The sequence below is a fragment of the Xanthomonas citri pv. mangiferaeindicae genome (genome assembly GCA_002240395.1).
GTDB classification, from domain to species: Bacteria; Pseudomonadota; Gammaproteobacteria; order Xanthomonadales; family Xanthomonadaceae; genus Luteimonas; species Luteimonas citri_A.
This window is the reverse complement of record CP016836.1, coordinates 3,079,656-3,137,326: the sequence shown is the minus strand read 5'-3', so window position 1 is coordinate 3,137,326 and position 57,671 is coordinate 3,079,656. Positions and strand designations below refer to the sequence as shown.

The 57,671-nt window shown below is 69.1% G+C and carries 37 protein-coding genes and 4 pseudogenes (2 of these 41 cut by a window edge); 17 read left to right on the top strand and 24 right to left on the bottom strand.

Translation table 11 applies throughout. The annotated features are described in order from the left end of the window. Window positions 1-132: the 5' portion of an aspartate ammonia-lyase gene (gene aspA, locus BEN78_13590; GenBank protein ID ASR44242.1), read on the bottom strand. Its footprint begins 1,284 nt before the window's first position; only the first 132 of its 1,416 coding nucleotides appear in the window; it begins with the start codon at window positions 130-132; the stop codon falls past the left edge of the window. Between the two features lie 126 nt (window positions 133-258). On the opposite strand from aspA, the gene BEN78_13585 reads away from it, so the two are divergent. The 8 genes from BEN78_13585 to BEN78_13550 all read left to right on the top strand — a co-directional run bounded on the left by BEN78_13585 (window position 259) and on the right by BEN78_13550 (window position 11,435). After that, window positions 259-1,641: an adenylosuccinate lyase gene (locus BEN78_13585; protein ID ASR44241.1), complete on the top strand. Its 1,383-nt coding sequence runs from the start codon at window positions 259-261 to the stop codon at window positions 1,639-1,641. A 91-nt stretch (window positions 1,642-1,732) separates the two neighbouring features. Then, window positions 1,733-2,257: a hypothetical protein gene (locus tag BEN78_13580; GenBank protein ID ASR44240.1), complete on the top strand. Its 525-nt coding sequence runs from the start codon at window positions 1,733-1,735 to the stop codon at window positions 2,255-2,257. A gap of 114 nt (window positions 2,258-2,371) precedes the next feature. Next, a complete protein-coding gene (locus BEN78_13575) occupies window positions 2,372-3,577 on the top strand; it encodes a transcriptional regulator (GenBank protein ID ASR44239.1) in 1,206 nt (401 codons plus the stop codon). A gap of 47 nt (window positions 3,578-3,624) precedes the next feature. Continuing rightward, a complete protein-coding gene (locus BEN78_13570; GenBank protein ID ASR45142.1) occupies window positions 3,625-4,485 on the top strand; it encodes a hypothetical protein in 861 nt (286 codons plus the stop codon). 207 nt (window positions 4,486-4,692) lie between these two features. Next, window positions 4,693-7,533: a 2-oxoglutarate dehydrogenase E1 component gene (locus tag BEN78_13565; protein ID ASR44238.1), complete on the top strand. Its 2,841-nt coding sequence runs from the start codon at window positions 4,693-4,695 to the stop codon at window positions 7,531-7,533. Window positions 7,534-7,578: 45 nt separating this feature from the next. Further along, window positions 7,579-8,823, top strand: coding sequence for a dihydrolipoamide succinyltransferase (locus tag BEN78_13560; protein ID ASR44237.1), 1,245 nt, complete (start codon window positions 7,579-7,581; stop codon window positions 8,821-8,823). A 469-nt stretch (window positions 8,824-9,292) separates the two neighbouring features. Then, complete coding sequence (locus BEN78_13555) at window positions 9,293-10,729, top strand: dihydrolipoyl dehydrogenase (GenBank protein ID ASR44236.1); 1,437 nt, start codon at window positions 9,293-9,295, stop codon at window positions 10,727-10,729. A 112-nt stretch (window positions 10,730-10,841) separates the two neighbouring features. Continuing rightward, window positions 10,842-11,435: a Rossman fold protein, TIGR00730 family gene (locus BEN78_13550; GenBank protein ID ASR44235.1), complete on the top strand. Its 594-nt coding sequence runs from the start codon at window positions 10,842-10,844 to the stop codon at window positions 11,433-11,435. 133 nt (window positions 11,436-11,568) lie between these two features. On the opposite strand, the gene BEN78_13545 is transcribed toward BEN78_13550, so the two are convergent. The 5 genes from BEN78_13545 to BEN78_13525 form a co-directional block, all read right to left on the bottom strand. After that, complete coding sequence (locus BEN78_13545) at window positions 11,569-14,919, bottom strand: alpha-1 2-mannosidase (protein ASR44234.1); 3,351 nt, start codon at window positions 14,917-14,919, stop codon at window positions 11,569-11,571. Between the two features lie 117 nt (window positions 14,920-15,036). Further along, complete coding sequence (locus BEN78_13540; GenBank protein ID ASR44233.1) at window positions 15,037-15,927, bottom strand: endonuclease; 891 nt, start codon at window positions 15,925-15,927, stop codon at window positions 15,037-15,039. A gap of 53 nt (window positions 15,928-15,980) precedes the next feature. After that, window positions 15,981-18,641, bottom strand: a complete 2,661-nt coding sequence (locus tag BEN78_13535; GenBank protein ASR44232.1) for a hypothetical protein — start codon at window positions 18,639-18,641, stop codon at window positions 15,981-15,983. Window positions 18,642-19,320: 679 nt separating this feature from the next. Next, window positions 19,321-20,226 carry a cytochrome C biogenesis protein gene (locus BEN78_13530; protein ASR44231.1) on the bottom strand — a complete coding sequence of 302 codons (906 nt, stop codon included), beginning with the start codon at window positions 20,224-20,226 and terminating at the stop codon, window positions 19,321-19,323. Between the two features lie 153 nt (window positions 20,227-20,379). Continuing rightward, on the bottom strand, window positions 20,380-20,844 hold the full coding sequence (locus BEN78_13525) for a heat-shock protein (GenBank protein ID ASR45141.1): 465 nt from the start codon (window positions 20,842-20,844) through the stop codon (window positions 20,380-20,382). A 214-nt stretch (window positions 20,845-21,058) separates the two neighbouring features. Here BEN78_13525 and BEN78_13520 point away from each other — a divergent pair, with 214 nt between their 5' ends. Continuing rightward, entirely contained in the window at window positions 21,059-21,538 is a 480-nt protein-coding gene (locus BEN78_13520; protein ASR44230.1) for a peroxiredoxin, read from the top strand. A gap of 36 nt (window positions 21,539-21,574) precedes the next feature. Here BEN78_13520 and BEN78_13515 read toward each other — a convergent pair. Next, a pseudogene (locus tag BEN78_13515) lies at window positions 21,575-23,943 on the bottom strand (penicillin-binding protein 1C). 170 nt (window positions 23,944-24,113) lie between these two features. After that, on the bottom strand, window positions 24,114-25,061 hold the full coding sequence (locus tag BEN78_13510; protein ASR44229.1) for a LysR family transcriptional regulator: 948 nt from the start codon (window positions 25,059-25,061) through the stop codon (window positions 24,114-24,116). A gap of 100 nt (window positions 25,062-25,161) precedes the next feature. On the opposite strand from BEN78_13510, the gene BEN78_13505 reads away from it, so the two are divergent. The 3 genes from BEN78_13505 to BEN78_13495 are packed head-to-tail and all read left to right on the top strand — an operon-like array spanning window position 25,162 to window position 26,330. Beyond that, on the top strand, window positions 25,162-25,716 hold the full coding sequence (locus tag BEN78_13505; protein ID ASR44228.1) for an NADPH-dependent FMN reductase: 555 nt from the start codon (window positions 25,162-25,164) through the stop codon (window positions 25,714-25,716). Window positions 25,717-25,728: 12 nt separating this feature from the next. Further along, complete coding sequence (locus BEN78_13500) at window positions 25,729-25,935, top strand: tautomerase (protein ID ASR44227.1); 207 nt, start codon at window positions 25,729-25,731, stop codon at window positions 25,933-25,935. Further along, window positions 25,932-26,330 carry a hypothetical protein gene (locus BEN78_13495; protein ID ASR44226.1) on the top strand — a complete coding sequence of 133 codons (399 nt, stop codon included), beginning with the start codon at window positions 25,932-25,934 and terminating at the stop codon, window positions 26,328-26,330. Before BEN78_13500 ends, BEN78_13495 begins: the two co-directional genes overlap by 4 nt. A 42-nt stretch (window positions 26,331-26,372) precedes the next feature. Here the strand turns inward: BEN78_13495 and BEN78_13490 are convergent. The 9 genes and pseudogenes from BEN78_13490 to ugpC form a co-directional block, all read right to left on the bottom strand. After that, window positions 26,373-31,303, bottom strand: a pseudogene (locus BEN78_13490) (hypothetical protein). A gap of 234 nt (window positions 31,304-31,537) precedes the next feature. Continuing rightward, window positions 31,538-34,264, bottom strand: a complete 2,727-nt coding sequence (locus tag BEN78_13485) for a DNA gyrase subunit A (protein ID ASR44225.1) — start codon at window positions 34,262-34,264, stop codon at window positions 31,538-31,540. A 261-nt stretch (window positions 34,265-34,525) separates the two neighbouring features. Beyond that, entirely contained in the window at window positions 34,526-35,584 is a 1,059-nt protein-coding gene (locus BEN78_13480; protein ID ASR44224.1) for an S-methyl-5-thioribose-1-phosphate isomerase, read from the bottom strand. Window positions 35,585-36,346: 762 nt separating this feature from the next. Then, a complete protein-coding gene (locus tag BEN78_13475; protein ID ASR44223.1) occupies window positions 36,347-37,324 on the bottom strand; it encodes an EF-P lysine aminoacylase GenX in 978 nt (325 codons plus the stop codon). After that, window positions 37,321-39,824 (bottom strand): annotated as a pseudogene (locus BEN78_13470) (DNA ligase (NAD(+)) LigA). The gene BEN78_13475 and the pseudogene BEN78_13470 overlap by 4 nt, the downstream one beginning before the upstream one ends. A 131-nt stretch (window positions 39,825-39,955) precedes the next feature. Next, complete coding sequence (locus BEN78_13465) at window positions 39,956-40,378, bottom strand: FosX/FosE/FosI family fosfomycin resistance thiol transferase (protein ASR44222.1); 423 nt, start codon at window positions 40,376-40,378, stop codon at window positions 39,956-39,958. A gap of 10 nt (window positions 40,379-40,388) precedes the next feature. Further along, a complete protein-coding gene (locus tag BEN78_13460; GenBank protein ID ASR44221.1) occupies window positions 40,389-41,135 on the bottom strand; it encodes a cell division protein ZipA in 747 nt (248 codons plus the stop codon). 13 nt (window positions 41,136-41,148) lie between these two features. Continuing rightward, window positions 41,149-44,661 carry a chromosome segregation protein SMC gene (locus BEN78_13455; protein ASR45140.1) on the bottom strand — a complete coding sequence of 1,171 codons (3,513 nt, stop codon included), beginning with the start codon at window positions 44,659-44,661 and terminating at the stop codon, window positions 41,149-41,151. Between the two features lie 205 nt (window positions 44,662-44,866). Continuing rightward, complete coding sequence (ugpC, locus tag BEN78_13450) at window positions 44,867-45,955, bottom strand: sn-glycerol-3-phosphate ABC transporter ATP-binding protein UgpC (protein ASR44220.1); 1,089 nt, start codon at window positions 45,953-45,955, stop codon at window positions 44,867-44,869. 268 nt (window positions 45,956-46,223) lie between these two features. On the opposite strand from ugpC, the gene BEN78_13445 reads away from it, so the two are divergent. The 5 genes and pseudogenes from BEN78_13445 to BEN78_13425 all read left to right on the top strand — a co-directional run bounded on the left by BEN78_13445 (window position 46,224) and on the right by BEN78_13425 (window position 52,051). Continuing rightward, a complete protein-coding gene (locus BEN78_13445; GenBank protein ID ASR44219.1) occupies window positions 46,224-47,639 on the top strand; it encodes a glucose-6-phosphate dehydrogenase in 1,416 nt (471 codons plus the stop codon). Further along, window positions 47,636-48,637, top strand: a complete 1,002-nt coding sequence (locus BEN78_13440) for a glucokinase (protein ID ASR44218.1) — start codon at window positions 47,636-47,638, stop codon at window positions 48,635-48,637. The genes BEN78_13445 and BEN78_13440 overlap by 4 nt, the downstream gene beginning before the upstream one ends. 56 nt (window positions 48,638-48,693) lie before the next feature. Then, window positions 48,694-49,386, top strand: coding sequence for a 6-phosphogluconolactonase (locus BEN78_13435; GenBank protein ID ASR45139.1), 693 nt, complete (start codon window positions 48,694-48,696; stop codon window positions 49,384-49,386). Window positions 49,387-49,459: 73 nt separating this feature from the next. Then, a pseudogene (locus BEN78_13430) lies at window positions 49,460-51,375 on the top strand (phosphogluconate dehydratase). Between the two features lie 22 nt (window positions 51,376-51,397). Then, the gene (locus BEN78_13425; GenBank protein ASR44217.1) at window positions 51,398-52,051 is read left to right on the top strand and encodes a 2-dehydro-3-deoxyphosphogluconate aldolase; all 654 of its coding nucleotides are present in this window, start codon (window positions 51,398-51,400) and stop codon (window positions 52,049-52,051) included. Window positions 52,052-52,074: 23 nt separating this feature from the next. On the opposite strand, the gene BEN78_13420 is transcribed toward BEN78_13425, so the two are convergent. From BEN78_13420 to BEN78_13390, 7 genes are all read right to left on the bottom strand, one after another. Then, the gene (locus tag BEN78_13420) at window positions 52,075-53,106 is read right to left on the bottom strand and encodes a hypothetical protein (GenBank protein ASR45138.1); all 1,032 of its coding nucleotides are present in this window, start codon (window positions 53,104-53,106) and stop codon (window positions 52,075-52,077) included. A gap of 63 nt (window positions 53,107-53,169) precedes the next feature. Further along, entirely contained in the window at window positions 53,170-53,799 is a 630-nt protein-coding gene (locus tag BEN78_13415; GenBank protein ID ASR44216.1) for a hypothetical protein, read from the bottom strand. A gap of 11 nt (window positions 53,800-53,810) precedes the next feature. Beyond that, window positions 53,811-54,320, bottom strand: a complete 510-nt coding sequence (locus BEN78_13410) for a hypothetical protein (GenBank protein ASR44215.1) — start codon at window positions 54,318-54,320, stop codon at window positions 53,811-53,813. Continuing rightward, window positions 54,317-55,141 (bottom strand): hypothetical protein, encoded by an 825-nt coding sequence (locus BEN78_13405; protein ASR44214.1) that lies wholly within the window; start codon window positions 55,139-55,141, stop codon window positions 54,317-54,319. Before BEN78_13405 ends, BEN78_13410 begins: the two co-directional genes overlap by 4 nt. Then, window positions 55,138-56,049: a copper ABC transporter ATP-binding protein gene (locus tag BEN78_13400; protein ID ASR44213.1), complete on the bottom strand. Its 912-nt coding sequence runs from the start codon at window positions 56,047-56,049 to the stop codon at window positions 55,138-55,140. Before BEN78_13400 ends, BEN78_13405 begins: the two co-directional genes overlap by 4 nt. Beyond that, on the bottom strand, window positions 56,046-57,323 hold the full coding sequence (locus BEN78_13395) for a copper ABC transporter substrate-binding protein (protein ID ASR44212.1): 1,278 nt from the start codon (window positions 57,321-57,323) through the stop codon (window positions 56,046-56,048). The genes BEN78_13400 and BEN78_13395 overlap by 4 nt, the downstream gene beginning before the upstream one ends. Next, window positions 57,320-57,671, bottom strand: the final stretch of a protein-coding gene (locus BEN78_13390; protein ASR44211.1) for a 4Fe-4S binding protein. Its footprint extends 1,805 nt past the window's final position; the window shows 352 of its 2,157 coding nt (coding positions 1,806-2,157); its start codon lies beyond the right edge, outside the window; the stop codon is at window positions 57,320-57,322. Before BEN78_13390 ends, BEN78_13395 begins: the two co-directional genes overlap by 4 nt.

Genomic DNA, 57,671 nt, shown 5'->3' with positions numbered 1-57,671 from the left:
CCGGCCCGAGACCGGGAAGTTCTGCACCGCGCGCTGGGTCTGGGCGCCCCACAAGGCGTCGGCGGGGACCTGCAGGTCGCCCATGCTGTCGTGTTCGATCCGGAACGCCGGGGCGTTCGCTGACGTGCTCATTCGTTCGGCTCCTTGGAGGGGAAGGGTCCGGCTGGCGTGGTCGCTGGCGGATGGGACGGTCCTGCGCAGGATACGCGAGCGCCATGCAGGCTAAAATGACGGCTTGTCCCGCCGCGCCCCCGCCCAATGACCGACTCCCGCACCGCCGACGCCGCCCTGCTCGCCCTGTCCCCGCTCGATGGCCGCTATGCCGGCAAGGTCGATGCGTTGCGGCCGATCTTCTCCGAGTACGGCCTGATCCGGGCGCGCGTGCGGGTCGAGATCGAGTGGCTGATCGCGCTGGGCGACGAGCCGGGCATCGCCGAGCTGCCGGCGTTCGACGCCGGCGCGCGCGCGACGCTGCACGCGCTGGCCGAGGACTTCTCGGTGGCCGATGCCGCACGCGTGAAGGAGATCGAGCGCACCACCAACCACGACGTCAAGGCGGTGGAGTACTTCATCAAGGAGCGGCTCAAGGACGATGCGGCGCTGGCGCCGGCGCTGGAGTTCGTGCATTTCGCCTGCACCAGCGAGGACATCAACAACCTCGCCTACGCGCTGATGCTCAGCAAGGCACGTCAGCACGTGCTGCTGCCCACACTCGACCGGCTGATCGCGACGCTGCGTGACATGGCGCATGCGCACGCGGCGTTGCCGCTGCTCTCGCGCACCCACGGCCAGACCGCCTCGCCGACCACCGTGGGCAAGGAACTGGCGAACGTCGTCGCCCGGCTGCAGCGCCAGGGCGAGCAGCTCGCGGCCGTGCCGCTGACCGGCAAGATCAACGGCGCGGTCGGCAACTACAACGCCCACGTCGCCGCCTATCCGGACATCGACTGGCCCGCGTTCTCGCGCCGCTTCGTCGAGTCCTTGGGTCTGGAGTTCAACCCCTACACCACCCAGATCGAGCCGCACGACTGCATCGCCGAGATCGCCGACGCGAGCCGCCGCATGGGTACGATCGGCATCGACCTGTGCCGCGACGTATGGGGTTACATTTCGCTGGGCTATTTCAAGCAGGCGCTCAAGGACGGTGAGATCGGCAGCTCGACGATGCCGCACAAGGTCAACCCGATCGACTTCGAGAACGCCGAGGGCAATTTCGGCATCGCCAATGCGCTGTTCGAGCATTTCGCCGCGAAGCTGCCGATCAGCCGCTGGCAGCGCGACCTCACCGATTCGACCGTGCTGCGCGCGCTGGGCACCGCATTCGGCCACACCCAGATTGCACTTGACGCACTGCTGCGCGGATTGGGCAAGCTCAGCGCCAACCCCGAGCGCCTGGCGCAGGACCTGGACGCGGCGTGGGAAGTGCTGGCCGAGGCCGTGCAGACGGTCATGCGCCGTCACGGCCTGCCCAACCCCTACGAGCAGCTCAAAGCGCTGACCCGCGGCCAGGGCATCACCGCCGCGTCGATGCGCGCCTTCGTCGATGGCCTCGACCTGCCCGAAGCCGACAAGGCCCGGTTGCGCGCGTTGACGCCCGGCGCCTACACCGGCCTGGCCGAGCACCTCGCCCGCGCGATCTGACCATGCGCACGGCGCGCGCCTGACGGCGCGACGCCACCTGCACGCACCGCAGCGCAGGCTGCGGTCATCCAGCCCCTGCCCAGGCTTTCCTATGCGCCGCTCCGTGCCCCGCCCGGCCGCCATCCTCGTCCTCCCGATCGTCGCCGCGGCGCTTGTCGCCTGTGGCGGCCCTGCCGACGAGGCGTCTTCGGGGACAGTCGAGGACGCGCCGACGGCCGCGTCGGGAACCTTGCGCGACCCGGCCAGCGGTGCCATGTGCGGCGGGCAGGACGTGCAGGTGAGCCGCGACGACTTCGAGATCGTGCTCGACGGGGCCTGCGGCGACGTCGTGGTGACCGCCTCCCGGGGCGCGATCAATGTCGACCATGCGGCCTCGATCCGGGTCGAGGGCGACCATGTCACCGTGCTCAATCGCCGCGTCGGCGACGTCTTGGTGACCGGCAGCGATAACACGCTCAATCTCACCGAGGCCGGTAACGTGCAGATCGGCGGCGACCGCAACACCGTGCTCGCACGCAATGTCGCCTCGGTCGAATTCGAGGGCGCCGGCAATACCGTCAACCCGAGCAACACCCCCGACGTGCACGACGACGGCCAGGACAACCGCGTGCTGTAGCCGCTGCGTGCCGCGCCGGCCCAGCATCGGCACGCGCCGTCTGCCCGAAAGTGCCCGCCGCGTCCATGCGCGCACGCAATGCGCGGCCCAAGCCGATCACGTACGCTTGCGCGCATGAAAGCCCTCCCCTTCGAGATCGATGCCGGCCGCCACGGCCCGCTCGGCATGCCCCCTGCCCGCTTCCTGCGCGACTACTGGCACAAGCGCCCGTTGCTGATCCGCAACGCCTTCCCCGGATTCGAATCCCCGCTGCAGCCCGAGGACCTGGCCGGGCTGGCCTGCGAGGAACTGGCGCTGTCGCGCCTGATCCGCCACGACCGCGCCAACGATGGCTGGCAGGTCGAGACCGGCCCGTTCGACGAGGCGATCTTCCCGGACCTGGGCGACCGCGACTGGACGCTGCTGGTCCAGGACGTGGACAAGTGGGACGCCGACGTCGCCGCACTGCTGCCGCACTTTTCGTTTCTGCCGCGCTGGCGCATCGACGACATCATGGTCAGTTTCGCCGCGACCGGCGGCTCGGTCGGCGCGCACGTCGACCACTACGACGTGTTCCTGCTGCAGGGCCTGGGCCATCGCCGCTGGATGATCGACGCCTCGTACGCGCTGGGCCGTGGGCTGCCGTCGCAGGACTTCCGCGACGATGTCGAATTGAAGCTGCTGCGCGAGTTCACGCCGACCCACGACTGGGTGCTCGGCCCCGGCGACATGCTCTACCTGCCGCCGATGGTGCCGCATCACGGCGTGGCCGAGGACGCCTGCCTGACGCTGTCGGTGGGCATGCGAGCACCGTCGGCCGCCGAACTGATGGGCGACTACATCGACACACTGGCCGCCGAGGCCGACGACGCGGTGCGCTACCACGACGAGACGCTGACGCTACCCAAGGACCCCAACGAGATCGACGCGGGGACGATGGTCCGCGTGGTCGAGGCGCTTAACGCCATCCGTATGCGCGATCCCGACCAGTTGGGCGACTGGTTCGGCCGCTTCATGACCGGCTACCGCAACGCCCACCAGGTGGTCGCTGGGCAAGCGCCGCCGCCGTCCGACGAGGTCGACGCGCTGCTTGCCGGTGGCCGGGCGGTGCTGCTGCGCAATCCGTTCTCGCGCGCCGCCTGGCGCCGTGCCGCGCGCGGTGCGCGACTGTTCGTCTCGGGCAGCGAGTTCGCGTTGCCGGTCCGTGACGCACAGCGTCTGGCCGCTGCGACCCGCCTCGATGCCGCCGGTCACGCGGCCTTGTCGCCGGCGGGACGCGCCGCGGTCTACGCCCTGCTCGAGCAAGGCCACTACACGCTGGCCCGTCCAGAGGACGTGTGAGCGTGCCGGCGTCGCTCCGGGTCTTCCCGATCGCGAACGACGCCGACATGGCCGCCGCGCAGGCGCTGCGCGAGCAGGTCTTCGTGCTGGAACAGGGCGTGCCGGCCGCGCTGGAGCGCGATGCGCTCGATGCGCAGTGCCGGCACGTGCTGGCGGTCGAGGCCGATGGCACAGCGGTGGGCACCGGGCGGCTGACCCCGGACGGCCGGATCGGCCGGCTGGCGGTGCGCGCCGACCGACGCGGCCGCGGCATCGGCGATGCCCTGCTGCGGACGCTGCTGGAGATGGCGCAGGCCGAGGGGCTGACCCGCACCCATCTGCATGCCCAGTTGCACGCGATGGACCTGTACGCGCGTCATGGGTTTGTCGCCGACGGGCCGCCGGTATTCGAGGCGGGCATCGAACATCGTAAGATGCATCGGCACGCGCAGGCCGCCTTCGCGATCGAGGACCTGGCGACCGCGGTCGCCGCCAGCGTGACGGTGATCCTGTCCGCACGTCGCGGCCTGTGGCTGCGCAGCCACGATCTCGATCCCGGCCTCTATGACCACCCCGAGGTGCTGCGCGCGCTGCAGCGGTTCGCGACCGCCGGGCGCGGCGGCGTCGCACGCATTCTGCTGCAGGACGCGGCCGCACTGCGGACCGGTCCACCGCCCCTGGTCGCGCTGGCGCAGCGTCTGCCGAGCGTATTCTCGATCCGTGAGGTCGACACGGCAGCCGACCGCGGCTTCGCCGGCGCCGTGCTCGCCAACGACATCGGCGGCTTCGTCGTCCGCCCGCTCGCGCACCGGATCCAGGGTGAAGCAGCGACCACGCTGCCTGGCCGCGCGCGTCGACTGGTCCAAGCATTCGAGACGGTGTGGGAGCGTTCACGTCCGGCGACCGAGTTGCGCGCGCTCGGCCTCTGATCCCGGACCCACCGCGCAGGTACGCAGCGCACGATGCCCACGCAAGGCGCGATCGCGCGTTGGCGCCCGGCGCTCGCGGCCGCGCGGGGTGCATCGCACCGGAGGACACGCGTATACTGTCGTGACCTCCCTGGCCGCCAGATTCCGGCTTTTTCCGGCATTCCGGCACGCCGCACCCCCCTCCCCAAAGAGTCCGAATCGCCAGACGTGGACAGTCTCCTGAAGCAGTTTGCGCAGTCGTCGCAGTTCGGCGCCAATGCCGCCTATATCGAAGACCTGTACGAGCAGTATCTCGTGGACCCCGACAGCGTCGGGACGGACTGGAAACGGTGGTTCGACACGTTCAAGGGCCGCGAGGCCGGCGACGTGCCGCACTCGGCGGTGCTGTCGGCGGTTGCCGATGCCGGCCGGCTGGCTGCGCGCGGCGTGGTCCAGACGCAGGCCTCGGGCGCCGGTGACGAGCGCGAACGCCATGTCGGCCGGCTGATCACCGCCTACCGCTCGCGCGGCCACCTGGGCGCCCGGCTCGACCCGCTGGACATGACCCCGCCGGTCAACCCGCCGGACCTGGGGTTGCCGTTCCACCAGCTCACCGAAGCCGATCTCGACGACGAGTTCAGCACCGGCGGCGTGGGCGGCCAGCCGCGCATGAAGCTGCGCGACCTGCTGGCGCTGCTCAAGGCGACCTATGCCGGTCCGATCGGCGCCGAGTTCATGCACATCCCGGACTTCGAGCAGCGCAACTGGCTCTACACCCGGCTCGAGAACGCCGGCGGCCGGTTCGCGCGCAGCCCCGAGGAGAAGAAGCGCATCCTCGAGCGGCTGACCGCGGCCGAGGGCCTGGAACGCTACCTGCACACCAAGTACGTCGGCCAGAAGCGCTTCTCGCTCGAAGGTGGCGACGCCCTGATCCCGTTGCTCGACAACGTGATACAGCGCGCGGGCAAGGACGGCGTCAAGGACATCGTGATCGGCATGGCCCACCGCGGCCGCCTCAACGTGCTGGTCAACACGCTCGGCAAGAACCCGCGCCGGCTGTTCGACGAATTCGAGGGCAAGTTCGAGCACCACGACGACGATCGCGCCCACACCGGCGACGTGAAGTACCACATGGGCTTCTCGGCCGATCTGGCCACGCCCGGCGGCGCCGTCCATCTGGCGCTCGCGTTCAACCCCTCGCACCTGGAAATCGTCAACCCGGTGGTCGCCGGCAGCGTTCGTTCGCGCCAGCACCGCCGCCGCGACACCGAGCGCAAGGTCGTGCTGCCGGTGCTGCTGCACGGCGATGCGGCGTTCGCCGGCCAGGGCGTGAACATGGAACTGTTCCAGATGTCGCAGGCCCGCGGTTTCGCGGTCGGCGGCACGGTGCACGTGGTCATCAACAACCAGGTCGGCTTCACCACCAGCGACCGCCAGGACGCGCGCTCCACGCTGTACTGCACCGATGTCGCCAAGATGGTCGGCGCCCCGGTGCTGCATGTGAACGCGGACGATCCCGAGGCCGTGGTGTTCTGCGCCGAGCTGGCCTACGACTTCCGCCAGACCTTCGGCAAGGACGTGGTCATCGACCTGGTGTGCTACCGCCGCCACGGCCACAACGAGGCCGACGAGCCGGCGGCGACCCAGCCGCTGATGTACCAGGTGATCCGCAAGCACAAGACGCCGCGTGAGCTCTACGCCGCCCGGCTGGCCGCCGAGGGCGTGCTCGCCGAGGCCGACGCCAAGGCGATCGTCGACCGCTATCGCGACAAGCTCGATGCCGGTGAGGTCACCGTGGAACTGGCCGACGCCAAGCCGTCGGACTACGAGTTGACGATCGACTGGGATCCCTATCTCGCCGGCCGGCTCAGCGACACGCTCGACACCCGGGTGTCGGTCGACAAGCTCAAGGCGCTGGCAAAGACGATCACCACCCTGCCCGACTCGGTGCATCTGCACCCGCGCGTGGCCAAGATCTACGAGGATCGTCGCAAGATGGCCGCCGGCGAGCTCCCCGGCGACTGGGGCTTTGCCGAGAACCTTGCCTACGCGACCCTGCTCGATGCCGGCAACCGGCTGCGGCTGGTCGGCCAGGACAGTGGCCGCGGCACGTTCTTCCACCGCCATGCGGTGCTCCACGACCAGCAGGACGGCGAGGACTACATCCCGCTGCGCCAGCTGGTGAAGAACCCCGAGGACGCCACGATCATCGACTCGCTGCTCAGCGAGGAAGCAGTCATGGCATTCGAGTACGGCTACGCCTCGTCCGAGCCGGGCACGCTGTGCATCTGGGAAGGCCAGTTCGGCGACTTCGCCAACGGCGCCCAGGTCGTCATCGACCAGTTCCTGTCCTCGGGCGAGGCCAAGTGGCAGCGCCTGTGCGGCCTGGCGCTGTTCCTGCCGCATGGCTACGAAGGCCAGGGCCCCGAGCACAGCTCGGCCCGCCTGGAACGCTTCCTGCAGCTGTGCGCGCTCGACAACATGATGGTCTGCGTGCCGACCACGCCGGCGCAGGCGTTCCACATGATCCGCCGCCAGCTGTGCATGACCACCCGCAAGCCGCTGGTGGTCATGACGCCCAAGTCGCTGCTGCGCCACAAGCTGGCAGTGTCGACCCTCGACGAGCTCGCCAACGGCGAGTTCCAGCACCTGATCCCGGACCACGACGCCGATCCGGCCAAGGTCAAGCGCGTGGTCGTCTGTTCGGGCAAGGTCTATTACGACCTGCTCGAGGAAGCCCGCAAGCAGTCGCTGGACAACGTCGCACTGGTCCGTGTCGAGCAGCTCTACCCGTTCCCGCGCAAGCTGCTCACCGCCGAGCTCGAACGCTTTTCCAAGGCCACCGAGGTGGTCTGGTGCCAGGAAGAGCCGCAGAACCAGGGCGCGTGGTACCAGATCAAGCACCATCTCGAGTTCTGCTCGGGGCCCAAGCAGTCGCTGCACTACGCCGGCCGCGCACGCTCGCCCTCCCCGGCCGTCGGTCACTTCAACGACCACGTCGCCGAGCAGCAGCAGCTCATCGCCGACGCGCTGGTCAACGACCTCGCCGGCAAGGTCCTGTCCGAATAATCTCCGCTCGCATTCCCACATTCCACGCTTTTCCCAGGAAGCCACATGGCCACTGAAATCAAAGTCCCGGTCCTGCCCGAATCCGTGTCCGACGCCACCATCGCCACCTGGCACAAGAAGGCCGGCGATGCGGTCAGCCGCGACGAGAACATCGTCGACCTGGAGACCGACAAGGTCGTGCTCGAAGTGCCCTCGACGGTCGATGGCGTGATCAAGGAGATCAAGTTCGAGGAAGGCGCGACGGTCAACAGCCAGCAGGTCATCGCGATCATCGAAGAAGGCGCCGCCGCGGCCGCACCGCCGGCTGCCGAGTCGGGCAACCAGGACAAGGAAGCGCCGGCCGCCGGTGCCGAAGAAGTGCAGTCCAAGTCGCAGGCCAAGCAGGCCGACGACAAGGCGCCCTCCTCGACCAAGCCGCAGTCGGTGGCCGGCGGCAAGGCCGCCGACCTGCCGCCGGGCGCGCGCTTCACCGCCGAGAGCAAGGGCATCGACCCCTCGCAGGTCGAAGGCACCGGCCGTCGCGGCGCGGTGACCAAGGAGGACCTGCTCAACTACGCCGCCGGCAAGACCCCCGGCGTGTCGGGCGGCGCCCGCCCCGAAGAGCGCGTGCCGATGACCCGCATCCGCAAGCGCATCGCCGAGCGCCTGATGCAGTCCAAGGAATCGATCGCGATGCTGACCTCGTTCAACGAGGTCAACCTGGGCAAGGTGATGGCGCTGCGCAAGGAACTGGGCGAGCAGTTCCAGAAGGAACACGGCATCAAGCTCGGCTTCATGAGCTTCTTCGCCAAGGCCGTGGCCAATGCATTGCAGCGCTACCCGATCATCAACGCCTCGGTCGATGGCGACGACATCATCTACCACGGCTACGCCGACATCTCGATCGCGGTCTCGACCGACAAGGGTCTGGTCACGCCGGTGCTGCGCAATGTCGAGCGCATGGGCTTTGCCGAGATCGAACAGGGCATCGCCGACTACGCCAAGAAGGCGCGCGACGGCAAGCTCGGCCTCGACGACCTGCAGGGCGGCACGTTCACGATCACCAACGGCGGCACCTTCGGCTCGCTGATGTCCACGCCGATCGTCAACCCGCCGCAGTCGGCGATCCTGGGCATGCACGCGATCAAGGAACGCGCGATCGTCGAGAACGGCCAGGTCGTCGCCGCCCCGATGATGTACATCGCGATCTCCTACGACCACCGCATCATCGACGGCAAGGACGCGGTGCTGTTCCTGGTCGACATCAAGAACCAGCTGGAAAATCCGCATCGCATGCTGCTCGGGCTCTAACAAACTTAGGAAGTTGCCATGGAAGGCTTAACGATTGCTCTAGTTACTACCGTCATCATTGCATTAGGAACCGTTGTCGCAGCAGCAATAACAACGTATGGGCACATCCGTGCGGCGCGTGAATCCAACGCCAAAGATCTCCTCAGGGACGATTTAGATCGAACTCGGCGAGAGGCAGATCAGATTAGGGCCGATTTGGAATCGGCTCGACGGAATCTGATTTATGTGCTTGGGCAAGTAGCGGCCTACCACAAGGTTGAAGATCTATATTTTGAGGACATCAAAAGTAAGGACCCGACCTTGACCAATACGGCTAAAGCGAATCTACGGCGACAAGCAGCTGACGCATGCGGCATCTATCCGAAGATGAGTCGGACTGAGGCCACCTCCCTGATAGATCAAATCCAAGGCGGCCAACGAGTCGACATCTCCGACGCAGCCAGAGCAACTGACAAAAGTGAGTAATTCCATGGCAGAGCAATTCGATGTGGTCGTCATTGGCGCCGGCCCGGCCGGCTACCATGCCGCCATCCGCGCCGCGCAGCTGGGCATGAAGGTCGCGTGCATCGACGCCGCGCTCGGCAAGGACGGCAAGCCGGCGCTCGGCGGCACGTGCCTGCGCGTGGGCTGCATCCCGTCGAAGGCGCTGCTCGATTCCTCGCGCCAGTTCTGGAACATGGGCCATATCTTTGGCGACCACGGCATCAGCTTCAAGGATGCCAAGATCGACGTCGGCGCGATGGTTGGTCGCAAGGACAAGATCGTCAAGCAGTTCACCGGCGGCATCGCGATGCTGTTCAAGGCCAACAAGGTGACGCCGTTCTACGGCTTTGCGACGCTGCACCCCGATCGGGTGGTGAAGGTCAAGCAGCACGACGGCGCGGAGATCGAGCTGACCGGTACGAATGTCATCCTCGCCGCGGGCTCGGATTCGATCGAACTGCCGTTCGCGAAGTTCGACGGCGACACCATCGTCGACAACGTCGGTGCGCTCGACTTCACCGAGGTGCCCAAGCGCCTGGCAGTGATCGGGGCCGGCGTCATCGGTCTTGAACTGGGCAGCGTGTGGAAGCGCCTGGGCAGCGAGGTCACGATCCTCGAAGCTCTGCCCGACTTCCTCGCCGCCGCCGATGCCGAAGTCGGCAAGGCCGCGCTCAAGGAGTTCAAGAAGCAGGGCCTTGACATCAAGCTCGGCGCGAAGGTCTCCAAGACCGAGGTGACCGGCAAGGGCAAGAAGAAGGAAGTCGTCGTCAGCTACGCCGACAAGGACGGCGAGCAGTCGATCACAGTAGACAAGCTGCTGGTCGCGGTCGGCCGCAAGGCCGCCAGCCAGGGCCTGCTGGCCGAAGGCACCGGCGTGAAGCTGACCGACCGCGGCCAGATCGAGGTCGACGACCATTGCCATACCGGCGTCGACGGCGTCTGGGCGATCGGCGACTGCGTGCGCGGCCCGATGCTGGCGCACAAGGGCTTCGAGGAAGGCATCGCCGTCGCCGAGCTGATTGCCGGCCTGCCCGGCCATGTCAACTTCGACACGATCCCGTGGGTCATCTACACCGAGCCCGAGCTGGCCTGGGTCGGCAAGACCGAGCAGCAGCTCAAGGCCGAGGGCATCCCGTACAAGGCCGGCAGCTTCCCGTTCGCCGCCAACGGCCGTGCGGTCGCGATGGTCGAGCCGGCCGGTTTCGTCAAGGTGCTCGCGCACGCCGAGACCGATCGCATGCTGGGCATGCACCTGGTCGGCGCCAATGTCTCCGAACTCGTGCACGAAGGCGTGCTGACCATGGAGTTCAAGGGCTCGGCCGACGACCTGGCGCGGATCTGCCACGCGCACCCGTCGCTGTCTGAGGTCGTCCACGACGCCGCAATGGCCGTCGACAAGCGGGCGATCCACAAGGCGAACTAAAGCGCCCCTCGTCTTGCCTTGAGAAGGCTCCGCTTCGGCGGAGCCTTCTGCTTTCCGGCCCGGCCCAACGCGCTCGCGGACCGGGCGATCATCTACAAAAGGACACCCCCACATGAAATCGATCTGCGTCTATTGCGGCTCCAATGCTGGCAGCAAGCCCATCTACGCCGAACGCGCGATGGCGCTGGGCGACCGCATCGCCCGCGACGGGCTGCAACTGGTCTATGGCGGTGGCAACGTCGGCCTGATGGGCACCGTCGCCAATGCGGTGCTCGAGGCTGGCGGCTCGGTCACCGGCGTCATTCCCAAGCAGCTCGCCGACTGGGAAGTCGCGCACCGCGGCCTCACCCAACTGGAGATCGTCGACTCGATGCACGCGCGCAAGATGCGCATGTTCGAACTGTCGGACGCCTTTGTCGCCCTGCCCGGCGGCTTCGGCACGATGGAGGAGATCTTCGAGATGTTGACCTGGCGGCAGTTGGGCATCGGCAACAAGCCTTGCGCGTTCCTCGATATCGATGGCTTCTACGCGCCGCTGATCGGCATGATCGACCGGATGGTCGAAGAGCGGTTCCTGCATCCCGACCAGCGCGCCGACCTGTGGTACGGCGACGACATCGACGCGATGCTGGCGTGGATGCGGGGGTATACGCCAGCGCGGGCGGAGAAATGGATCGATGAGAAGCGGCGGAGTGCGTTGAAGTAGCTGAAGTCAAAAGGCGTCGCTTGATGCGCCGAGGTCATGGCGCGTGGCGACGCGTTCGACACACTGGCGCCCAAGGGTTCGCCTGGCGCGGTCAGGTCATGGCGCGTGACGACGCGCCGAACAGACGGGCGCCCTAAGGTTCGCTTGGCGCGGCGCGACGCGGAGTAAGCAGTTCGATCTCGGCCAGCTGCAACCGGCCCGGTGATGCGAAGCGCAGCCGATAGCGGTCGAACATGCCGGGCGTGACGATCCGGAAGGGCCGGGTCTGGCCTGACCAGCGGAACGCCTCCCCATCTCGCGTGTCCAGCACCTGCCAGGCACCGTCGCCGCGGCGCGCTTCCAATGTCCAGGCGGCGTTGGGGATCGGACGCTCGCCGCTGGTCAGGGTGTAGAAGGTCGGCGCGGCACGCGTCTCCAGCGCGATATCGATCTCGACCGGGTCGCCGCGCAACACGACCGCGGTGCTGGCATCGTCGTCGACCAGTCGGGCACCAACGCCGTCGCCCGACACCGTGACCCGGGCGCCGGGGCCAATGGTGTCGACCAGCGTCGTCGGCGCCTGCCCGGCCGGCGTCAGCGACGGCGGCGCATCCTCGGGCTGGCTGCCCCAGGCCGCCGGGGTCGGTCCCATGACGAAGTCCAGCGTCGCCCCCGCGGCCAGCACACTGTGCGGGATCGAAGTCGACGTCCACGGCCGACCGTCGACCCGCAACGAATGCACGTAGACATTCTCGCGCGAGTTGCCGGGCGCGTTGATCGTCAGCGTCCGGCCACCGGGCAGCGCGAGCGTCATCCGCTCGAACAGCGGCGAGCCGATCACCCAGTCCGGCGAGCCCATGCGCAAGGGATACAGACCGGCCGCCGCCAACACGTACCAGGCCGACATCTCGCCGTTGTCCTCGTCGCCCGGGTAGCCCTGGCCGATCTCGCTGCCCAGGTATAGCCGCGCCAGCACGTCGCGCACGATGCGCTGGGTCTTCCACGGTTGCCCGGCATAGAGATACATCCACGGGATGTGATGTGCGGGCTGGTTGCTGTGCGCATACATGCCCATGCGCACATCGCGCGCCTCGGTCATCTCGTGGATCAGATAGCCGCGCGGCCCGGAGAACTCGACCTTCGCCTGCTCAGGCGTGGCGAAGAAGGCATCGAGCTTGGCCGCCAGCGCCTCGCGGCCGCCGTGGAGCGCCGCCAGTCCGTTGCCGTCGTGCGGGACGGTGAACGCGAAGGTCCAGCCATTGGACTCGGTGTAGTCGTTGGCCCACACGCGCGGGTCGTACTGCGCGGCCGGCACACGCCAGCGTCCGTCCGGCCCGCGGCCCTGGAAGAAGCCCACGCCATGGTCGAAGACGTGGGCGTAGCCGGCCGCGCGGTAACGGAAGTACTCGGCTTCTTCCGCATAGCGCCGCTGTAGGCGCGGGTCGGTTGCGCACGCGGCGAGCCGCGTCGCCATGTCCGCGATGCCGAAATCGTTGAGCACGCCTTCCATCGTCCAGGACATGCCGCCGTCGGTCTCGGTGTCGACATAGCCGCGGAAGGTGCCGCGTGCCAGCCCCTTGCGGCCGACGTGGCGGCTCGGCGGCAGCACCGTGGCGTTCTTGAGTGCAGCCTCGTAGGCGAGCGCGGCATCGAAGCCCTCGATCCCACGCGCCCAGGCATCGGCGAATGCGACATCCGAACTGGTGCCCACCATCAGATCGGCATAGCCCGGCGACGACCAGCGCGCCACCCAGCCGCCGGCCCGGTATTGCTCGAGAAAGCCGTCGATGAGACCGCCAGTGCGCTCGGGCGCCAGCAGCGCGTACGCCGGCCAGGCGGTACGGAAAGTGTCCCAGAAACCGTTGTTGACCTGGACCCGGCCGTCGCGCACCGGCGCGAAGCTGCGCTCGGCGTTGCCCTCGGCATTATCGTCCGACGCACTGTTCTGGCTGGCGTAGCGCCAGTCGGGCGCGGCCTCGGTCCCGACATTCTCGGCACCGGAGTTTGGATACAGGAACAGCCGGTAGAGGTTGGAATACAGCGTGACGCGCTGGTCCTCGGTCGCGCCGTCCACCTCGACACGGCCCAGTAGCGCATCCCATTGCGCTTGGGCGCGTGTGGCGACACGGTCCACGGTGTCGTCCGCCGTCAGCTCCAGGCCGAGGTTGTGCCTGGCCTGCTCGAGCGAGATCAGCGAGGTCGCGATGCGCATCGTCACGCGGCGGGTGCCCGGCGCGAACTTGATGTAGCCCGTGGGACGGCCGGTCTCGATCGCACCGCTGCGCTGCCACGGCCGGTCGAAGGTCGCGTGGACGAACATGCGCGTCGCGCCCGTCGACAGCCCGCTGCGCACGTCGGTGTAGCCCGACAGTGTCTGGGTGTCAGGGTCGAGCGTCAGCCCGCCCCGATCGTCGACGTTGTCGAACAGCAGGTTGGCGTCGGCGCCAGCGGGAAACGCGAATTCGAACAGCGCCGCGTGGTCGGTCGGCGCCAGCGCCACCGCGATACCGTTGTCGAAACGGACTTGGTAGGTATGCGGGCGCGCCAGTTCACGCTCGCGCGCAAACGACAGCGCCCGCGCAGCACGGTCCGCCTGTGGCACGCCCCGGTCGATGGACGGCATCACCTGGAACGTCTGGCGATCGCCCATCCACGGACTGGGCTGGTGGCTGAGCGAGAACGCCTGCAGGCGCGGCCGGTTGTCGGCGTCGTTGTGCTCGTGCCAGCGGTACAGCCAGGCGAGCGTGCCGGCGTCGGTGACCGGCGTCCAGAAGTTGAACCCATGCGGCACCGCGGTCGCGGGCACATTGTTGCCGCGCGAGAACCGGCCATTGGACTGGGTGCCGCGCGTGGTCACCACCCAGTCGCTGGGCGAGGCGCGGTGCGCGGCCGGCGCATCGCCGAGCGCGACGTCGTCCAGCCAGCCCTGCGCGATCCGCCCGCCGCCCGGCCGCAGCTCGAGCTCCAATGCGACGACGCGGCGGCCGCGCAGCGCGGGCACGTCACCCAGGCGTACCGCTTTGCGCGCCCACTGCTGCGGGTAGAGCGCTTGCGAGGCGCCCTGCGCATGCGCGCCGGCGGCCACTCCGTGCTGGTCGCGTGCGTCGCTGGCCGAGATCCGGCTGCCGTCATCGAGGACCGCGTCCAGCGACACGTAGGTGGACGCGACGAGATCGTCGCCGACGATCTCGGGCAGCGCCAGCCACGACAACGTCGTGTCGGCGCCGATCCGCACATCGACGTCGAACAGCCGAACCCGCCCGTCGTTGCCGCGATAGCGCAGCGCGCGCAAGCCGGTGTAGCCGACCGAAGGCTTGGCGGCATACGGATCGGCAGGGCCCACGCCGACCTCCACGCGTACGCCCTGGTCATCCGCGGTCGGCGGCTGGGGCTGGCCGTGTTCGAACGACGTGGCGAAGTCCGCCTGCGCCGCGGCTGCGCCGGGCATCGCCAGCAGGAGGACCGCCGCCAGGCGCAGCGCCTGTGTCGCATGTGCATGTGTCATCGAACCGCTCGTCTCGTGTCGTGATGGACGCGTCTGCAGGAAGGGAGGCGTCTCCCCTACCCGACCCACTCGTCGCTTGATCTGCAGGCGGCCTCTGTCGCGCTGCACGTCTCCGATTCAGTGCTGCGGCGGCCACGCGAAATCGGCGACCACCGGAAAATGGTCGGACGGAAAGCGCCCGTCGGCCTGGTCGGTCACGGTTTCGACGCGCCGCAGCTCCAGGCCCCGGAACAGGATCCAGTCGATGCGATCGGTCGGCTGGCCAGTGAACGCGTGCACGGTCGCCTCGGGGCCGCGGCGTGCCGTGGCGGCTTCCCAAGCATCCCGCAGCGGGCCGACCAGACGACGGTGCGTCGGCGAGCTCGGGACGGCGTTGAAGTCGCCGGTCACCACGACCGGGACGTCCACCGGCAACCGACCGATGCGCGCCAACAGCAGATCGGCGCATCGCTCGCGCAACGGCTCGGCGTCGGCCATGTGCGGGAAGTGGGTATTGAACAGGTAGAACTCGCGCCCGTTGGCGCGGTCGCGGAACCGGCCCCAGGTTGCCATGCGCGGCATCGCCCGACCGAAGTTGTCGCTGCCCGGCACATCGGGCGTGTCCGACAGCCAGAAATGGCCCTGCTCGCGCAGTTCGAGCCGTTGCGTGTCGTAGAACACGCCCATGTGTTCGTTGCCGTTGCCGTCGCTGTCGTCGCCATTGCGACCGGTCCCGAACCACGCGTAGCCGGGCAAGTGCGCATCGAGATACTCGGCCTGTCGGCGCAGCAACTCCTGTGTGCCGACGAGATGCGGACGTCGGCGCAGGATCGTCTCGACCAACAGGTCGCGGCGGGCGTCCCAGACGTTGACGCCGTCGCCTGGCGCCGCATAGCGGACGTTGAATCCCATCACCCGCAGGTCTGGAGTCGGCGCGTCGACGGCGACGGCAGGCACCGACAATGCAGCCATCGCCGCCAACAGCCAGGTCAGCGGCAACCGCAATGCGCGGTAGATCGAAACAGTCATGGCATCTCCTCGTTCACAGACGGCCGCGCCCCTCGGACGCGGCCCGGCGGACTTCATTCCAGTTCGTAGCGCAGCGTCAACGCATAGGTCGCGCCGTAGTTGTTGAGGTTGCGCATCGTCTGGTAGTCCTCGCCGACCGTCTGGTACTGGTCTTCGTTGAAGACGTTCGCAGCGCTCAGCCCCACCGTCCAGCGCGGGTCGATCCGGGTCACCCAGGCGATATCGGTCACCGAGCGCGACCGGAATCCGCGGTTACCCCACTCGTTGGCACCGATGGTGAAGATGTGCCGGCCGGTGTAGTTGCGCGACACCGTCAATCGGCTGTCGCGCCACGGCACGTGCCAGGTCACACCAAGATTGGCGAGCTTGTCGGGCTGGGTCGCCAACTGGTCGATCCGGCGCGAGCCTTCGGACCAGGTGTAGGTCATCTCGCCGTCCATGCGGGTGGCGTTGAACATCACGTCGAAGCGCTGGCCCCACAGCGGCATGTCGCGACTGACCAGCGACAGTTCCACGCCGCGCACGCTGGAATCGTCGAGGTTGCGCGGCGTGGTGATCGTGGTCAGCAGGCCGTCTGCGTCGATGCGCTCTTCGCTGATGCCGACGATGTTGTCCTCGATCGCCTTGTGGAACAGCGCCAGCGAGACGTAGCCGCTGTTGCCGTTGAAGTACTTCTCCACCGAGACATCGAGATTGCGCGAGCGCAGCGGCTCGAGATCGGGATTGCCGCGCGAGAGCGTGCAGTCGCCGGTGTCGGCGTTGCAGTTGAGCACCTCGGCCTGGGCGATGTTGGACGGGATCGGACGGCCGATCGTCCTGCTGGCGCTCAAGCGCAGGTTGATGTCGTCGCGCACGCGCGCGACCAGATTGAACGACGGCAGCAGGTTGTCGTAGCCGCCGGCATTGGTCGTCGTGCCAGAGACCACGCCGCTGGCGATCGTCGGCGTATAGGCCTTGAACGCGGTGTCGTCGTAACGCACGCCCACGATCGCCTGGATCAGGTCGGTGCTGTAGTGCAAAGACAGATAGGCGTCGCGGACTTTCTCCACGTAGCGGAAATCCGAGGCCTGGCTCTGGTAGGCGGTCGCGACATCGTTCAGTCCCAGTCCCGCCCAGCCGCCCCCTTCGACGAAGCGCGGGGTGTCGAAGAACGGCAGCGCGTCGATCGCGTGTGGATACCGCCAGCCCGGATCGTAGAGAAGGTCGCTGTAGTCGCCGCCCACCTGGTACACCCGCCGGGTGTGATCGGTGTTCACGTCCAGGCGCTTGTGTTCCAGCCCCGCGGCGACCCCGAAGCCACGCGCATCGGCGCCGATGTTGCGAGTGAAATCCAGACGCACATTGCCCAGGCCGGCGGTCGCGTAGGTGCGGTTGGCGCCGGCGCCGCTGAGCCGATACGGCGTATCGCCGATGATGCCCGGATCGTCCAGACCGACCACGTTGAAGATCTCGCCCGGGCCGGACGATGCGTAATGCAGGCGCTCACCCGGACCAGGCTCTGCGCGCAAACGGACGCTGTTGCTGGTGCCGTGGGACCGGTCGCGGGTATAGCCGGCACGCAGGCCCAGCCATTGGTCGCCTTCCGACCATTCCAGGCCAGTGAGGATGCCGCGATTGTTCCGGGACAACACACGGTCCTCGAAGATCACCTCCATGGCCTGGATCTCTTTCGTGCCCGAGGTCGGCGTCTGCGCTTCCACCGCCTGCCGGGTGACGAACTGGAATCCGTTCTCCGTCCGCCGCTCCTCGAGTCCGTAGCCGAACACCAGCATCGACGCGCGCAGCGGGCTGTCGCGGGGCATCCATTCGAGCTTGGCCGAGCCGCCGTAACTGTTCATCCAGCGGTTGTCGGCGTAGTAGGCGATCGCGTTGGGCGCCACCATGCCGTTCCAGCCTTGAGCCGCCAACGGGCCGCTGATCGGAGCACCGTCGTTGTCGAAGAAGTGGTGCGAGGTCTGGAAGAGCTTGTTCTGCGAGGTCTGGAACTGCTGCTGGCGCAGCGACACGGTGATCCCGAACTGATCGTCATTGCCGAACACGGTGGAATAGCGCCCCTTGAGTCCGCCGCCCCAGCGCGAGGTGGTGCGTGGCATCGAGTTGGCGCCATCGTCGTTGCCGAGGTCGTGGTAGTTGGCGCTGCCCTCGACGTGAAGCGCATGCCGACCGTGGTCGAACGCACTGCCGCTGATCAGGTCGATGCTGGCGCCGACCCCGTCGGCCGCCTGCTCGGCGGAGAACGTCTTGTAGATGTCGATGCGGTCGGCGATGTCGTTGGGGATCATCTGCAGATTGATCTTGCGCTCGCCGCCGCCCTCGTCGCCCACCGAGGCCATCGTGATGCCGTCGATCGTGGTGCTGTTGATGTTGGGCGAGATCCCGCGCACCGACACGTAGCGCGGCTGGTCCTCGTCGCGCATCAGACTCACGCCGGGCGCGACCAGCAGCTTCTGCGCGATCGAGTCCTCCTGGCTGGTCACCTGGATGCTGTTCTCGTCGAGCGAATCGACCGTGACGCCCGCATTGCGCTTGCTGCGCACTGCGTTGTCGGTGACGACCGCCGCGGTGACCTGCACCGCGTCGAGTGTGCGGGCCGCGTTCGGCGCCGCGTCGTCGGCGACGGCCTGTCCAACTGCGATCGCCAGCGCGACCGCGAGCATCGTGCGGGGCAGCACGCGCCCCGATCGCAGCCCGGTGCCCTCGCCCGCGCCGTCCACCCCATTGCACCCGTTACGGTTCTGCCGCGACGCGATCTGCGCTCCCCACCTTTGCTGCATGACGAATTCCTGCTGTCCGGTTCGACGAAAGAGACCTTGAATCGATCCAGCGACGACCATGGCGCTGCGGATGGCGAGTCGTCACCTTGCGGCGAATCGCTCGACGCACATGCATGTACGTAGCGCAAGCTTCCGCGCGCCGATCGATTGAATCGATTTAATTCGCGCACATTAGCGTGGCGATATGACAGACAGGCGTCAGTGTCCTGCATCACCTTTTTGCAGTCGGGTCTGCGCGCCGGCACCGCGGGCGGCCCGCATCCTCAGGCGCCCGTCCTCGTCGTCTTTGGTGGCCGGGCGCAGGGCGTCAGCTGCCTACACCCCGAGGCCGGCACCCAGACGCCATCCTCATTGCCGATAGTCTTGCCGACGATGACCACGTTGGCGCGGCCTGTCCGGCAGGCTCACTTCGGCGATCGGACGATCGCCGGGTGGTCTGAGCCGATGTCGAAGGGTCCCGCGTCTTGCGCTGCGGTCGCGGCCAACGCGCGCGCGGACTGCATGGAGGACATCGCGCCGCGGAGCGTCGGGCGGCGTCGGGCGGCGTCGGGCAGTGTCGAATTTTTGGAGCAATCAATACGCGGCCACAGCCGGCCAGGCGGCCGGCCGTGGCGATGGCTCAAGCCTCGCCAGAAAAGGCGTCGCGCAGTGCCTCGTAGGCAGCCGTCTGCGCGGCGGTGCGCGGCGGCGGCGCCTGGATCTCGAGTTCGACGAGTTGATCGCCCGCAGGCGCGCCGCCGGCGCCCGGCAGGCCGCGGCCACGCAGCCGCAGCTTGCGGCCGGCTTCCGACCCCGCCGGGATCTTCAGCTCGACCCGCCCGCCCAGAGTCGCCACGCTCAGAGTCGCGCCGAGTGCGGCGTCCCACGGGGCGATCGGCAGCGAATGGATGATGTTGCGGCCATCGACCTCGAAGTCGGGATGGGCCGCGTACTCGATCTCCAGCAGCAGATCCCCGCCCTGCTGGCCTTGCCTGGGCAGCCGCACGACCTGCCCGGGACGGATGCCTTTGGGGATGCGCACATCGAAGGTCTTGCCGAGCACCGGTACGCGGACGCTGTCGCCGCGATAGACCGTCTCCAGCGGCACCGCCAGGCGCGCGCGCGTATCGCCGCGCGGCGCATGCCCGCGGGCACCGGGACCGCCATGGCCGCCGACGCCGCCGGCACGCCGGCCGAACAGTTCTTCGAAGAAGTCGCTGAAGCCGCCCCCCGCGCCGCCACCGGCGAAGATCTCGTCGAAGTCGACGCCGCCTGCGCCAGCGCCGCCGAAGCCGCCGGGGGGTGGCCGGACTTCGTCTCCGGGACGATAGCCGCGCGCGCGCAATTGATCGTAGGCCTTGCGCTTCTCCGGGTCGCGCAGCGCCTCATAGGCCTCGTTGATCGCCTTGAACGTCTCTTCGGCGCCGGCCTCCTTGCTGACGTCGGGATGGTACTTGCGCGCCTTGCGGCGATAGGCGGTCTTGATCTCCGCATCGCCGGCATTGGGCTCGACGCCGAGAATCTCGTAGTAGTCCTTGAACTGCATGTGGGGAGTTCCGATGCGACGCGCCACGCGCCGCGACAAGGGAAGTCATCGAATCCAAGGGGTGGATGCGACAGCGGCCCGCAGAATACCTGCAGGCCGCCGTCTCCGTCTTCATCGCACCACGCCTGCGCGCGGTGCAATTCCAGCGCCCGCTCAGGCCTGCGTCGTCACGGCCCGGGTCCCGGTGTCCTGGGCCGCGCCGACCTGGATCCGTCGCGGGGTGGTCTCGGGACGCTTGGGAATGCTGATCTCCAGCACGCCGTTCTGTCCGCTCGCGGTGATCGCATTGGCATCGGCGCTGTCGGGCAGCGAGAAGCGGCGGTGGAACTGTCCGGTCGCACGTTCGATGCGCGAGAACCGCAGCTCGCTCCGACCCCCTTCGCCATCCTCGGTCGGCTCGCTGCTGGCATGGGTCCGGCGCTCGCCCTTCAGGCTCAGAATGCCCTTGTCCATCCAGATCTCGACATCCTGCGGATCGATGCCCGGCAGGTCGGCCAGGATCACGAACCGGTCGCGCTCTTCGTGGATGTCCACGCGCGGGACCCATTGACTGGTGACCACCGACGATTCGTCCTGAGCGTCGCCGCCCTGCACGAACTGGTCGAAGAACCGCCGCATTTCATCCTGGAACGTCGCACGCCCGGCGAGGGCCGGCTGGCGGGCGACAGCACGATAGGCTTCATGTCGCATGGAGTGGCTCCGTGTTGAAAAGCGGCCCCGTCGGCCGCGATGCCGGGAATCTGGGAACGTGCGCGTGGGTTTCAAGAGCGCTCGCATCGACGCCACACGCGAACGGATAGACTGCGTTCACCCTGTTGCGAGCGACTCCCCCATGACCATCCAGATCGGCGACGCCATCCCCGAAGTCACCCTCAAGCACATCCAAGACGGCGTGCGCGTCATCGACACCCCGACCGTCTTCTCCGGCAAGCGCGTGGTGCTGTTCGCCGTCCCCGGCGCATTCACGCCCACCTGCTCCGAACGCCACCTGCCCGGCTTCGTCGAGCACTTCGAGACGTTCCGCAGCCGCGGCATCGATGTGGTCTGCATCGCCGTCAACGACCCGTTCGTGATGCAGGCCTGGGGCGACAGCGTCGGGGTACCGGACGGGCTGCAGATGCTGTCGGACGGCAATGCCGACTTCGTGCGCGCGCTCGGCCTGGAGATGGACGCGACCGCCTACGGCATGGGCACGCGCGCCAAGCGCTTCGCGCTGTACGCCGACGACGGCGTGGTGCGGCATCTGTTCGTCGAGGCCCCGGGCGAGTTCAAGGTGTCCTCGGCCGAGCACGTGCTCGCGCAGCTGGACTGACGCACCCGCCGCCGTAGCGCGCTCGTTCCGAGCGCGCTACGGCGCCACATGGAAGGCGATGCTGCGCCAGGCACCGTCATCGGCCAGCGCGGTCAGCTCGCGCCGGCCGGGCGTCTCGAATTCGGCGCGCAGCCAGCGCGCACCCTGGGTTTCGCCGATCCAGCGCCCGTCGAGCAGCCACTGCACGCGTGACTCGGTGCCCAGCGCGCGCACCTGCAGTCGCACGCCATGCGCGCTGCCCGGCGGCCGGACCAGGGTCACGCCCGGCTCCAGGCCCTCGATATGCAGGGCGGCAGCCGTCTCACGGCCGTCAGGCCGGCAGTCCGGCGCCAGCGCAGGCAACTGCGCCGCGTGCCGCGTGGCCGCGGGCAACCACGGCGAGACCAGCGCCGGCCAGCGCGCGATCTCGCGCGATGCGCGCGGATGCGGGGCGTCGCAATCGGCCGATAGCCGCTGCCCGCTGCGCGAGTCGATCTCGAAGCGCACACGACCCGCGCTCCAACGCCCCGCATCACGCTCGGCGAAGGTCGGCGGCACATTGCCATCGAGGGTCCAGGCGGTCAGCCGGCGTTGGCACAGCGGCGCGGCCTGCGCATCGGCCGCGATGCCCAGCGGCCAGCAGATATCGACCTCCCGCACATTGCGCGGCGGCGGCGCGCGCAGCGCATCGTCCCGCCCGCGCGGCAGGCTGTCGACCGTCTCGAGCAGCAGCGGCAGCGCGGTAATTGCGCCGTATTGTCCCGGCAGCGGCGTGCCATCGGGGCGGCCGACCCACACCCCGACCGTGTAGCGGTGGGTGCCGCCGATCGCCCAGGCATCGCGATAGCCGTAGCTGGTCCCGGTCTTCCACGACACCCGCGGCCGGTCGCCGGTGTCGAAGGTGTCGGCGCGCTCGCCCGGCCGGTCGGCCGCTTCCAGGATCTCGCGCACGATCCAGGCCGCCCCCGGCGACAGCAGTCGGCGATCACGCAAGGCCGGGCCCGGGTATAGCGCACGCGCCCGGCGATCCCGTCGCGATGCAACGCGGCGTGCGTGCCGACCAGTTGTTCGAGCGTCGCGCCGGTGCCGCCCAGGATCAGCGACAGGTTCGGCACTGCGCCGCGCGGGAAGCGCAGCGTGACCCCCGCATTGTCGAGCCGCGCGGCGAAGCGCGCCGGTCCGACCCGGTCGAGCAGGTCCACCGCCGGCACGTTCAACGACAGGCGCAGCGCATCGGCGGCTGCGACCGGCCCGTTGAACGCCGCATCGAAATTGCCCGGGCGATAGCCGCCGAACGAGTGCGGGGCATCGACCAGCAGGCTGGCCGAGTGGATCAGCCCATCGTCGAGCGCCATGCCGTAGAGAAACGGCTTGAGCGTCGAGCCGGGCGAGCGCCAGGCGCGCACCATGTCGACGTGGCCCAGCCGCGCACGATCGCCGAAGGCGACCGAACCCACATAGGCCAAGGCCTCCAGGTTGCGATTGTCGACCACCAGCAGCGCCGCCGAGGTGCGCTCGGGCAACTGCGAGAAGTAGCTGGCGACCCGCTGCTCGAGCATGCGCTGCAGGCCGATGTCGATCGTCGAGACGATCCGCGCCTGCCCCGGATTGGCCGCGCGCAGGCGCTGGGCGAGCAGCGCGGCATGCAACGGCGGCCGCAGACTGCGCGCCACGACCGGCTCGATCTTCGCATCGTCGACCGCCTCGCGCGTCCACACGCCGAGCGCGACCATGCGCTCGAGCACTTTGTCGCGCGCCGCACGCGCCGCGTCCGGCGCGCGATCGGGGCGCAGCCGGCTCGGCGCCTGCGGCAACACCGCCAGCAGCGCCGCCTCGGCCCGCGACAGCCGGGCCGCCGGCTTGCCCAGGTAGGCCCAACTCGCCGCCTCGACCCCCTCGATGGTGCCGCCGAACGGCGCGCGCGTGAGGTACAGGGTCAGGATCTCATCCTTCGATAGATGCGCCTCGAGTTGCAGCGCCCGCAGCAGCTGCACCAGCTTGCCGCCCAGCGTGCGCCCGTGCGCCGGCTGCGGGTCGAGGATGCGTGCGACCTGCATCGTCAGCGTCGAGCCACCCGACACGATCCGCCCGCCCCGCGCCCATTGCCAAGCCGCACGCGCCATCGCCAGTGGATTGACGCCCGGATGGCGCCGGAACCAGCGGTCCTCGTAGCCGAGCAACGCCTGCAGGTAGTACGGCGACACGCTCGCCGGCGTGGCCGGGTGGCGCCAGACGCCATCGGCATCGGCGAACGCGCGCAGCGGCGTGCCGTCGCGCGCGACCACCAGCACGCTGGTGTCATCGCGCGTGGGCAGTTGCGGCGGGAACGCAAGATCGAGCGCGAGCAGCGACAGCAGCAGTGCGACCGTCCCCCAGCGCAGGGCGGGTAACAGCCGACGCAGCCGACATCGTCGGTGCTCAGACATCACGGCGGGACACTCGGACAATCCCGCTTCCGCGTCGAATCGCTGCCCAGGTGCTCGACGCCCACCCGTCCGCCCTGGCCCCCGGCGCATGCGCCGCACACGCCCTGGCCATTCGGTATCGAGCCGGCAGCAAGCAGGAGGCGAGATCCGCGATGGGCATGGCGCATAGTCTAGTCGGGCACATGCGGCCGCGATCCGCCGCGCGCCCGATCCCGCAGCCATGCGGCGAGGAAGTCCGCCAGCACCCGCACCCGCAACGGCATGTGGCGATTGCTCGGGTGGATCAGCGAGAACGGCCGCGAGGCGCCGCCGTAGGCCTGCATCACTTCCACCAATGCACCGCGTGCGAGCGCCTGCTCCACGGTGAAACGATAGACCTGCGCCAGTCCCGCGCCCGCTTGGGCCAGCGTGACCACGCCCAGGATGTCATCGGTACAAGTGCATCCCCCGGCGGTGGCCACGTCTCGCTCGACACCGCCGACGCGCAGTCGCCATGGCACGCGCTGCCCGGAGCTGGGCAGGATGAACTGGATGCAGTCGTGCCGCTGCAGATCGTCCACCGTCGCAGGTTCGCCATGCTGGCCGAGATAGTCAGGCGTGGCGACGACCACCAGTTCCGCGTCCAGCAACCGGCGGGCGATGAGGCCCGAATCCGCCTGCTCGCGGCCGCGCACAGCCAGGTCGAAGCCATCGGCAGTGAAGTCGATATTCCGATTGCTCAACTGCACATCCACGCGGACCTGCGGATAGCGCGCGCGGAACGCCGGTAGCGCGGGCAACAGGCAATGGTGGCCGAACGTGGTGGGTGCGCTGATGCGCACCAGACCCGCGGGTTCGACCTGATGACCGGAGAGTTGCCGCTCTGCCTCCGCCAGTTGGCCCAGCGCCTGCTGGCACTGCACGTGATAGGCGCGGCCGGCCTCGGTGAGTCGGACGCGCCGTGTGGTGCGCACGAACAAGCGCACCTGCAGCCGGTCTTCAAGACGGCCGATCGCACGACTGACGGCGGCCGGCGTGAGCGCCGCCTGGTGCGCGGCTGCGGTGAAGCTCTCCAACTCGGCTGCCAGACAGAACAGCTCGAGGCTCGCCAGGGACACATCCTGGAAATCGCGCGGCATTGATGACTCGAGCTCACTGGTGATGTTCCAGATTATCCGTTTATCAACCCATTGGCGCCTCATAGCATTCCGGCACCCCATCCCTACCCCGAGGTACCGCATGTCCCCCCGTACGAGCATCGTCTTCCACAGCAGCCACGGTCACACCCGTCGCCTGGCACTGGCCATTGCGGCCGCATCGGACACCGCCCTCGTCGAGATCGACGCGCAAGGCCAACTCTCGGCCGAGGACTGGGCGCGCCTGGATGCGTCCGATGTCCTGATCTTCGGGTCACCGACCTGCATGGGCAATGTGAGTTGGCAGTTCAAGCGCTTCCAAGACGCCACCGCCGCGCTGTGGACGGCGCAGCGCTGGCGCGACAAGCTGGCTGCGGGATTCACCCACTCAGCGGGCATCAACGGCGACAAGCTCGCGACCTTGGGCGCGCTGTTCACCTTCTCCCAGCAGCACGGCATGGTCTGGACCGGCACCGGCCTGATGCCGGCAAACGTCCGCAGCTCCGGGCGCGACGATGTGAACTATCTCGCAGCGTTCAGCGGCCTCATGGCGGCCACGCCTGCGGACGTCTCGCACGAAGGCATGGCTGCGGGCGACCTGGAGACCGCACGACTGTTCGGCGAGCGCGTGCGTGCGGTCGCCCGACGTCTGCACTGACAGGAGCCCACCATGCCCTACGTCCAGATCCAGATCACCCGCGAAGGCACCACGGCCGCCCAGAAGGCGGCATTGATCGCAGGCGTGACCGAACTGCTGCAGCGCGTGCTGGCCAAGGACCCGGCTCTCACCCATGTGATCATCGACGAGGTCGAGCTCGACAATTGGGGCGTGCATGGCCTGCCGGTCACAGCCCTTCGTGCGGAGCGCCGGACATGAGCGCCGGCATCGCGTTCGCACGCGAAGCGGAGGCCGTCGCCGACGCGCTGACACGGTACTTCGATGGCCTGCACCACAGCGACGTATCGCTGCTCGCGCAGGTGTTTCACCCGCAGGCGCACTACTTCAGCGCCAGCGACGGCGACCTGCTGCACCTGGACATGGCGCAGTATTTTCCCATCGTCGCCGCGCGCCCATCGCCTGCCAGCCAGGGCCATGCACGCACCGACCGCATCGTCTCGCTGGAACTGGCCGGTCCGGTGACGGCATTGGCCAAGGTGACGTGTTCGATACCGCCGAAGGCCTTCATCGATTTCCTCACCCTGGTGAAACTCGATGGGCAGTGGCGGATCGTGAGCAAGGTGTTCCACCATCAGCCGATGGGCGCGACATGATGCTGGCCCCGCGCCGCGAGGCCATCGCGGCGCGGGCAAGGATCACGGCTCGACCACCGTGATCTGCTCGGGGACCGATCGACCGACGCCACGCAGCTGCGGCCGGTACATGTCCTCGACCAGCGGCGGCGGCACGGTGTAGGTGCCGGGGCTGACCGCGCGGACCAGGTAGAACACCCGCGCGGTACGGCCGCTGTCGAGCTTGAGCGCGGCGACGAAGCGGTCGTCGCGGTACTCCTCATGCTGCACCGTGGCCTGGCTGCCGCGTTCAGTGATCCGGATGCCGTCGACCACGACATCGGCCCACTGCTTGCCATCGCCCAGGTTGAAGTTCTCCACTTCCAGGCCCGCCGGCAACAGGTCGGTCAGCAGCGCATCGGGCATGTCGCGGTCGGCAATGACTGACACCGCGACGATCAGCGCTTCGCCCTCAGTCAGCGGCTTGGGCGTCCACGGTTGGCCGTCGGTGCCGTAGAGCCGGCGCTCGACCTTGAGCGCACTGGCCTCGGCGGCCGGCGCCTGCAGCGGCACACCGGCGACGTCGATGCTGGCGTACATCGGTGGTTCGCCCTTGGGCACCAAGCGCACCCCGCGGCGCAGCCCGGCCTCGTCGAAGGCACGTCCGATGATCGGCGCCGGGGCGATCGTCTCTTCGACCTCGCCCTCTTGCAGCGTGCCCGACACCCGACGGCTCTGGTCGGCCATCAGGGCCCGGCCCAGGCGCGCGATCGCGATCTGCTCCTGGGTGCTCAGGTACATCCAGCTGTGCTGCCGACGGGCGTCGATCTCGCGCCCGATGTCGACCGCACGGGCGTCGTACGTGGCCTTGGCCACATCGCGCTCATGGGTCAGCGCGATCATCAGCGAGGCATCGCGCAACGGCGAGCCGTAGTCCCACAGATAACCCGGACGGTCACCCTTGAACGCGAACCCGGCCTCGATCGCACGCTCGCCGCGGGCCTTGTCGCCCTGCAGCGACAGCGCCAGGCCCAGATGCACCAGCGGCAGGCCGGTCCGTGCCTTCGCGCGCTCGTTGTCATAGAGACCGCGCAGCGTGCCCAGTGGCGCACGGTTGACCCGCGCGAGCACGTAGCCGGCGTAGGCCTGGTAGGCGAAGCGCAGGTGGTCGCGCTCGTTCTGGCCATAGAACCCGTCGCCGCCCGACAGCAGGTCTTCGGACAAGCGCTCGAGCGCCTTCTGCAGCACCCCTTCCGGCACAGCGAAACCAGCGTCGCGCGCGTCGAGCAGGAACTCGACGATGTAAGGCGTGAGCATCGGATTGACGTCGCCGTCGCCGCCACCCCACATCGAGAAGTGCCCGGTGCCGACCTGCATCGCCGCCAGCCGGCCGAACGCGGCCTCGACCACCCGGCGTCGCTTGCCGGCGTCGATGTCGCGGATGCCCAGCATCGAGACTGTCGCTTCGTCGAGTTGCAGCGCCGCGTAACCGCGACTGGTGGTCTGCTCGGCGCAGCCGTAGGGATAGTGCAACGCACCGTCGATCGCGGCGGCGAATGGAATCGGCGGCAGCGCGCTGACCGAGACCCGCGCCGTGACCGAGCCGGGCATCAGTCCGGACATCGTGGCGGTGTCGAGGGTCAGTGGCGTGGCGCCGTCGAGCCCCCGGGTGCTCGAGCGCAACACCGCTGGCCACGCCGGCCGCACCGGCAGGTCGTAGCTGCGATCGACGCGGTGCCCGTTGCCGTCGACGCGCACGCGGACCTTGGCGACGGTATAGCCGGACTGCGCGGTCAGCGGGAAGCGCAGTGTCGTCTTGCCGTCAGCGGCCAGCGACACGCGGCGACTGCCCTCACCGATTACCAGCGGCCCGACACCGTCGACGCGGACGTCGAACGCGCCCGCCCGCCCACTGAAATTGGTCAGGTCCAGGGTCACCGTGCTGCGGTCGCCAGGCGCGAGCACCCGCGGCATGCTGGCCTCCGCGACGACCGGCGCGCGCACCAGGGTCTCGACATCGCGACTGCCGTAGCGGTCGGCCGAGAACACCAGCGCCGAGACCCGCAGCGTGCCGTTGAAGTCGGGCAGTTGCAGCGGCACCCGCGCATTGCCGCGGGCATCGAGCTTCACCGGGCCTGCGAACAGATCGACGGTCTGCACGCGCGCGGTGGGGCGACGGGCCTGCGGCAGCGAGGCCAGGGGTGCATCGCCGCCGAAGCGCAGCTTGGCCGTGCCGCCCTCGTAGCTCTCGATGATCCGCCCGTAGAGATCGTAGGCATCGACGCCGAACCGGCGCTGCGCGAAGAAGTGCCGCCAGGCGTCGGGCACCGGAAAACGGGTGATGTTGAGGATGCCCACATCGACCGCCGAGACCGTGACCCAGGCCGACTGGCCGGCCAGTTGCGGTGCGCTCACGGTGACCTGCATCGGGCCTTCGGGCGGACCTGCTCCGGTGCCCGCAGCCCGACCGCGACCCGGCGATCGCGGCGCTGCATCGGCACATGCGCGATGCCGACCGCGCGCGCCGGCGTGACCGCACTCGCGGCACTGCCACCGCGGAACACCAGCGCGGTGACGTAGACGTCGTGACGTTCCCAGTCCTCGGTGACCGGGATCTCGAACGTGCTGCCCGGTTTGGCATCGATCTCGTGCAGATAGAGCATGCGGTCACTTTCGACCATCAGCAGGCCCTTGCCCGGATGCGGCGGCGTGACCGTGACACGCATCGTGTCGCCAGCGCGGTAGCCGGTCTTGTCCAGCGCGACCTTGACCTTGTCGGGCCGCGCATCGAGCCCGCGGTTGTCGTCGTCCCAGCCCCAACCGGCACGGAAGGGATAGCGCGAGACCAGCTTGGTCTGCGGATCCTCGACATCGATGCGGTACTCGCCCCACTCCACCGGCACGTCGAAGCGCGCGGCCGCGGTGCCGGCATCGACGCTGCGCGTATCCACGGTCTCGAAGCGCTGCGTGTACTCGTAGCGCCAGCCATCGTCATCGTTGCGCCAGTGGTAGTCGCGGTGCTCGCGCACCAGCGACACCTTCAGGCCCTGCAGCGGCCGGGGCTTGCCGTCCTGGCCCACGCGCACCAGTTCGAAGCGTGCCGTGCCGTTGGAGTCGGCGCCATCGTCAGGATCGAACAACGGGCGCACGCCGACCAGCGCCTCGGCTGGCCACAGCACCCGCTTGAGCGTGCGGTTGACGCTGCGCCCGCCGGTTTCGAACAAGCTGCCGGAGACAATCGCGGCGATCGGCGTGACCGGTCGGGCCTCGTCGGGCAGCGCGATATCGGCCTGCAGGCGGCCCTGCGCATCGAGCGCCTCATCGACGACATCCTTGGCCTCGCGCGGCAGTTCCACAGTCGGATCGCCGAAGAAGAAGCCCGGCAGCCCCTCGACCGGCGTGCGCTCGACGGCCACCGCCAGCCGCGCGGTGAAGCGATTGCCCGCCGCCGGCGCGCCATAAAGATAGGCCCCGGTCGCCTGCAGCCGCAGCGGCTGCCCCGGGCGCAGCGTCGCCTGCGCGGCGTCGAGGTCGAGCTTCATCCGCTCGGGCAGGAACTCCTCGATCCGCAAGGTCATGCCCTGCACCGCCTCGCGGCTCGCCGGATCGGTGCGGAACTCCACGCGCCAGCTGCCGGTCGGCGCGTCGACCGGGATCTCCTGCTCGAACCGGACGTAGCCGCCCTCGCCCGGCTCGATGCGGCGTTCGAGGAAGGTCTTGCCGTCGGGCTGGCGCAGGCGCGCAAACAACGTCTGCGCACGGCCGTCCTTCGCCTGCACCGGACGTCCATCCTGGTCGCGCAGCAGCGCCGAAACGCGGACTGTCTCTCCGGGGCGGTAAAGATCGCGTCCCGACCAGGCAAACACATCGAACCAGGCCTGCTCGCGGCCGCCGACCGCGAACTCCGACAGGTCCAGCGCCGGCTGGTTGAACGGCAGCATCGAGACATCCCCGCCCCGCGTGGCGACCAGCACATGCGCCGCGTCGAGCCTGTAGTCGAGCATCGCATTGCCGCGTGCGTCGGTCTTGGCGCGGAAGACCGTCTCGCCCTTGCCGTCGAGCACCTTGAGCTCGGCATTGCCGATCGGCGCGCCATCCTGCAGCGACGCCGTATGCACGAACATCCGCTCCCGGTAGGCGCGCGCATGCAGGCCGATGTCGCTGACGGTGAAGAACGCGGTCTCGTACTGGTCGGCGAACTCGCCGGTGCGCTTCATCACCGCAAAGTACAGCCCAGGCTGCTGCAGTTCCTTGATGCCCTGCAGCGGCAGATAGGTCAGCACACGCTCGTTGCGCGCGCCGTCGATCGAAAAGCGGTTGACGTACACCGGCTTGGCCAACTGCGACAGCGGCGTGCGGCCGCTGTAGCCGTAGCGGTCATCGAGATCCCAGCTCCCCCGCCGGCCGCCGCGCTGGTACTGGGTGAAGAACGCAGGCAACGAGGCGTCGTCGACGCGCAGGAACTCGACATCGACCTCGTCGACGTTGATCGAGACGATCGGCAGACCGCGCGATTCCTTCGCCGGCAGCACGCTGCCCTGCGAGGCGAAGCCGACGACCGGATCCAGCTCGCCGGTGAACACCTTGCGCTCGAGATCCTGGCCCAGCGTACTGCCGTCGGCTGCGGTCAGCTTGCCGGAAATGCGCACTGTGTAGTCCCGGTTGGCCTCGACGTGCGGGAAACGCAGCACCTTGCCGTCGTCGTCGAGCGTCCAACTGCCGTCACGACCGGCATTGTCGGCCAGGGTCACCAGCGCATCGAAATCCTGGGTGCCGACCAGCGGCTGCGAGAACTCGAGGGCCAACGACAGCGCGCCATCGTGCTGGTCGGGAAATGCCCGCACCAGGCCGAACCCCTCGACCTGTGCGCGCTCGGTGCGGATCGCCTCACCGCCCGCGGTGGGCACCTGACCCTCAGCATCACGCCGACAGCCGGCGACGAGCGCGACCGCCAGTACGAGCACCAGCACCGCGACGCAACGGGCGCCAACGCGCCCCCACATTCCGATCGACATCCCAATTCCCCGCCTGGCAACCGGCGCAGTATAGGAACGCCAAGCCTCCAAAACCGGGGGCAGAGTGCCTTTTCCTTGGAAAAAGACACTCTGACCCCGCGTGGCGGCTGCCCCCGGCGCGGCGTGGCGTCAGGCCTCGGGGTTGGGCGCGTCTACGAAAAGCGAAGGGGTCAGAGCGCCCTTTCTGGAAAAAGGCACTCTGACCCCGATTTTGGACCCAGGTTTTAAGCGGCGTCAGGCGTCAGGGCTCGGGACGTCCACGGCGCTGGCTGGGGCGTCGCCCGCCGGCGGCGGTGCGATCGGGTCGACGGTTTCGTCTTCGATCGCGCCGTCGACGCGCTCGATGCCCTGCAGACGCTCGTCCTTGGACAGGCGCATCAGGGTCACGCCCTGGGTGTTGCGGCCGACCCGGGCGATCTCCGAGGCGCGGGTGCGCACCAGGGTGCCGCCGTTGGAGATCAGCAGCACCTCGTCAGCATTGCGCAGCAGCACCGCGCCAACCAGGCGACCGTTGCGCTCGGTGGTCTGGATGCCGATCACGCCGCGCGTGCCGCGGCCCTTGCACGGGTATTCCGACAGCGGCGTGCGCTTGCCGTAGCCGTTCTCGGTCGCGGTGAGGATGTAGCCGATATCCTCGCCAGCGCCGGTCTCGACCACCACGGCCTCGCCATTGGCCTCAGCGCTCGCCTCGGGCGCCGCGTCCTCGACCGTCTCCTCGAAGGTCTCGTCCTCGATGCCGCCTGCGCTCTCGGCGACGATCAGGCTCACGACGTGCTCGCCGGCGTCGAGCCGGATGCCGCGCACGCCGCCGGCGGTGCGGCCCATCGAGCGCACGCGGTTCTCGCTGAAGCGCACCGTCTTGCCATTGGAGGCGAACAGCAGCACATCGCGGTCGCCGTCGGTCAGCGCGACGCCGACCAGCGCATCGCCGTCGTCGAGGCGGATCGCGATCTTGCCGCGCGCCAGCCGGTAGGCGAACTCGGTCAGCGGGGTCTTTTTGACCGTACCGCTGCGGGTGGCGAAGAAGACGTACTGGCCCTCGACGTACTCGCGCACCGGCACCACGGCCTGCACCTTTTCGTCGGCCTCGAGCGGAATCCAGTTGATGATCGGCCGCCCGCGCGCGTTCGGGCCGGCGTCGGGCAACTGGTGCACCGGCAGCCAGAACACGCGGCCGGCACTGGTGAACGTCAGCAGCGTGTCGTGGGTGTTGACCAGCCACAGCTGTTCGATGAAATCCTCGTCCTTGGTCGACGCCGCATTGCGGCCGCGGCCGCCGCGCTTCTGCGCGCGATAGGCGCTGACCGGCTGGCGCTTGGCGTAGCCGGCATGCGACAGCGTGACCACCACGTCCTCGGGTGCGATCAGGTCGAGGATGTCGAGATCCTCTTCGCTGGCGCGGATCTCGCTGCGGCGCTCGTCGCCGAACTCGGCCTTGACGTTGCGCAGTTCGGTGCGGATCACTTCCAGCAGCACGTCGGGATCTTCGAGAATCTCGATCAGACCACGGATGGTCTCCAGCAGCTGCTTGTACTCGTCGGTCAGGCGGTCCTGCTCCAGCCCGGTCAGGCGGTGCAGGCGCATCTCCAGGATCTGCTGCGCCTGGGCCTCGGTCAGCTGGTAGCTGCCGTCGATCAGGCCCACGCCATCGGGCAGATCCTCGGGGCGCGAAGCCTCGGCGCCGCTGGCGGCCAGCAGCGCACCGACCAGCCCGGCGTCCCAACGCCTGCCGAGCATCCGCTCGCGGGCGACGTTGGGATTCTCCGAGGTCTTGATCAGCTCGATCATCTCGTCGATGTTGGCCAGCGCGACCGTCAGACCTTCGAGGATGTGCGCGCGGTTGCGGGCGCGGCGCAGCTCGAAGATCGTCCGGCGAGTGACCACCTCGCGACGGTGGCGGACGAACGCCTCGAGGATCTGGCGCAGGTTCAGCAACTGCGGGCGGCCATCGACCAGCGCCACCATGTTGATGCCGAACACCGACTCCATCTGCGTCTGCGAATAGAGGTTGTTGAGCACGACCTCGGCCGACTCGCCGCGCTTGACCTCGATGTAGATGCGCATGCCGTCCTTGTCGGACTCGTCGCGCAGTTCGCTGATGCCCTCGAGCTTCTTTTCCTTGACCAGCTCGGCGATCTTCTCGATCAGCCGCGCCTTGTTCACCTGGTAGGGAATCTCGGTGACGATGATCGACTCGCGGCCGTTGTCGGCCACCTCGACCTCGGCCTTGGCGCGCATGCGCACGCGACCGCGACCGGTGCGGTAGGCCAGGTGGATGCCGCCCACGCCGTTGATGATGCCGGCGGTCGGGAAATCGGGACCGGGGATGTATTCCATCAACCCGTCGATGTCGATCTCGGGGTTGTCGATCAACGCGATCAGTGCGTCGACCACCTCCCCCAGGTTGTGCGGCGGGATATTGGTCGCCATGCCGACCGCGATACCGGCCGAGCCGTTGACCAGCAGGTTCGGAAAGCGCGTCGGCATCACCGACGGCTCGAGCTCCTTCTCGTCGTAGTTGGGCTGGAAATCGACCGTTTCCTTGTCGATGTCGGCCATCAACTCGTGCGTCAGGCGCGACATGCGCGCCTCGGTGTAACGCATCGCCGCTGCCGAGTCGCCGTCGACCGAACCGAAGTTGCCCTGCCCGTCGACCAGCAGATAGCGCAGCGAGAACGGCTGGGCCATGCGCACCAGCGTGTCGTAGACCGACTGGTCACCGTGCGGGTGGTACTTACCGATGACGTCACCGACGATACGCGCCGACTTGTAATACGGTTTGTTGCTGTGCGCGCCGAGCTCGTTCATGGCGAACAGCACGCGGCGATGGACCGGCTTGAGGCCGTCGCGGACGTCGGGGAGCGCGCGGCCCACGATCACGCTCATCGCGTAATCGAGGTAACTGCGGCGCATCTCGTCTTCGAGATTGACGGGAATGATTTCTTTCGCGGAATCGACCATCTAGAGGGCTTGCATCCTGTCTGCGCGGCCCGGTTTTTTCGGCATCGGCGCAAGGCGCCGACACTGCGCGTACCGGCCGCCGGCGACGCGATCAAAACGACAGGAAATCATAGCACAAACGCCATGCCCGCCCCAGGGTTTCCGACGTAAAAACAAGCACTTGGCGCGATACGGCGCGGTATTTCCGGGCCTTGCCCGCTTTCCGGCCGGCCGGCCGCACAATTGGGCGCCCTCGCCTCCGATCGCCCAGGCGGGCCGACCTCAGCGAAACAGGGCGCGCATCGCCTCGGTCGTGGGGCGTTCGACCACGCCGCGTTCGGTCACGATCGCGTCGATCAGCGCGCCTGGCGTCACATCGAACACCGGATTCCAGGCCTGGATGCCGTCAGCGACCGTGCGACTGCCGCCCACACCGAACAGCTCGCCCGGGTCGCGCTGCTCGATCTCGATCATCTCCCCCGACGGCGTGTCCATGTCGACGGTCGAGGACGGTGCGACCACCATGAACTTCACGCCGTGATGGCGGGCGGCAATCGCAAGTTGGTAGGTGCCGATCTTGTTGGCGGTATCACCATTGGCGCAGATGCGGTCGGCACCGACGACCACCCACTGCACGAAGCCGCCCTTCATCAGGTGCGAGGCGGCCGAGTCGGCGATCAGGGTCGCGTCGATGCCATCCTGCTGCAGCTCCCACACCGTGAGCCGTGCGCCCTGCAACCAGGGCCGTGTTTCGCCGGCGAAGACCTTGGCGATGCGGCCCTGCGCCATACCGGCGCGAATCACGCCCAGCGCGGTGCCGAAGCCGGCGGTCGCCAGCGAGCCGGTGTTGCAATGGGTCAGCACCCCACTGCCCGGTGCGATCAGCGCCGCGCCGAGCGCGCCCATATGCCGGTTCGCGGCGAGGTCCTCATCGGCGATCGCCTGCGCCTCGCGCGCCAGTACCTCGCGCCAGTCGCTGCCCGCGGTCGCCAGCACCCGACGCATGCGCGCCAAGGCCCAGGCCAGGTTCACCGCAGTCGGGCGCGCGGCGTTGAGACGCTGCAGCGCCGGCTCGAGCTTGGCCAGCGCAGCCGCGCCATCATCGGCTTCGATCTCGCGCGCGCCCAGCACCGCGCCCCAGGCCGCCGCGATACCGATCGCCGGCGCGCCGCGCACGGTCAGCGCATGGATCGCCTGGGCGACCTCGTCGCTGGTCGTGCAGGTCGCATGCTCGACCACGAACGGCAGTTTGCGCTGGTCGAGCAGTTCGAGCGTGTCGCCGGTCCACAGGATCGGGCGGATGTGGTCGTAGCGGTCGAAGTCGAGGGGGGATGCGTTCATGGCGCCATTGTAGTTCGGGGCGGTTGGGTTGCTGTTGGGCAGGCAGCTTGGGGTTCCTGGGCCCCGCTCCTGCCCCGCCAGACATCGATGCCCTGCTCTGGCTTTAGCTCTGGCTCTGGCTCTGGCTCTGGCTTTGGCTTTGGCTTTGGCTTTGGCTTTGGCTTTGGCTTTGGCTTCGAGCTTTTGATGTATCGAGCCGTAAAGCGAGCCGAGCATCGCAGGATGACGGGGCCGAAGAGCAGCCCTTGTCTGAGCGCAGCGAGTTTGGGCTGCGTGCCCCGTCTTCCGAGAAGCACAGGGAACCGCCGCGGCGGTATCGCGGCGGATCGCGTCCGGCGGAAGGACCTTTTGGTTTCTTTTGGGTCCCTCCAAAAGAAACTCGCCCGCGCAGCGGGCGAAAGCCGTGCACCTGCCTTGGCATTGGCTGTTTGCTTGGGCTGTTCTAAGAATGCGAAAAACAGGATCAAGTCCACAGCTTCCGCGCGCAACGCGCGCGGCTTACTTTTGTCTTGGCAAAAGTAAGCAAAACCGCCGTCGCCGGACGCGATCCGCCGCATGAAGCCGCGGCGGTGCCCTCCGCGCCTCACCTGGCGCGGCACGCAGCCCAAACTCGCTGCGCTCAGACAAGGGCTGCTCTTCGGCCGCGCCAGGCTCCGGTGCTCGGCTCGCTTTACGGCTCGATGGAAAGCCACAGCACCAGCAACAGCCACAGCAGCAGCAACGGCAATGGCAAAAGCGCTCGGCGCAGCCGCACCCCAGGGGCTACGCCCTCGCGAAATCGAACGCGATCACCTCCGCGATCCGCGACGTCTCCAGCATCGCCATCATCAACCGATCCACACCCAACGCGACCCCGGCGCAGTCGGGGAAGCCGGCATCGAGTGCATCGATTAGCGCCTCATCGATCGCCGGCAGTGCCGCGCCGCGTGCGGTGCGCACCGCGTGGTCGCGCTCGAAGCGGGCCCGCTGCTCGGCGCCGTCGGCCAGTTCGTGATAGCCATTGGCCAGCTCCAGTGCCCCCAGGTACAGCTCGAAACGCTCGGCCACCGGCACACCGTCGCGCGAGGCAATCCGCGCGAGCATGCATTGCGAGGCCGGGTAGTCGTGCACGACAAGAATGCGATCAGCGGGGTTGGCCGGCTGGAGGCGATGGGTCATCAGCAGGTCGAGCCAGTCGTCGCGGCCCAGGCCGTCCGGATCGATCCGCACGTCGCCCAGCGCCGCCCGCAGTACCGCCTCCGGCGCCGTCATCGGGTCGATGCCCAACTGCTCGCGGTAGAGCGTGCGGTAGTCGGTCTCCACGACGTCCGCCCGGCGCCCGACCAACGCCAGGGCAGCCTGCACCAGTGCGACGGTCTCGGCGGCGAGCCGGCGATGGTCCCAGCCGACGCGGTACCACTCGAGCATCGTGAACTCGGGGTTGTGGCGCCCGCCCGCCTCGCCGTCGCGGAACACCCGGCCCAGTTCGTAACAGTCGCCGAAACCCGCGGCCAGCAACCGCTTGAGCGGGAACTCGGGCGATGTGCGCATCCAGCGCAGCGGCGGCCCGGCATCGACGTGGCCGCCGAAGCGCGTGGCGAAGCTGGCGACGTTGGGATCGGTATTGCCGGCGCGCGAGAGCACCGGCGTCTCGACCTCGACCACGTCGCGCTCGGCGAAGAAGCCGCGCAACACGGCATTGAGCCGCGCGCGCAGGCGCAGCGCCGCGAAGGATGCACTCGGCCCGCTCGGCACGCTCACGCCTGCGCCTCGAGGAAGGCCAGCAGCGCGGCCTCGTCCCAGATCTCCACGCCCAGTGCCTGGGCCTTGTCGAGCTTGGAGCCTGCGGCTTCGCCGGCCACCACCAGCGACGTCTTCTTCGACACGCTGCCGACGATCTTCGCGCCCAGCGCTTCGAGCTTCTCGCCGGCCTCATCGCGGGTCATCGACGCCAGCGTGCCCGTCAGCACCACGCTCTTGCCGTCGAGCGGGCCGCTGCTGCGCACCGCACGTGCGGGGGCTGCGGCGAGCAGGCGTTGCATGGCCGCGTCGGCGTCGATGAGCGCTTGGCGCGCCCGCTCGTCGGCCAGGTACGCCGCGAGATTCGCCGCGCCCGCGCTGGACGCGCCAGCGCCGACCCAGCCGCTCTCGTTCGCACGCAGCAAGGCCGCGAGCGTGCCGTAGGTCTGCGCCAGACGCTCGGCGCTCTTGCCGCCGAGTTTGTCGACCGGCAACGTGGCCAGCAGGTGCGCCAGGTCCAGCCGATCGCGCAGCTCGGCAGACGGCGCCGCCTCATCGGAGAAGCGCACCCCAGCCGCGAGCAGCGCATCGACCACTGCGACATTGCCGGGTTGCTCGAAGAACGTCGCGATCGAGCGCGCCACCTCGCCACCGATATCCGGCAGCGCCTGCAGCAGCACCGCGGGCGTGCTGCGGATGAACTCGAGCGTGCCCAGCCATTGCGCCAACGACTTGGCCGTCGTTTCGCCCAGGTGCGGGATGCCGAGCGCGAACAGGAAGCGCGCCAGTGTTGTGTGGCGGCTGGCGTCGATGCCCGCAACGAGGTTCTCGGCCCACTTGGTGGCGAGTTTGCCGCCGGTCTCGACGGTCAGATGCGCGCGCAGGAACGCGGCGTCCTTCCAGACTGGCGCCTCCTCGGCCAGAACGGCCGCACCTTCGGCATCGAGCACCAGCCCCCCTTGCTGTCGGCGATCGCCTGCTGGAAGTCGGCGGCGGTCGCGGCGTCGAGGGCGGTCTTCATCCGCACCAGGTCGGCGACGGTCAGGGCATACAGATCGGCCGGCGAATGCACGAAACCGAACTCGACCAGGGCTTCGGCCTGCTTGTCGCCCAGACCCTCGATGTCGAGCGCGCGACGCGAAGCGAAGTGCCGCACGGCCTCCTTGCGCTGCGCCGGACACGTCAGCCCGCCGCTGCAACGCCAGGCGATCGCGCCCTCCTCGCGCACCAGGTCGGAGCCGCAGACCGGACACGCGGCCGGCATCGTCCAGGGCACCGCATCGGCGGGGCGCCGGTCTTCGATCACGCGCACGATCTCGGGGATCACGTCGCCGGCGCGGCGCACGATCACCGTGTCGCCCTCGCGCGCGTCGAGCCGCGCGATCTGGTCGGCGTTGTGCAGCGTGGCGTTGGTCACCGTGACCCCGGCGACCTGGACCGGCTCGAGTCGTGCGACCGGCGTGACCGCACCGGTCCGGCCGATCTGCACCTCGATCGCGCGCAGCACCGTCGACTGCTCCTGTGCCGGGAACTTGTGTGCCAGCGCCCAGCGCGGCGAGCGCGACACGAACCCCATCGCGCGTTGCTGGTCGTAGTCGTCGAGCTTGTAGACCACGCCGTCGATGTCGTACGGCAGCGCGTCGCGCTGTGACCCGATGCGACGGAAGTAGGCGATCAGGCCTTCGAAGCCGGTCGCGGTCTCGACCTCGGGCGCGACCGGAAATCCGAATCCGCGCAGCAACGCCAAGGTCTGCGAATGGGTCTCAGGCAGTTCCAGGCCGCGGACCTCGCCGACCGAATAGGCGAAGAACGCCAGCGGCCGGCGACGTGTGACCGCCGGATCGAGCTGGCGCAGCGAACCGGCCGCGCCATTGCGCGGGTTGGCGAGCAGTTTCTCGTTGTTCTCCAGCGCCTTGGCATTCCAGTCCGCGAAGGCCTTGCGCGGCATGTAGATCTCGCCGCGCACCTCCAGCACCGTCGGCGCCGGCGCCCCGTCGAGGCGGAGCCGGAGCGGCACCGCGCGCACCTGGCGCAGATTCGCGGTGACGTTTTCGCCCGTGGCGCCGTCGCCGCGCGTCGCGCCCTGCACGAACACCCCGTCCTCGTAGCGCAGGCTGATCGCCAGGCCGTCGAGTTTGGGTTCGACCGAGAACACCGGGGCTGCGATGTCGAGCTTCTGCTCGATCCGACGCTCGAAGTCGGCGACCTCGGAAAACCGCGTGCGGTCGTCGGCGTCGTCGGGCACGCCTGCGGTCTCGAACGCGTTCGCCAGCGACAGCATCGGGATCGCGTGCTGGACCTCGGGAAAGCCGCCATCGGGGCGCGCGCCAACCGTGCGCGTGGGCGAATCCTCGCTGGCGAGCTCGGGGTGCGCCGTCTCCAGCGCCTCGAGTTCGCGCATCAGTGCGTCGTAATCGGCATCCGGGATCGACGGATCGTCGAGCACGTAGTAGCGGTGGTTGGCATCTTCGATGCGTGCACGCAGCTCGGCGACGCGCTCGGCGGGAGAGGACTTGGGCATGCCCCGAATTGTAGGACGACGGGGTTGGCGCGCGCGTCGCGATCGGGCCTGCTCGGCCGACAAAGCCCGCCCCCGTTCACGAGGAAAGGCGCTGGTCCCCGGCGCCGTCGAATCGATCGATCACATCGGCGTCAGCGCATCGGCTCGGACACCCTGCGATAGGCACTGAGCCGCGCATCCAGTGTCCCGGCGTGCAACTCGAAGAGATGATCGTCGAAGTCGTAGAAGTACAGCGAGTCGCCCTCGCCTGCGATCCTGGGCCGTGCAGGCCGGATCTCCACACCCAGCGCTTCGAGCCGGACGCGGTAACCCGGCAGGTCGGCAGCATTCACCGAGAACGCGACATGCCCATAGCTGCGTTCGGCCGGCGGCTCGCCTTCCATCGCAGCGATCCAGACGCCGCCGAGCACGAAGAACTTTTCGCGCGACAACGAGTGCGGGCGGTCGCCGCTGTCGTAGACCTCGGTCGCGCCCAGCCCCTCGACCAGCAGTCGCGCTGTGCGCGCGAGGTCGCGGACGACGAAGGTCAGGTGACTGATGCCGGAAATCGACATCCGCGCGCGGTCACCAGCGCGGGCTGCGGGTCACCGGCGGCGCGTCGCGTTCGCGGTCCCAGGCGCGCAGTTCGTCACGCAGGCCGGCGATGCGCTGGCGGCCCAGAGCATTGCGCTGCTCGTCGAGCAACACGCCGTCGAGCAGTTCGGCCATCCGCTCGGCGGTCGGCAGCATCGTGTCCCAGGCGTCGAGCGCACGGACCGGCGCCGGCAGGGTCAGGAAGAAGGCGATCGCCGGCGTTTCCAGGGTCTGGATCTCGGCCATCTCGAAACTGCCGGGGCTGCGGATATTGGCGACGCTGAAGATCGGGCCGCGCTCGGGATGGCCGTCGACGAGGCGGTGGAACACGTTCATGTGGCCGTAGGTCAGGCCGGTCTTCTCGGCCGCGACCACGATGTCCGGCCCGCGCAGCACATTGCCCGCACGCGCGGCGATGTACAGCGTGACGATCTTGTCGAAGTCGTCGGTGTTGCGCTTGCCCAGCTCGCTGTTGGGCGAGACCGTGCCGACGGTGCGGTCGAGCAGGTCCATCTCTGCCTGCACCGCGTCACCATCGCCCGGCGCCTGCGCCGGTTCGCCCTCGCCTAGTTCGCGCTCGAGCTGCGCACCGAGCGTCGGCTCGCGTCGTGCGTCCTCGGCAGGCGCGATGCGCCGTCCCTGTCCGCCGCGCGGGCGCGTCCCGAAGTACCAGATCGCCGCCATCAGCAGCGCGCCGGCGACGATGATTCCGATACGCAGCATCCACTCATCGGTCATTGGCGGTGTTCTCCTAGGCGGCGCCGGCCAGTCGCGTGGCTTCGGCAAGATCGACAGACACCAGGCGGCTGACGCCCGGCTCGCGCATGGTAACGCCACTGAGTTGGGATGCGGCTTCCATCGTCGCCTTGTTGTGGCTGACAAACAGGAACTGCACCTGCTCGCTCATCTCGCGCACCATCGCGGTGAAGCGGCCGACATTGGCCTCGTCGAGCGGCGCATCGACCTCGTCGAGCAAACAGAACGGCGCCGGATTGAGCTGGAAGATCGAGAACACCAGGGCCACGGCGGTCATCGCCTTCTCGCCGCCAGACAGCAGCGAGATATTGGACACGCGCTTGCCGGGTGGGCGGGCCATGATCGCCACGCCAGTGTCGAGCAGGTCGTCGCCGGTCAGCTCCAGGTAAGCGTGACCCCCGCCGAACAGGCGCGGATACAGCGCCTGCACGCCCGCGTTGACCCGATCGAAGGTGTCCTTGAAGCGGCCGCGGGTCTCGCGGTCGATCTTGCGGATCGCCTCCTCCAGCGTGTCCAGCGCGGCAGTGAGGTCGGCGTCCTGGGCGTCGAGGTATTCCTTGCGCTGCGCGGCCTCGGCATGCTCGGCGATCGCCGCGAGGTTGACCGGCTCCAGCCGCCGCAGGCGCGCGTCGAAGTCGGCGACCATCTTCTCCCAGTCCTTGGCATTGGCCGCATCGTCGAGGCCATTGAGCACGTCGTCGACGACGAAGCCGGCCTCCACGACCTGGGCGGCAAGCTGATCGGCGGCGATCACCAGCGCCTGCTGGTCGAGCCGGCGCTGGCCGATCGCCTCGCGCTGGGTCAGCGCCTGCGCATCGCGCTGCTGACGGACCTGCTCGTAGGTGCGCAGTTCATTGTCGATGCCTTCGACCGCCGAGCGCGCCTGCGCCAGCGACTGCTCGGTGCGCACGCGCTCCTCCAGCGCGACCTGACGCTGGTCCTCGAGCGCCTCGACCGGCGAGTCGCCGCCGGCCAGTTGCGCCGACAGCTCGCCCAGACGGTTGTCGAGCTGACCACGCTGGCCGCCCATGCGCGTCAGCGCCTGGGTCAGCGAGGCGACCTGCGCGCGCTGCGACTCGAGCGTCAGCGCGAGCGCATGCGCAGTGTCGCGGGATTCGCGCGCGGCCGCGCGGGCGGCGTCGCGGGCATCGGTCAGGCTACGGCGCTCGGCTTCCAGCGCGGCGCGCGCCGTTTCCAGGTCGCCCATGCTGCCGACCGCGTCCTCGAGCCGGGCACGCGCCTCGCGTGCCTGCTGCGCGGACTGGGCCAGGGTCTCGTCGAGCTGCGCGAGCTCGGCATCGATGCGCGCGATCCGGGTGCGCGCGGCCTCCACCCGGCCCTGCTGGCTCTGCACCTGGCCGGCGAGTTCGGACACGCCGCGATGCGCCAGGTACAGCGCGCGCTGCGCCTCTTCGCGCTGCTGCTCGGCGGCGAGCAAGCGATCGCGGCCGCTGGCGAGGCCGCGCTCCAACTCGTGTTCCTGATCCTGCAGCGCGGCGATCTCTTCGCGCAGCGCCTGGATCTCGCGCTCGCGCAGCAGGGCGCCCTGCTTGGCCGCGCCCGAGCGCGACACCCGCACCCAGCCCGCACCCAGGCGCTCGCCGCTGCGGGTGATGACCGAATCGTGTTCGCCCAGCCCGGCCTGCAACGCGCGCGCCTGGTCCAGGGTGTCGGCGACATGCAGACGCGCAAGCAGCCGCCGGATCGCCAGCGGGCCCTGCACCCGGGCCGCGAGCGAGGTCGGCGCGAACTGCGCCGGCGCCTCGTCGGCGGCGACCAGCGCCAGGCGGCTCTCGCCCAGTTCGCCGAGTGCGTCGACCAGATCGGCGGGCACGCCGTCGCCATCGACCAGCACGCCCTCGATCAGTTGACCGAGCGCACTCTCGACCGCGAACTCCCAGCCGGCCTCCACGCGCAGCCGCTCGCCCACGCGCGCGGCCGAATCGAGCCCACGCTGGCGCAGCCACTCGACAGCCGCGCCCTGTTCCTGGCCCAGCGCCGCGTGCTGCAGCGTCTCCAGCGACGCCAGCCGGCCGCGGGCTTCCTGCGCGCGCTTGCGCACGCCCGACAGGTCCTCCTGCGCGACACGCTGGGCGTCCTGCAGCTCGACGGCCGCCTCCTTGCGCGCCTCCAGCGACTCGCCGAGCGCATCGAGAGCGGCTTTCTGGTCCTCGTGGCGGAGCTGGATGTCCTCAAAGGCCTCGTTCAGCGCATCGAGGTCCAAGCCATCGCGCTCGGCCTGCAACTGCTCGCGCCGGCGCCCGGCTTCCAGCGCCTGACGGTCGAGATAGTCGACGCGCGTGCGCTCCACATCACCGGCGCGCGCAGCCTCGCCCTGCTCGCGATTGTGCGCCTCCCAACGGGCCTGCCAGTCGGCGAGTGCGGTCTCGGCATCGCGCAGCGCGTCCTGCCGGATTGCGTCCTCGTCCTGCAGTTGCGCCAGCTGCGGCTCGGCCTCGGCGATGTGCTCGTGCAGGGTGTCGAGCCGCACCTGGTCCTGGTCGATGTGCGCGCCGATCTCGGCCAGCTGCGCCTGCGCCTCGTCGCGGGCCTTGAGCAGGCGCGCCGACAGTTCGCGCTGGTGCTGGATCTGCTGCTCGATCCGGGCGAGCGCGCCGCTGACTTCGTAGCTCTCGGCCTGGGCGCGGTTGAGCGCCTCGGCCGCCTCATGGCGACGCTCGCGTCCGGTCTCGAGCTCGCGCTCGGCCTCGCGCTGCTCGGCGATCAGCTGCTCGAGCCGGGTTTCTTCCTGCGCCAGACCCTCGCGCAGCGCACGCAGGCGCGAATCGAGCGTGCGCCATTCCAGCGCCTTCCACTCGGCGTCGCGGATCTTGCGCTCGGCCTGGATCGCGGTGTATTGCTCGGCCTGGCGGGCCTGGCGGGCCAGGTGCTGCAACTGCTTGCCGACCTCCTCGCGCAGGTCGCCCAGCCGCTCGAGGTTCTCGCGGGTATGCCGGATCCGGGTCTCGGTCTCCTTGCGGCGCTCCTTGTACTTGGAGATGCCGGCCGCTTCCTCGAGGTAGATGCGCAGGTCCTCGGGCTTGGCGTCGATGACCTGACTGATCATGCCCTGCTCGATGATCGAGTAGCTGCGCGGGCCCAAACCCGTGCCCAGGAACAGATCGGTGATGTCGCGGCGGCGGCACTTGGTGCCGTTGAGGTAGTAGCCGCTCTGGCCGTCGCGGCTGACGGTGCGCTTGACCGAGATCTCGTTGAACGCGGCGAACTCGCCGCTGATGGTGTGGTCGCTGTTGTCGAAGATCAGCTCGACCATCGCCTGGGACACCGGCTTGCGCGCGGTCGAGCCGGCGAAGATCACGTCGGTCAGCGAATCGCCGCGCAGGCGGCTGGCCGAGGACTCGCCCATGACCCAGCGCACCGCGTCGATGATGTTGGACTTGCCGCACCCGTTCGGCCCGACCACGCCGGTCATGTTCGTCGGCAGGTGCAACGTGGTCGGGTCGACGAAGGACTTGAAACCGGCGAGCTTGATCGTGGACAGGCGCATGCGGGCGTCGGGGGCCTCATGGCGCCGGCGGGCCGGCGCCGGGTCGTGGAACGGCGGGGACGCACGCGACATCCGGCCCGGCGATGCTGACGCACGGCGGACCGCGCGCCGCGCGCGCGCAAGCGGCCAGTATAGCCAGCGACCCGGAATCGCGCCGCCGGCCCGGCACCGCGCTTGGGCGCCGTTGGGCCGCGGGACGCCGCGCTCAGGGCACCAGGCGGGTGCCGGTCTCGACGTCGAAAGCGTGCACGCGGCCGGCCGGGACCGCCAGCGGCAGGGTCTCGCCCGGCACCGGTACCCGGTCGGGCGGCAGCCGGGCGATCAGCGGGCGATCGCCCAGGCGCAGATTCACGAAGACTTCGCTGCCCACCGCCTCGACCACTTCCACCACCGGCGCCAGGCCGGCGTCGGCGACCTCGGCCGGCACCAGATGCTCGGGGCGGATCCCCAGATCGACCTCGCGGCCGGCCCAGGCCGGCGGCAACCCGGCCGCGCCCAGCGCCAGCGCCGTACCGTCGCCCAGCGCCAGCCCCCAGCCGGCCTGGTCATGCTGCAGGCGGCCGCGCAGCACGTTCATCGCCGGACTGCCGAGGAAGGTCGCCACGAACAGGTTGGCGGGCTTTTCGTACAGCGCCATCGGGGTGTCGATCTGCTGGATCTGCCCGTCCTTGAGCACCACGATGCGCTGGCCCAGCGTCATCGCCTCGATCTGGTCATGGGTCACGTAGATCATGGTGGTACCCAGCGCGCGGTGCAGCCGCGCGATCTCCACCCGCATGCCGGCGCGCAGCTTGGCGTCGAGGTTGGACAACGGCTCGTCGAGCAGGAACACCTGCGGCTGGCGCACCAGCGCCCGGCCCAGCGCGACACGCTGGCGCTGGCCGCCCGACAACTGTCCCGGCTTGCGGTCGAGCACCTTGTCGAGCTCCAGCACGCGTGCGGCCTCGGCCACGCGCGCGGCGATGTCGGCCTTGTCCTGGCCGCGCAGCTTCAGCCCGAAGGCGAGGTTCTCGGCCACGCTCATATGCGGGTACAGCGCGTAGCTCTGGAACACCATCGCGATATCGCGATCCTTGGGCGCGATGTCGTTGACCACCCGATCGCCGATGGTCAGCGTGCCGCTGCTGATCGCCTCCAGGCCGGCGACCATCCGCAGCAACGTGGACTTACCGCAGCCAGACGGGCCGACCAGCACCAGCAGTTCGCCGTCGGCGACCTCGAAACTGGCGCCCGCCACACCCACGTAGCCGTTGGGATAGACCTTGCGTACCGCGTCGAACCGCACCTTCGCCATGGCGTCTCCCGCTGTCGGATGGATCGTGATTGGAGGCGTGTGAACGATGCCCCGGCCAGGCCGTGCATCGAGAACGCAATACGCTATTCTGGCATGTAATCGTTTACACGCCAGCCGGCGATCGCCGCAGCAACCGCGATCGCCGCCGCGCGCCCCGGCCAGTGCGTCGCCGTGCGGGCGCGCTTGGCGGAGGCATTGCGGTTGCGGGCGATTGCACGACACACTTCACGATTCCCCTTTCCGTGAACACGAGGCGAACCAGGCGTCCATGCACGACACTCTGCTGCTGTTTGGCGCCACCGGCGATCTGGCGCAACGTTACCTGTTCCCGTCCCTGCTGCACCTGCTGCGCGACCGGCTGCTGCCGGCCGACTTCCGGGTCGTGGCGATCGCGCGCAGCGAACACGACGACGAGAGCTTCCGCGGCTGGCTGCGCGAGCGCCTGGGCGACGACTACGAGGCGGCCACGCTGGACGAGCTGCTGCGCCGGGTGCGCTACGTGCCGGCCGACCTGTCCGATCCCGAGGCGATGGCGCAGGCGCTCTCGCCGTTCGCCGACCGCCCGGCGGTCAGCTATCTGTCGACGCCGCCCAACCTGTTCGCGTCCGCCTGCCGCGGCCTGAAGGCCGCCGGCCTGCTCGAGCCGCCGTCGCGCCTGGTGCTGGAAAAGCCGATCGGTCACGACCTGGCCAGCGCACGCGAGATCGACGCTACCCTCAAGGCCGCACTCGACGAGTCGCGGATCTTCCGCATCGACCATTACCTGGGCAAGGCGCCGGTGCAGAACCTGCTGGCGCTGCGGCTGGGCAACACGCTGTTCGAGGCCGTCTGGGAACGGCGCTGGATCGAATCGGTCGACATCATCGTCGCCGAAACGGCTGGCATCGACGGCCGCGAGGGCTACTACGCCGACTACGGCGCGCTGCGCGACATGGTGCAGAACCACATGCTGCAGTTGCTCGCGCTGATCGCGATGGAGCCGCCGGCGGCGATGGACCCCGACGCGATCCGCGACGAAAAGCGCAAGGTGCTGCGCGCGCTGCGCCCCATGACACCGTCGGCCGCCGAGGCCGACAGCATCCGCGGCCGCTACCGCGACGGCGTGGTCGACGGCCGCGCGGTCAAGGGCTTCAGTCACCGCGACGACGTCGAGACTTTCGTCGGCCTGCGCGCCTGGATCGACAACTGGCGCTGGGCCGGTGTGCCGTTCCGGCTGGTGACCGGCAAGCGCATGCCCTCACGCACCACCGAGGTCGTGGTGACCTTCAAGCCGGTCACCCACTGGCTGTTCGGCGCCGACGAGCGCAAGCGCGCCCGCGCCAACCAGTTGCGCGTGCGGCTGCAGCCCGAAGAGACCATCGAGCTCGGCCTGATGGGCAGCCTGGCGGCATCGGAATGGAGCGCCAACGAGCTGCAACCGATGTCGCTGGACCTGGCGATGCTGCCGCCCAAGCGCCGCATTGCCTACGAACGGCTGATGATCGACGCGCTCAAGGGCGACCAGACCCTGTTCGTGCGCGACGACGAAGTCGAGGCCCAGTGGCGCTGGATCGACAGTGTCAGCGAGGCCTGGCGCCAGGCCCGCACGCCAGTCCACGACTATCCGGCCGGCTCCTGGGGGCCGGCCGAAGCCGTGCCATTCCTGCCGCGCACCCTCACCACGCACAACGGACGCAAGTCGTGACCGACGCTTCGCTCGCCCTGCTCGCCGACATCGGCGGCACCAATGCGCGCTTCGCGCTGGCCGACACCGCCAGCGCCACACCGCTGCAACTCGACACCGTGCAGGGCTTTGCGGTCGCCGATTTCCCCTCGCTGGCCGACGCCGCCCAGCATTATCTGCAGACCATCGGCCATGTCGGCGATACGCGCATCCGCGGCGGCGTGTTCGCCGTGGCCGGCCGCGTGGACGGCGACGAGGCGCGCATCACCAATCACCCCTGGGTGATCTCCCGCCGGCGCACCCGCGAGCGCTTGGAGCTGAGCGACGTCGAGCTGGTCAATGACTTCGCCGCGCAGGCGATGGCGATCCCGCTGCTGCAGCCGGGCGACTACACCGCGATCGGCGGGGTGCAGTGGTCGCCGCCCGAGCGCGCCGACGCACCGTGCACGTATGCGGTCATCGGCCCGGGCACCGGGCTGGGCGTCGGTGCACTCGTGGTCCGCGACGGCCACTACTACCCACTCGAGACCGAGGGCGGCCACGTCAGCTTCCCGCCGGGCACGCCGGAAGAAACCCGCCTGCTCGAACGGCTCAGCGCACAGTTCGGGCGCGTGTCCAACGAGCGACTGATCTGCGGGCCGGGCCTGGTCAACATCCATCACGCGCTGTGCGAGATCGCCGGGGTCGACCCCGGCCCGCTGCAACCCTCCGACGTGACCACCCGCGCGCAGGCGGGCGACCCGCTGTGCGCACGCGCGGTGGACATTTTCTGCGCTGTGTTCGGCGCGATCGCCGGCGATCTGGTGCTGACCCTTGGCGCCTGGGACGGCGTGTTCCTGACCGGCGGACTGGTGCCCAAGATGCTCGATTCGATCCGCCATTCGGGCTTCCGCCAGCGCTTCGAGCACAAGGGCCGCTTCTCGCCGAACATGGGCCGCGTCCCGAGCCTGGCGGTGCTGCACCCGCACGCCGGCCTGCTTGGCGCGGCGGCGATCGCCGTGCGCAGGGCCGCGCCGTGACCGCCGAGCACGCCGACGGCTTTGGCAACACGGCCCGAATCGGTCACGATGGCCGTATGCACCTGCACGCTTACGACTCGGCCACCCAATGGACCTGGGGGGCCGCGATCGCGATTTCCTCGGCGATCGCACGCGACCTGCGCGAGCGGCCGCGCGCGCGCCTGCTGCTGTCGGGCGGCAAGACGCCCGGCCCGGTCTACGCCGCGCTGTCGAAGTCGCCGTTGCCTTGGGAGAACGTCGACGTCGCACTGGTCGACGAGCGCTGGCTGCTGCCCGAGGACCCGGACAGCAATGCGCGCCTGGTGCGCGAGACACTGATCCAGAACAAGGCGCAGCAGGCGCGGCTGGAGACGATCACGCGCGCCGGCCGTCCGTTCGACGAGGCGCTGGCGACCGCCAACCTGCATGCGCGCCAGCCGGCCGGCGTCGTGGTGCTGGGCATGGGCGACGACGGCCACACCGCGTCGTTGTTCCCCGGCATGCAGGATCTCGACGCCGCGCTGGCCGCGCCCACGCCGTACGTCGGCGTCGATGCGACCGGCTGCCCGGGCGCGCAGCGCTGGGCCCGCCGCATCAGCCTGACGCCGGCTGGCCTGGCCCCGGCGCACACGCGGATTTTGCTGATCCGCGGCGAACGCAAGCGCGCACTGCTCGAGCAACTGTTGCGCAGCGACGACGTTCACGAGTACCCGGCACGCATCGCCTTGACCGTGCCCGGCGCAGACTTGCACGTGCACTGGTGCCCGTGATCGACGGCATCCGCGCGCCGCGTCCGCGCATCCGGGCGCCCCTTCCCTCCTTTCCGTCTCATCGCCGCCGCCAATGAGCCTGCATCCCGTTCTGCATTCCGTCACCGAGCGCATCCGCAAGCGCAGCGCCGCGTCGCGTCGCGCGTATCTGGACGGCATCGCGCGCATGCGCGACGAGGGTCCGCTGCGCGGTCGCCTGAGCTGCGCCAACCTCGCCCACGGCTTTGCCGGGTGCGGACCGACCGACAAGCTGCGCCTGCGCAACGAGCCGACGCCGAACCTGGGCATCATCACCGCCTACAACGACATGCTCTCGGCGCATCAGCCCTACGAGCCGTATCCGGAGTTCATCCGCCAGACCGCGCGCGCGCTCGGCGCGACCGCGCAGGTCGCCGGTGGCGTGCCGGCGATGTGCGATGGTGTGACCCAGGGCCGCGCCGGCATGGAGCTGTCGCTATTCTCGCGCGACGTCATCGCCCAGGCGACCGCGATCGGCCTGTCGCACGACATGTTCGACGCCAGCCTGTACCTGGGCATCTGCGACAAGATCGTGCCGGGCCTGCTGATCGGCGCCCTCGCCTACGGCCACCTGCCCGCCGTGTTCGTGCCGGGCGGGCCGATGACGCCCGGCGTGCCCAACAAGACCAAGGCCGAGGTGCGCGAGCGCTACGCCGCCGGCGAGGCCACGCGCGCCGAACTGCTGGAGGTCGAGGCGCAGTCCTATCACTCGCCCGGCACCTGCACCTTCTACGGCACCGCGAACTCCAACCAGACCCTGCTCGAGGCGATGGGCGTGCAGTTGCCGAGCGCGGCCTTCATCAACCCGGGCACGCCACTGCGCGAAGCGTTCACCCGCGAAGCGGTCGCCCGTGCGCTGGCGATCACCGCGCTGGGCGAGGACTACCGACCGCTGGGCGAACTGATCGACGAGCGCGCCATCGTCAACGCGATCGCGATGCTGATGGCCACCGGCGGCTCGACCAATCACACGATCCACTGGATCGCGGTCGCGCGCGCGGCCGGCATCGTGCTGACCTGGGACGACATGGACGCGCTCTCGCAGATCGTGCCCCTACTGGCGCGGGTCTACCCCAACGGCGAGGCGGACGTGAACCGCTACCACGCCGCCGGCGGCAACGCCTTCGTGTTCCGCGAACTGCTCGACGCCGGGCTGATGCACGACGACATCCCGACGGTCGTTGCCGGCGGTATGCGCGCCTACTGCGACGACCCCAAGGTCGACGGTGACCGCGTGGTGTACACGCCGGGCATCGCCACCAGCGCGGACGATGCGGTGCTGCGCCCGGTCTCGGCGCCATTCGAGGCCCAGGGCGGGCTGCGGCTGCTGCGCGGCAACCTCGGGCGCGCGCTGATCAAGCTCTCGGCGGTCAAGCCGGAGTTCCGCACGATCGAGGCGCCGGCCGTCGTCGTCGATGCCCCGCAGGCGCTCAACCGCCTGCATGCGGCCGGCGCGCTGCCGCGCGATTTCGTTGCGGTCGTGCGCTACCAGGGGCCGAAGGCCAACGGCATGCCCGAACTGCATTCGCTCGCACCGCTGCTGGGGATGCTGCAGAACCAGGGCCGCCGGGTGGCGCTGGTCACCGACGGCCGCCTGTCGGGCGCGTCGGGCAAGATTCCCGCGGCGATCCACGTCACCCCGAAGCCGCGCGGGGCGGCCCGCTGGCCTACCTGCGCGAGGGCGACATCGTGCGCCTGGACGGCGAGGCCGGCATTCTCGAAGCGCTGGTCGATGCCGACGAGTGGCAGCGCCGCGAGGCCGCACCCGACACCGCACCCGCGCCGACCGACTTCGGTCGCAACCTGTTCGCCTTCAACCGCGCCAACGTCTCCCCGGCCGACCAGGGCGCCCTGTCGATCTCCTGCGGACCGCCCACGATCCAGGGCGCGGTGTGGGACTACGACGCCGAGTACGATCTGGGCGCCGACGGTGCCGCCGCCGATGCGCCGCATGCCGAAAAGGACAACTGACCTCATGCCCCACGCTTCTCCGATGTCCGACCGCCAGCAGCGTGCCGCCGAGCTGCTGCGGGCTGCCGGCGTGCTGCCGGTGATCACCGTCGATACGCTCGACCAGGCCCGCGCACTCGCCGACGCCCTGCTCGAAGGCGGCCTGACCACGTTGGAACTGACCCTGCGCACGCCGATCGCGATCGACGCCCTGGCCATGCTCAAGCGCGAGCGTCCGGAGATCGTCATCGGCGCCGGTACCGTGCTCAACGCCGAGAACATCCGCGCCTCGATCGATGCCGGCGCCGATTTCCTCGTCACCCCGGGCACGACCCCGCGCCTGGCCGAGGCCCTGGCGCAGGCCGCAGTGCCGGCGGTGCCGGGTGCCGCCACCCCGACCGAGTTTCTCGCCCTGCGCGACCTGGGCTTCCGTAACTGCAAACTGTTCCCGGCCAACGCCGTCGGCGGCTTGGCGATGCTCAAGGGCCTCGCCGGCCCGGTGCAGGACATGCGCTTCTGCCCGACTGGCGGTATTTCCGCTGCCAACGCCGCCGAGTTCCTGGCGCAGCCGAACGTGCTGTGCGTGGGCGGCTCGTGGATGCTCGACAAGGCATGGCTGGCGGCCGGCGATTACGCACGCGTGCGCGAGGCCTCCGCGCAGGCCGCGGCGATCGTGCGCGAGGCACGCGTCAGCTGAGTGGCGTTGGCTGACGGTGCGCTCTAACAGGGCCCATCGTCGACCTCGACCATCCGGACCGGCTGGGCCGCCGGCGCCGTCAGCTGCAGTCGCTCGGCGAGCGCGGGCGACAGGTGCAGAGCACCGTCGTGGTCCTGCACCGCGATGCAGCGCAGCCCCATGTCGTGCGCCACACGCGCCATGCCCTCGGGACCGGCCACCATCAACGCCGTCGCTGCGATGTCCGCCATGACCGGGTCGCGCGCGAGCACGCTGGCCGCTGCACTGGCGCGCTGCGGGCGGCCATCGCGCGGATCGACGATGTGCCCCTGCGCCGTGCCATCGCGATGGCGCTCGTAATCGCCCGACGACGCCAGGGCCTCGCCGTCCTGTAAGACCAGCGTGCCGAGCATGCCGTCCGCCGCCCGAATGCCGACCGGCCACGGCTTGCCGTCGTCGTCTCCGACGGCAAGCACGAAGCCGCCGATGTAGACCAGCGCATCGTCGATGCCATGGCGCGCCAGGATCCGCTGCACCTGCAACGCGGCATAGCCCTCGGCCATCGCGTTGAGATCGAGGGCCACTGCAGGATTTCGGCTGCGCACGCGCCCCGTGTCGGTCACCTCGATATCGGCCATGCTCGGCCGCTGGGCCAGCAGCGCCTGGAGCTGCGCGGCATCGGGCGCTGCGGTGCGTACCGGGTAGTCGCTGGTGTGGAATCCCCAGGCCCCGATCAAGCGGCCGGCGGCCGGATCGAACAGGCCGCCGCTGCGCGTATAGCCAACCAGGGCCAGCCGGATCATCTCCAGCAGATCCGGCTCGGGCCGCACGCTGCGGCCCGCAGCAAGCGCTTGGTTGAGTTGCGTGAGCGCGCTCGGCTCCCAGGCGTGCCAGCGCCGATGGTCCTCGGCAAGCACCCCGCCGATCTCCGCGAGTGCCGCCTCGGCCCGTTCGCGGTCGGCGGCAACCACATCGACCCGGGCGCGCGAGCCGAACACCAGGTACTCGGCCTGCATGCGCACCGCAGGGCGCAACCCCAGCGCCGCAGCGCCTGCGAGCACGGTCAGCAGCACCAGTGCGAGGGCCGCACGCCACCGGTCGGGTTGGACGCTCGTCGTTGCCGGATCACGCATCGGCCGCTACCGCAGCGCGTCGCGCGCAAGCGCATCGAGCACGGTTTGCAGCACGACCGCTGCATTGTCGGTCTCGAGCGCCAATGGATCGGCCACCACGGTGCCATCGGGGCGATGCAGGTGCGCGCGCGTGGCGACATCGGGATGCGCGACCGGCGCGGTATCGAGCCGCCAGCTGCGCCCATCCAGATGCCACTCCACTGCCCAGTCGTGGGCCCAAGCGATGCGCGCCACGACGTTCAGGCCGCCGGGCCCGACGAACGACACGCCGTCGGGATGCACCTGGACCGACGCGAACGCTTCGGGCACCGACACTTCGGCGAGCAAGGCCGACAAACCACTGTCGTCGTCCGCGCCGCTCGGCGCTTCGGCGCGCGGATGGCGACATCGCCAATCGATGCGCGTGCGCAGCGCCACCTCCGCACGCTCGAGCACGATGACCGACAGCCAGCTGTCGTAGGCCGGATGCTCGGGTAGCCGTCCCGCCCGCAGCGCGGCCAGCAACGCATCGGCGTCGGCCTCGCCGGTGCTGGCAAGCAGGCCCTTGCGGGTCTCGCGCAGTGCGTACATGCGCCGGGACAGCTCGGCCAGTTCCAGTGCAGTGTCCGGTGCCATACCGGTGAAGAACGGGTCCATCGCGTCAGGCCTCACATGCCATGGTCCAGGTGCATGCCGCCATCGAGCCGCACCAGGTCGGGGGTGATCTCGGCGAACGCCAGTACCCGGCCGCCATGCGCGCGGGCGAAGACCTCGGCGGCCTCGCGCTGAGCGAAGCTGGCCAGGGTGGGCCCCATGCTGCCGGTCAGATCGGCGCCGGCGACGAACCAGGCGCTGTCCAGCGCGATCCAATGCCCTTTGGGCGCGTCCCAGTCAGCGGCGCCCATGTCCTGGGTGTAGGCACCGGCGACTGCGCGCACCTGCTCGGGCGCCAGGTATAGCGACAGCAGTTCGATCGTGTCGCAGAACCAGGCAACGCCGCCATCGGCATAGCGGATCTGCCCCTTCGGGCCGGGATAATCGGCAAGCAGCATGCCGTCGAGCTCGCAGGACGCATCGGCCGTCGGATCGCTTGCGCCGCCGACGGTTGCCGGCGCACATGCGGCCAGGGTCAGGCCCAGCGCGAGCAGCGCGGGGGTCCAGTACGAACGAAGGGTCATCGGAATCTCCACAGAGCAAGGCCGAGCGGCGCGAGGATCCAGGCCAGCATCGCGCCGCACAGCAGGATGGGGTCGTTCCAGTGCTGCGGCAGCAGCGTGCCGAGCCCGAAGGCGCCACGCAGCGCGTCGTTGCCGTAGAGGTTGAGCACGCGGAACACGTCGGCGGGGTTGAGCAACAAAACGTAAGGCGCCCAGGCCGAGGCACCGCGGCCCGCGGTCACGACCAGCACACCGAGCAGTGCGAGATCGAACACCAGCACAAAGCCGAACCAGGTCGCGATCGCCGCGCCCGATGCCCGCGCGCGTTCGCGCGCCAGCGTCGAGATCAAGACCGCCAGGCTCAGGAATGCGAGACCCAGCAACGCTGTGCTGCCGACAAAGCCCAGATACATCCGCACGCCCGCGCCATCGAGGCGGCCCAGCAGTGGCAGCAGCGCGGCGCCGAAACCGCCCAGCGTGGCCAGCGACAGCGCGCCGGCCAGGCCCAGGTATTTACCGACCAGGATCTCGGCACGGGTGAGCGGCATCGACAGCATCAGATCGAGCGTGCCGCGCTCGCGCTCGCCCACGATTGCGTCGAATCCCAGCAGCAGCGCGATCAGCGGCACCAGATAGATCGCCAGACTGGTGAGGCTGGCCACCGTCACCGCGATGCCGCGAAAGCCCACCTCCCCGCCCTGCGCGCCGCCGAAGTACGCAATCAGCAGCGCGAACGCCGCGAACACCACCGCGACGGCAACCACCCAGCGGTTACGGACCCGATCGCGGAATTCCTTGCCCGCCACTGCAAGCGTGGGGCGCCATTGCCAATCCAGTCTCATGCCGCCTCCGCGTCGCGCTGATGGCGCAAGTAGATGTCCTCGAGCGTCGGCTCCTGCAGCGCAAAGCCGGCCAGCAGCTCGCCCTGCCCGGCCAATGCGGCGAGCAGCGCCGGCTTGCGTGCCTGCGCGACGGCACAATGCAGACCGCCGTCTTTGTCGGGGCGCGCATCGAAGCCTGCGGCGGCAAGCACGGCGACCATGGGGGCGTGATCGCCGCGAACCTCGATGTGCGCCTGCGCGGGCAACTGCGCGGCAGCAGACAGTCTCGCAACGGTGCCCTCGGCCACCAAGCGCCCGTTGGCGAGAATCGCCAGGCCGTCGAGCCGCGACTCGATCTCGGCCAGCAGGTGCGAATTGATCAGCACGGTCGCGCCGTCGGCGCGCAGCTGCATCAAGGTGTCGTAGAAGCCGTGGATGGCCACCGGATCCAGTCCATTGGTGGGCTCATCGAGAAACAGCAATCGCGGCGCGCCGAGCAACGCCTGGGCAAAACCCAGACGTTGGCGCATTCCCTTGGAGTAGCCGCGCACACTGCGATCGGCAGCCGCGCCCAGCCCGACCCGCTCGAGCAGCGGTGCGCACTGCGCCGGATCGGTCGACTTGAGCCGGGCGAAGAAGCGCAATGTCTCCAGTCCGCTGAGGTTGTCGTACAACGCCACGTTCTCGGGCAGATAGCCGATCGTGCGACGCAGCGCGCGGAACCCGGCCCCGCTGACGTCGCGGCCATCGATGCGCAGACGACCGGCGCTGGGCGCGACGATCCCCAGCATCATCTTCATCAACGTGCTCTTGCCTGCGCCGTTGTGGCCGACCAGACCGTAGATCCGGCCGGCGCCGATCTGCAGGTCCACTCGATCCACCGCCAGAACCGCGCCATAGCGCCGGCTTACCGCTTCGATTTCGATCATGGTGCCTCTCCGCGCGTGCGCGCATCGCGTTCGAGCCAGCGCCGCCACTCGGGATGGTGGGGCCGGATGGCCGGACGCGCGTCGACGATGGTCGGTGTGCGCAGCACCGGAAACTGGCGCGAAACGAGCTTGAGCGTGCGCAGCGCCGGACTGCTGTCGAGCAGCCGTACAAAGGGATAGCGCGAGACCAGCCGATCGACCGCGTCGCTCGCCTCGAAGGCGGTGTCGCCGTAGCCATCGCCGTCCTGATCCCAGCCCAGGTAGTCGCTCCAGTAATTGCCCTCGCCCTGGCCCCACTGCACATCGCGCGATGCGACATAGCGCACCTGTTCGCCATTGCCGATGAAGTCGTTGCCATCGACCTCGTTGCGGTAGGACCCCGCCCACAGGTGCACCCCGACTTGGTTGCCGAGGACGAGGTTGCCGCGCAGCACGTTGTACTCGGCGTCGTAGACGAACAGGCCGCGGCCGTTGCCGGTCATGACATTGCCTTCCACGCGCGAGTCCTGGATCGTCCGCAGCATGATGCCGTGATCGGCGTTGTCCCAAGTGCGATTCCCGCGCACTTCCAGGTCGCGCACCTCCATCAGCGCCAACCCGCCCTGGTTGCGATAGCTGTCGTTGTCGCGCCACAGGTTGCGGTAGGAATTCATGTAGTGGCTGCCGTAACGCAGGTTGTGCAGCCGGTTGCCGACGAACTGGGCATCGTGCGAGACGTCGACATAGATGCCGTCGCGCGCGAACGCAATGCGGTTGCGCAGGATCTGCGCATGCTGACTGTTGTAGAGCTGGATGCCATTGCCGCGCTGCGACGACAATTTGTGGCGCATGCCGGTGATGCGGTTGCCCTCGATCACCACCCGATCGGCCTTCTCGATCCACAGACCGAACAGCACATTGGCGAAATCGCAGTCCCGCACGACCGCGTCGTGCGCGCCGGGATTCAGGTAGACGCCGGCATGTTGCGCACCCAGATCGTCGCCGCTGTCGCGCACGATCAGCCCTTCGATGCGCACGCCCGGCGACACCACCCGGATCACATCGCCCTGGCCACCACCGCTGATCGAAGGCCGGTCAAGGCCGCGCAGCGTCAGCGGCCGATCGATCCGAAGCGTCTCGTGGTAACGCCCCCTGGCGATCTCGATCGTGTCGCCAGGCTGCGCGGCCGCGATGGCATCGGCGATACGCTCCCCCGGGGCCACGCGCAGCGTCGCCGCTTGCAAGGACGCCGCGCCCAACAGCAACCACGGCAGCAGCGCCAGCGCCGGTCTCACTCGATCACCTCGATCGGAATGAAATGACCGTCGCGGCCGATCGGCGTCGGCGGCAGCCCGGCACGCTCGCGTCGCTTGCGCTCCTTGGCCAGCGGCGGACAGGCGTGGTCATCGTGGTAGAGCACCATGCAATCCAGGCACTGCATGCATTCGCTCGGGTCGATCCGCCCCTGCGGATCGATCGCCTGCGAGCCACAGCCCACCGCACAGGCCTTGCAGGTGGTGCAGTCGGACTTGCGCCGCAGGCCGATCACGCGCCACCGCGACGGAATCGCCAACGCCGCTCCCAGCGGGCACAGATACTTGCAGAACGGGCGCTCGATGAACATCGAAGCGATCAGCAGCACA

Excerpts from the sequence above, each read along its gene's own strand:
- BEN78_13480 (ASR44224.1), bottom strand. The coding sequence starts at position 35,584 with ATGAACGCATCCCCCCTCGACTTCGACCGCTACGACCACATCCGCCCG.
- BEN78_13520 (ASR44230.1), top strand. The coding sequence starts at position 21,059 with ATGACCATCCAGATCGGCGACGCCATCCCCGAAGTCACCCTCAAGCAC.
- BEN78_13550 (ASR44235.1), top strand. The coding sequence starts at position 10,842 with ATGAAATCGATCTGCGTCTATTGCGGCTCCAATGCTGGCAGCAAGCCC.
- BEN78_13500 (ASR44227.1), top strand. The coding sequence starts at position 25,729 with ATGCCCTACGTCCAGATCCAGATCACCCGCGAAGGCACCACGGCCGCC.
- BEN78_13530 (ASR44231.1), bottom strand. The coding sequence starts at position 20,226 with ATGCAGTTCAAGGACTACTACGAGATTCTCGGCGTCGAGCCCAATGCC.
- BEN78_13485 (ASR44225.1), bottom strand. The coding sequence starts at position 34,264 with ATGGTCGATTCCGCGAAAGAAATCATTCCCGTCAATCTCGAAGACGAG.
- BEN78_13525 (ASR45141.1), bottom strand. The coding sequence starts at position 20,844 with ATGCGGCGGTTCTTCGACCAGTTCGTGCAGGGCGGCGACGCTCAGGAC.
- BEN78_13410 (ASR44215.1), bottom strand. The coding sequence starts at position 54,320 with ATGACCCTTCGTTCGTACTGGACCCCCGCGCTGCTCGCGCTGGGCCTG.
- BEN78_13455 (ASR45140.1), bottom strand. The coding sequence starts at position 44,661 with ATGCGCCTGTCCACGATCAAGCTCGCCGGTTTCAAGTCCTTCGTCGAC.
- BEN78_13585 (ASR44241.1), top strand. The coding sequence starts at position 259 with ATGACCGACTCCCGCACCGCCGACGCCGCCCTGCTCGCCCTGTCCCCG.
- BEN78_13425 (ASR44217.1), top strand. The coding sequence starts at position 51,398 with ATGTCCGACCGCCAGCAGCGTGCCGCCGAGCTGCTGCGGGCTGCCGGC.
- BEN78_13505 (ASR44228.1), top strand. The coding sequence starts at position 25,162 with ATGTCCCCCCGTACGAGCATCGTCTTCCACAGCAGCCACGGTCACACC.
- BEN78_13580 (ASR44240.1), top strand. The coding sequence starts at position 1,733 with ATGCGCCGCTCCGTGCCCCGCCCGGCCGCCATCCTCGTCCTCCCGATC.
- BEN78_13510 (ASR44229.1), bottom strand. The coding sequence starts at position 25,061 with ATGCCGCGCGATTTCCAGGATGTGTCCCTGGCGAGCCTCGAGCTGTTC.
- BEN78_13405 (ASR44214.1), bottom strand. The coding sequence starts at position 55,141 with ATGAGACTGGATTGGCAATGGCGCCCCACGCTTGCAGTGGCGGGCAAG.
- BEN78_13560 (ASR44237.1), top strand. The coding sequence starts at position 7,579 with ATGGCCACTGAAATCAAAGTCCCGGTCCTGCCCGAATCCGTGTCCGAC.
- BEN78_13495 (ASR44226.1), top strand. The coding sequence starts at position 25,932 with ATGAGCGCCGGCATCGCGTTCGCACGCGAAGCGGAGGCCGTCGCCGAC.
- BEN78_13445 (ASR44219.1), top strand. The coding sequence starts at position 46,224 with ATGCACGACACTCTGCTGCTGTTTGGCGCCACCGGCGATCTGGCGCAA.
- BEN78_13400 (ASR44213.1), bottom strand. The coding sequence starts at position 56,049 with ATGATCGAAATCGAAGCGGTAAGCCGGCGCTATGGCGCGGTTCTGGCG.
- BEN78_13575 (ASR44239.1), top strand. The coding sequence starts at position 2,372 with ATGAAAGCCCTCCCCTTCGAGATCGATGCCGGCCGCCACGGCCCGCTC.
- BEN78_13545 (ASR44234.1), bottom strand. The coding sequence starts at position 14,919 with ATGACACATGCACATGCGACACAGGCGCTGCGCCTGGCGGCGGTCCTC.
- BEN78_13570 (ASR45142.1), top strand. The coding sequence starts at position 3,625 with ATGGCCGCCGCGCAGGCGCTGCGCGAGCAGGTCTTCGTGCTGGAACAG.
- BEN78_13460 (ASR44221.1), bottom strand. The coding sequence starts at position 41,135 with ATGACCGATGAGTGGATGCTGCGTATCGGAATCATCGTCGCCGGCGCG.
- BEN78_13555 (ASR44236.1), top strand. The coding sequence starts at position 9,293 with ATGGCAGAGCAATTCGATGTGGTCGTCATTGGCGCCGGCCCGGCCGGC.
- BEN78_13540 (ASR44233.1), bottom strand. The coding sequence starts at position 15,927 with ATGACTGTTTCGATCTACCGCGCATTGCGGTTGCCGCTGACCTGGCTG.
- ugpC (ASR44220.1), bottom strand. The coding sequence starts at position 45,955 with ATGGCGAAGGTGCGGTTCGACGCGGTACGCAAGGTCTATCCCAACGGC.
- BEN78_13465 (ASR44222.1), bottom strand. The coding sequence starts at position 40,378 with ATGTCGATTTCCGGCATCAGTCACCTGACCTTCGTCGTCCGCGACCTC.
- BEN78_13415 (ASR44216.1), bottom strand. The coding sequence starts at position 53,799 with ATGGACCCGTTCTTCACCGGTATGGCACCGGACACTGCACTGGAACTG.
- BEN78_13435 (ASR45139.1), top strand. The coding sequence starts at position 48,694 with ATGCACCTGCACGCTTACGACTCGGCCACCCAATGGACCTGGGGGGCC.